51 protein-coding genes, 6 tRNA genes, 1 pseudogene and 1 riboswitch (2 of these 59 cut by a window edge) are annotated in these 56,406 nt (G+C 69.1%); of the genes and pseudogenes, 33 read left to right on the forward strand and 25 right to left on the reverse strand.

Annotation, left to right across the window (positions count from 1 at the left end; translation table 11 throughout):
• Nucleotides 1-244: the 5' portion of an Lsr2 family protein gene (locus AB0D12_RS20505; protein ID WP_362684496.1), read on the reverse strand. The gene continues 92 nt to the left of window position 1, outside the view; 244 of the gene's 336 nt are visible here — the first part of the coding sequence; the start codon lies at nt 242-244; the stop codon falls past the left edge of the window.
• 279 nt (nt 245-523) lie between these two features.
• Here AB0D12_RS20505 and purS point away from each other — a divergent pair, with 279 nt between their 5' ends.
• The 7 genes from purS to AB0D12_RS20540 all read left to right on the forward strand — a co-directional run bounded on the left by purS (nt 524) and on the right by AB0D12_RS20540 (nt 6,997).
• Nucleotides 524-769, forward strand: a complete 246-nt coding sequence (gene purS, locus AB0D12_RS20510) for a phosphoribosylformylglycinamidine synthase subunit PurS (protein WP_215092426.1) — start codon at nt 524-526, stop codon at nt 767-769.
• Nucleotides 766-1,446, forward strand: coding sequence for a phosphoribosylformylglycinamidine synthase subunit PurQ (gene purQ / locus AB0D12_RS20515; RefSeq protein WP_362684499.1), 681 nt, complete (start codon nt 766-768; stop codon nt 1,444-1,446). Before purS ends, purQ begins: the two co-directional genes overlap by 4 nt.
• Nucleotides 1,443-3,692 carry a phosphoribosylformylglycinamidine synthase subunit PurL gene (gene purL, locus AB0D12_RS20520; RefSeq protein ID WP_362684501.1) on the forward strand — a complete coding sequence of 750 codons (2,250 nt, stop codon included), beginning with the start codon at nt 1,443-1,445 and terminating at the stop codon, nt 3,690-3,692. The genes purQ and purL overlap by 4 nt, the downstream gene beginning before the upstream one ends.
• A 99-nt stretch (nt 3,693-3,791) precedes the next feature.
• Nucleotides 3,792-4,280, forward strand: a complete 489-nt coding sequence (locus AB0D12_RS20525) for a helix-turn-helix domain-containing protein (protein ID WP_362684503.1) — start codon at nt 3,792-3,794, stop codon at nt 4,278-4,280.
• Between the two features lie 70 nt (nt 4,281-4,350).
• A complete protein-coding gene (locus AB0D12_RS20530; protein WP_362684506.1) occupies nt 4,351-5,175 on the forward strand; it encodes a peptidoglycan DD-metalloendopeptidase family protein in 825 nt (274 codons plus the stop codon).
• Between the two features lie 76 nt (nt 5,176-5,251).
• Nucleotides 5,252-6,043, forward strand: coding sequence for a sterol carrier family protein (locus tag AB0D12_RS20535; RefSeq protein ID WP_362684509.1), 792 nt, complete (start codon nt 5,252-5,254; stop codon nt 6,041-6,043).
• A gap of 147 nt (nt 6,044-6,190) precedes the next feature.
• Complete coding sequence (locus AB0D12_RS20540) at nt 6,191-6,997, forward strand: META domain-containing protein (RefSeq protein WP_362684512.1); 807 nt, start codon at nt 6,191-6,193, stop codon at nt 6,995-6,997.
• Here AB0D12_RS20540 and AB0D12_RS20545 read toward each other — a convergent pair.
• Nucleotides 6,948-7,136 (reverse strand): annotated as a pseudogene (locus AB0D12_RS20545) (hypothetical protein); the annotation flags it as partial. The gene AB0D12_RS20540 and the pseudogene AB0D12_RS20545 overlap by 50 nt on opposite strands.
• Before the next feature lie 357 nt (nt 7,137-7,493).
• Nucleotides 7,494-7,724 (reverse strand): putative leader peptide, encoded by a 231-nt coding sequence (locus AB0D12_RS20550; RefSeq protein WP_362684515.1) that lies wholly within the window; start codon nt 7,722-7,724, stop codon nt 7,494-7,496.
• Nucleotides 7,725-7,767: 43 nt separating this feature from the next.
• Between AB0D12_RS20550 and purF the strand changes: the two genes are divergently transcribed.
• Both purF and purM read left to right on the forward strand, forming a co-directional pair.
• Nucleotides 7,768-9,285, forward strand: coding sequence for an amidophosphoribosyltransferase (purF, locus tag AB0D12_RS20555; RefSeq protein WP_362684518.1), 1,518 nt, complete (start codon nt 7,768-7,770; stop codon nt 9,283-9,285).
• 33 nt (nt 9,286-9,318) lie between these two features.
• Complete coding sequence (purM, locus tag AB0D12_RS20560; protein ID WP_327324608.1) at nt 9,319-10,413, forward strand: phosphoribosylformylglycinamidine cyclo-ligase; 1,095 nt, start codon at nt 9,319-9,321, stop codon at nt 10,411-10,413.
• An 84-nt stretch (nt 10,414-10,497) separates the two neighbouring features.
• Here purM and AB0D12_RS20565 read toward each other — a convergent pair whose 3' ends face one another.
• Nucleotides 10,498-10,749 carry a DUF3073 domain-containing protein gene (locus AB0D12_RS20565; RefSeq protein WP_307662491.1) on the reverse strand — a complete coding sequence of 84 codons (252 nt, stop codon included), beginning with the start codon at nt 10,747-10,749 and terminating at the stop codon, nt 10,498-10,500.
• Between the two features lie 278 nt (nt 10,750-11,027).
• Nucleotides 11,028-12,113 carry a Glu/Leu/Phe/Val dehydrogenase dimerization domain-containing protein gene (locus AB0D12_RS20570; RefSeq protein ID WP_362684523.1) on the reverse strand — a complete coding sequence of 362 codons (1,086 nt, stop codon included), beginning with the start codon at nt 12,111-12,113 and terminating at the stop codon, nt 11,028-11,030.
• 155 nt (nt 12,114-12,268) lie between these two features.
• Between AB0D12_RS20570 and AB0D12_RS20575 the strand changes: the two genes are divergently transcribed.
• Both AB0D12_RS20575 and bldC read left to right on the forward strand, forming a co-directional pair.
• Complete coding sequence (locus tag AB0D12_RS20575) at nt 12,269-13,108, forward strand: hypothetical protein (RefSeq protein WP_362684526.1); 840 nt, start codon at nt 12,269-12,271, stop codon at nt 13,106-13,108.
• A 475-nt stretch (nt 13,109-13,583) separates the two neighbouring features.
• Nucleotides 13,584-13,790, forward strand: a complete 207-nt coding sequence (gene bldC, locus AB0D12_RS20580; protein WP_003949541.1) for a developmental transcriptional regulator BldC — start codon at nt 13,584-13,586, stop codon at nt 13,788-13,790.
• A 365-nt stretch (nt 13,791-14,155) separates the two neighbouring features.
• Here bldC and AB0D12_RS20585 read toward each other — a convergent pair whose 3' ends face one another.
• The 3 genes from AB0D12_RS20585 to hrpA form a co-directional block, all read right to left on the reverse strand.
• Nucleotides 14,156-14,362 carry a DUF6274 family protein gene (locus AB0D12_RS20585; protein ID WP_362684529.1) on the reverse strand — a complete coding sequence of 69 codons (207 nt, stop codon included), beginning with the start codon at nt 14,360-14,362 and terminating at the stop codon, nt 14,156-14,158.
• A 145-nt stretch (nt 14,363-14,507) separates the two neighbouring features.
• Nucleotides 14,508-14,582: transfer RNA gene (locus AB0D12_RS20590), tRNA-Asp, on the reverse strand.
• Nucleotides 14,583-14,676: 94 nt separating this feature from the next.
• On the reverse strand, nt 14,677-18,600 hold the full coding sequence (gene hrpA, locus AB0D12_RS20595; protein WP_362684532.1) for an ATP-dependent RNA helicase HrpA: 3,924 nt from the start codon (nt 18,598-18,600) through the stop codon (nt 14,677-14,679).
• 145 nt (nt 18,601-18,745) lie between these two features.
• Between hrpA and AB0D12_RS20600 the strand changes: the two genes are divergently transcribed.
• The 3 genes from AB0D12_RS20600 to AB0D12_RS20610 all read left to right on the forward strand — a co-directional run bounded on the left by AB0D12_RS20600 (nt 18,746) and on the right by AB0D12_RS20610 (nt 20,753).
• Nucleotides 18,746-19,126: a hypothetical protein gene (locus AB0D12_RS20600; RefSeq protein ID WP_362684535.1), complete on the forward strand. Its 381-nt coding sequence runs from the start codon at nt 18,746-18,748 to the stop codon at nt 19,124-19,126.
• Between the two features lie 77 nt (nt 19,127-19,203).
• Nucleotides 19,204-19,935, forward strand: coding sequence for a DsbA family protein (locus AB0D12_RS20605; RefSeq protein WP_362684538.1), 732 nt, complete (start codon nt 19,204-19,206; stop codon nt 19,933-19,935).
• Nucleotides 19,932-20,753, forward strand: a complete 822-nt coding sequence (locus AB0D12_RS20610) for a cytochrome c biogenesis CcdA family protein (RefSeq protein WP_362684541.1) — start codon at nt 19,932-19,934, stop codon at nt 20,751-20,753. Before AB0D12_RS20605 ends, AB0D12_RS20610 begins: the two co-directional genes overlap by 4 nt.
• 113 nt (nt 20,754-20,866) lie before the next feature.
• Here the strand turns inward: AB0D12_RS20610 and AB0D12_RS20615 are convergent.
• The 4 genes from AB0D12_RS20615 to AB0D12_RS20630 form a co-directional block, all read right to left on the reverse strand.
• Nucleotides 20,867-20,940 (reverse strand) — tRNA-Phe (locus tag AB0D12_RS20615).
• A gap of 22 nt (nt 20,941-20,962) precedes the next feature.
• A tRNA-Asp gene (locus AB0D12_RS20620) sits at nt 20,963-21,037 on the reverse strand.
• Nucleotides 21,038-21,076: 39 nt separating this feature from the next.
• A tRNA-Glu gene (locus AB0D12_RS20625) sits at nt 21,077-21,149 on the reverse strand.
• A gap of 64 nt (nt 21,150-21,213) precedes the next feature.
• The gene (locus tag AB0D12_RS20630; RefSeq protein ID WP_362684544.1) at nt 21,214-22,851 is read right to left on the reverse strand and encodes a metallophosphoesterase; all 1,638 of its coding nucleotides are present in this window, start codon (nt 22,849-22,851) and stop codon (nt 21,214-21,216) included.
• A 74-nt stretch (nt 22,852-22,925) separates the two neighbouring features.
• Between AB0D12_RS20630 and AB0D12_RS20635 the strand changes: the two genes are divergently transcribed.
• The 10 genes from AB0D12_RS20635 (at nt 22,926) to AB0D12_RS20680 (ending at nt 36,173) form a co-directional block, all read left to right on the forward strand.
• Nucleotides 22,926-23,276 carry a metallopeptidase family protein gene (locus AB0D12_RS20635; protein ID WP_327324599.1) on the forward strand — a complete coding sequence of 117 codons (351 nt, stop codon included), beginning with the start codon at nt 22,926-22,928 and terminating at the stop codon, nt 23,274-23,276.
• Nucleotides 23,273-23,815 carry a CrcB family protein gene (locus AB0D12_RS20640; RefSeq protein ID WP_362684547.1) on the forward strand — a complete coding sequence of 181 codons (543 nt, stop codon included), beginning with the start codon at nt 23,273-23,275 and terminating at the stop codon, nt 23,813-23,815. Before AB0D12_RS20635 ends, AB0D12_RS20640 begins: the two co-directional genes overlap by 4 nt.
• Nucleotides 23,812-24,174, forward strand: a complete 363-nt coding sequence (crcB, locus tag AB0D12_RS20645) for a fluoride efflux transporter CrcB (RefSeq protein WP_362684693.1) — start codon at nt 23,812-23,814, stop codon at nt 24,172-24,174. Before AB0D12_RS20640 ends, crcB begins: the two co-directional genes overlap by 4 nt.
• Before the next feature lie 54 nt (nt 24,175-24,228).
• Nucleotides 24,229-24,828: a hypothetical protein gene (locus tag AB0D12_RS20650; RefSeq protein WP_362684550.1), complete on the forward strand. Its 600-nt coding sequence runs from the start codon at nt 24,229-24,231 to the stop codon at nt 24,826-24,828.
• 205 nt (nt 24,829-25,033) lie between these two features.
• A complete protein-coding gene (locus AB0D12_RS20655) occupies nt 25,034-27,247 on the forward strand; it encodes a DEAD/DEAH box helicase (protein WP_362684553.1) in 2,214 nt (737 codons plus the stop codon).
• A 605-nt stretch (nt 27,248-27,852) separates the two neighbouring features.
• Entirely contained in the window at nt 27,853-30,834 is a 2,982-nt protein-coding gene (locus AB0D12_RS20660) for an FG-GAP-like repeat-containing protein (protein ID WP_362684556.1), read from the forward strand.
• A 45-nt stretch (nt 30,835-30,879) separates the two neighbouring features.
• Complete coding sequence (locus AB0D12_RS20665) at nt 30,880-33,957, forward strand: FG-GAP-like repeat-containing protein (protein ID WP_362684559.1); 3,078 nt, start codon at nt 30,880-30,882, stop codon at nt 33,955-33,957.
• Nucleotides 33,958-34,020: 63 nt separating this feature from the next.
• Nucleotides 34,021-34,374, forward strand: coding sequence for a hypothetical protein (locus tag AB0D12_RS20670; RefSeq protein ID WP_362684561.1), 354 nt, complete (start codon nt 34,021-34,023; stop codon nt 34,372-34,374).
• 48 nt (nt 34,375-34,422) lie between these two features.
• Nucleotides 34,423-36,012: an amino acid permease gene (locus tag AB0D12_RS20675; RefSeq protein WP_362684564.1), complete on the forward strand. Its 1,590-nt coding sequence runs from the start codon at nt 34,423-34,425 to the stop codon at nt 36,010-36,012.
• 88 nt (nt 36,013-36,100) lie between these two features.
• Nucleotides 36,101-36,173 (forward strand) — tRNA-Lys (locus AB0D12_RS20680).
• A gap of 159 nt (nt 36,174-36,332) precedes the next feature.
• Here the strand turns inward: AB0D12_RS20680 and AB0D12_RS20685 are convergent.
• The 3 genes from AB0D12_RS20685 to AB0D12_RS20695 are packed head-to-tail and all read right to left on the reverse strand — an operon-like array spanning nt 36,333 to nt 37,466.
• Complete coding sequence (locus tag AB0D12_RS20685) at nt 36,333-36,458, reverse strand: hypothetical protein (protein WP_362684567.1); 126 nt, start codon at nt 36,456-36,458, stop codon at nt 36,333-36,335.
• Between the two features lie 16 nt (nt 36,459-36,474).
• Entirely contained in the window at nt 36,475-36,987 is a 513-nt protein-coding gene (locus AB0D12_RS20690; protein WP_362684570.1) for a hypothetical protein, read from the reverse strand.
• Nucleotides 36,988-36,998: 11 nt separating this feature from the next.
• The gene (locus AB0D12_RS20695) at nt 36,999-37,466 is read right to left on the reverse strand and encodes a recombinase family protein (protein WP_362684573.1); all 468 of its coding nucleotides are present in this window, start codon (nt 37,464-37,466) and stop codon (nt 36,999-37,001) included.
• Between the two features lie 131 nt (nt 37,467-37,597).
• Between AB0D12_RS20695 and AB0D12_RS20700 the strand changes: the two genes are divergently transcribed.
• Complete coding sequence (locus tag AB0D12_RS20700; protein ID WP_362684576.1) at nt 37,598-38,713, forward strand: helix-turn-helix transcriptional regulator; 1,116 nt, start codon at nt 37,598-37,600, stop codon at nt 38,711-38,713.
• A 13-nt stretch (nt 38,714-38,726) separates the two neighbouring features.
• Nucleotides 38,727-39,308, forward strand: a complete 582-nt coding sequence (locus AB0D12_RS20705) for an HD domain-containing protein (protein WP_362684579.1) — start codon at nt 38,727-38,729, stop codon at nt 39,306-39,308.
• A gap of 76 nt (nt 39,309-39,384) precedes the next feature.
• Here the strand turns inward: AB0D12_RS20705 and AB0D12_RS20710 are convergent, their stop codons facing one another.
• From AB0D12_RS20710 to AB0D12_RS20740, 7 genes are all read right to left on the reverse strand, one after another.
• The gene (locus tag AB0D12_RS20710) at nt 39,385-39,570 is read right to left on the reverse strand and encodes a hypothetical protein (protein ID WP_362684582.1); all 186 of its coding nucleotides are present in this window, start codon (nt 39,568-39,570) and stop codon (nt 39,385-39,387) included.
• 196 nt (nt 39,571-39,766) lie between these two features.
• A complete protein-coding gene (locus AB0D12_RS20715) occupies nt 39,767-40,198 on the reverse strand; it encodes a hypothetical protein (protein WP_362684585.1) in 432 nt (143 codons plus the stop codon).
• Nucleotides 40,199-40,364: 166 nt separating this feature from the next.
• Nucleotides 40,365-40,775: an SHOCT domain-containing protein gene (locus AB0D12_RS20720; protein ID WP_362684587.1), complete on the reverse strand. Its 411-nt coding sequence runs from the start codon at nt 40,773-40,775 to the stop codon at nt 40,365-40,367.
• A gap of 166 nt (nt 40,776-40,941) precedes the next feature.
• Entirely contained in the window at nt 40,942-42,348 is a 1,407-nt protein-coding gene (locus AB0D12_RS20725) for a DUF2252 domain-containing protein (RefSeq protein WP_362684590.1), read from the reverse strand.
• Between the two features lie 30 nt (nt 42,349-42,378).
• A complete protein-coding gene (locus AB0D12_RS20730; protein WP_327328388.1) occupies nt 42,379-42,576 on the reverse strand; it encodes a hypothetical protein in 198 nt (65 codons plus the stop codon).
• Between the two features lie 136 nt (nt 42,577-42,712).
• Entirely contained in the window at nt 42,713-44,422 is a 1,710-nt protein-coding gene (locus tag AB0D12_RS20735; RefSeq protein ID WP_362684593.1) for a LuxR C-terminal-related transcriptional regulator, read from the reverse strand.
• A 304-nt stretch (nt 44,423-44,726) separates the two neighbouring features.
• Nucleotides 44,727-46,067, reverse strand: coding sequence for a hypothetical protein (locus AB0D12_RS20740; protein WP_362684596.1), 1,341 nt, complete (start codon nt 46,065-46,067; stop codon nt 44,727-44,729).
• Between the two features lie 312 nt (nt 46,068-46,379).
• On the opposite strand from AB0D12_RS20740, the gene AB0D12_RS20745 reads away from it, so the two are divergent.
• From AB0D12_RS20745 to AB0D12_RS20775, 7 genes are all read left to right on the forward strand, one after another.
• Nucleotides 46,380-46,793, forward strand: coding sequence for a YciI family protein (locus AB0D12_RS20745; RefSeq protein ID WP_362684599.1), 414 nt, complete (start codon nt 46,380-46,382; stop codon nt 46,791-46,793).
• Entirely contained in the window at nt 46,790-48,028 is a 1,239-nt protein-coding gene (locus tag AB0D12_RS20750; RefSeq protein ID WP_362684602.1) for a sigma-70 family RNA polymerase sigma factor, read from the forward strand. The genes AB0D12_RS20745 and AB0D12_RS20750 overlap by 4 nt, the downstream gene beginning before the upstream one ends.
• Before the next feature lie 339 nt (nt 48,029-48,367).
• The gene (locus AB0D12_RS20755) at nt 48,368-49,630 is read left to right on the forward strand and encodes a hypothetical protein (protein ID WP_362684604.1); all 1,263 of its coding nucleotides are present in this window, start codon (nt 48,368-48,370) and stop codon (nt 49,628-49,630) included.
• A 186-nt stretch (nt 49,631-49,816) separates the two neighbouring features.
• Nucleotides 49,817-49,890: transfer RNA gene (locus tag AB0D12_RS20760), tRNA-Met, on the forward strand.
• A gap of 194 nt (nt 49,891-50,084) precedes the next feature.
• Complete coding sequence (locus AB0D12_RS20765) at nt 50,085-51,251, forward strand: PP2C family protein-serine/threonine phosphatase (protein ID WP_362684607.1); 1,167 nt, start codon at nt 50,085-50,087, stop codon at nt 51,249-51,251.
• A 215-nt stretch (nt 51,252-51,466) separates the two neighbouring features.
• A riboswitch (cyclic di-AMP (ydaO/yuaA leader) is annotated at nt 51,467-51,622 on the forward strand.
• 11 nt (nt 51,623-51,633) lie between these two features.
• Nucleotides 51,634-52,707: a M23 family metallopeptidase gene (locus tag AB0D12_RS20770; RefSeq protein WP_362684610.1), complete on the forward strand. Its 1,074-nt coding sequence runs from the start codon at nt 51,634-51,636 to the stop codon at nt 52,705-52,707.
• Between the two features lie 97 nt (nt 52,708-52,804).
• Entirely contained in the window at nt 52,805-53,758 is a 954-nt protein-coding gene (locus tag AB0D12_RS20775) for an aldo/keto reductase (protein ID WP_362684613.1), read from the forward strand.
• Here AB0D12_RS20775 and AB0D12_RS20780 read toward each other — a convergent pair.
• The 3 genes from AB0D12_RS20780 to lhgO form a co-directional block, all read right to left on the reverse strand.
• A complete protein-coding gene (locus AB0D12_RS20780; RefSeq protein WP_362684616.1) occupies nt 53,755-55,089 on the reverse strand; it encodes a PrsW family intramembrane metalloprotease in 1,335 nt (444 codons plus the stop codon). The genes AB0D12_RS20775 and AB0D12_RS20780 overlap by 4 nt on opposite strands.
• A 59-nt stretch (nt 55,090-55,148) precedes the next feature.
• Nucleotides 55,149-55,955 carry a tRNA (guanosine(46)-N7)-methyltransferase TrmB gene (trmB, locus tag AB0D12_RS20785; protein ID WP_362684619.1) on the reverse strand — a complete coding sequence of 269 codons (807 nt, stop codon included), beginning with the start codon at nt 55,953-55,955 and terminating at the stop codon, nt 55,149-55,151.
• A 178-nt stretch (nt 55,956-56,133) separates the two neighbouring features.
• Nucleotides 56,134-56,406, reverse strand: partial view of an L-2-hydroxyglutarate oxidase gene (gene lhgO, locus AB0D12_RS20790; protein WP_362684622.1) — the 3' portion only. It continues 984 nt past the right edge of the window; only the last 273 of its 1,257 coding nucleotides appear in the window; the start codon falls outside the window, past its right edge; the stop codon is at nt 56,134-56,136.

A 56,406-nucleotide genomic window follows, 5' to 3' on the forward strand; every position in this document is an offset into this window, starting at 1 on the left:
CGGCCGCCGGCGCGGGCGCGAGCGAGGTGTGCCGGTAGGAGATGCGGGACTTGTCACGCTTCCCGGCGTATGTCTGCTTTCGGCCGGCCGTCATGTACGGGGCCAGGGCCTTGCGCAGTTTCTTTGCATTGGAGGGATTGAGGTCGATCTCGTACGACTTCCCGTCCAGGGCGAACGCGACCGTTTCCGCCGCTTCTCCGCCGTCCATGTCGTCGGAGAGCGTGACCACTACTCGCTGAGCCACGGATATCGGTCCTTTCCTGCGGTATCGCCGGTTCTGGCATGCGGTGATACCGGCTTTCCGGCTGGTGAGGGGCAATGCTGCTTTCCTCTGTATTCCTTTGTACAGCTGTAGGCGGCGCATTGTGAAGCCCAGCCAATTACATGCGCGTGTCCGACGGCAATGGGGAGCGGGATTTTTCTCTGGATTTTTCCCGGGCGTTCTCGAGATATCTACTCGCGTAGATTTTTCGGGCGGGTACGCTGAGGGAACCGCCCTCGCAACACACCACCGGGAGTGCCCGTGGCACGCGTCGTAGTCGACGTCATGCTCAAGCCCGAGATCCTCGACCCCCAGGGCCAAGCGGTGCAGCGCGCACTGCCCCGCCTTGGATTCGACGGGATCGCGGACGTACGTCAGGGAAAGCGCTTCGAGCTGGAGGTGGAGGGGCCGGTCGATGACGCCGCCCTCGCCCGCATCCACGAGATGGCCGAAACGTTCCTCGCCAACACTGTCATCGAGGACTTCGTCGTAAAGGTGGAGTCGTGACCGCTCGTATCGGCGTCGTCACATTCCCCGGCACGCTCGACGACAAGGACAGTCTTCGCGCCGTCCGACTCGCCGGCGCCGAACCCGTCCCGCTCTGGCATCGCGACAAGGACCTCAAGCAGGTCGACGCCGTGGTCCTGGCCGGAGGCTTCTCCTACGGCGACTATCTGCGGGCCGGAGCCATCGCCCGCTTCTCGCCGGTGATGGAGACGATCATCGAGCAGGCCAAGGCCGGTCTGCCGGTCCTCGGTATCTGCAACGGCTTCCAGATCCTCACCGAGTCGCATCTGCTGCCGGGCGCGATGCTCCAGAACAATCACCTCCACTTCATCTGCCGCGAGCAGAAGCTGCGGGTGGAGACGAGCGGGACGGCCTGGACGGCGGATTACACCGCCGGTCAGGAGATCCAGATCCCGCTCAAGAACATGGACGGGCGGTACGTCGCCGACGAGCGCACGCTCGACGAGCTCGAGGCCGAGGGCCGGGTCGCCTTCCGTTATCTCGACTTCAATCCGAACGGCTCGCTCCGTGACATCGCCGGCATCACCAACGCCGCGGGCAATGTCGTCGGTCTGATGCCGCACCCCGAGCACGCCGTCGAGCCGCTGATCGGTACGGGCCGTACCGACGGCCTCGGATTCTTCACCTCGATCCTGAAGAAGCTGGTCTCCGCATGACTCTCGACACCGTCAAGCACGCCACCGAGACGCCCGACGTCGAGCAGCCCTGGAAGGAACTCGGCCTCAAGCAGGACGAGTACGCGCGCATCCGCGAAATCCTCGAGCGCCGCCCGACCGGCGCCGAACTCGCCATGTACTCCGTCATGTGGTCCGAGCACTGCTCGTACAAGAGCAGCAAGGTCCACCTGAAGCAGTTCGGCGAGAAGGTTCCCGAGAACGACGCCATGCTCGTCGGCATCGGCGAGAACGCGGGCGTCGTCGACGTCGGCCAGGGTTACGCCGTCACCTTCAAGGTCGAGTCGCACAACCACCCGAGCTACATCGAGCCCTACCAGGGCGCGGCCACCGGCGTCGGCGGCATCGTCCGCGACATCCTCGCCATGGGCGCCCGTCCGGTCGCGGTCGTCGACCCGCTGCGCTTCGGCGCGGCAGACCACCCCGACACCAAGCGGGTGCTGCCCGGTGTCGTCGCGGGCATCGGCGGCTACGGCAACTGCCTCGGCCTGCCGAACATCGGCGGCGAGGTCGTCTTCGACGAGTGCTACCAGGGCAACCCGCTGGTCAACGCCGGCTGTATCGGTGTGATGAAGCACGAGGACATCCACCTCGCGAAGGCCTCCGGCCCCGGCAACAAGGTCATCCTGTACGGCGCCCGTACCGGCGGCGACGGCATCGGCGGCGTCTCCGTGCTCGCCTCCGAGACCTTCGAGTCGACCGGTCCGGCCAAGCGTCCCGCCGTCCAGGTCGGCGACCCCTTCCAGGAGAAGCTCCTCATCGAGTGCACGCTCGAGATCTTCAAGGAGAAGCTGGTCGCGGGCATCCAGGACCTCGGCGGCGCCGGACTGTCCTGTGCGACGAGCGAGCTGGCGAGCGCCGGCTCCGGCGGTATGCGGGTCGAGCTCGACACCGTGCCGCTGCGTGATGCGACCCTCTCGCCCGAGGAGATCCTCATGAGCGAGTCGCAGGAGCGCATGTGCGCGATCGTGGAGCCGGAGAAGGTCGAGCGTTTCCTCGAGATCTGCGAGAAGTGGGACGTCATCGCCACCGTCATCGGTGAGGTGACCGACGGCGAGCGGCTCGAGATCTTCTGGCACGGCGAGCAGATCGTGGACGTACCGCCGCGTTCGGTGGCCCATGAGGGCCCGACGTACCACCGTCCGTACGCCCGTCCTGAGTGGCAGGACGCGCTCCAGGCCGACGACGCGAACAAGCTTCCCCGGCCGGTGACGTCCGAGGAGCTGCGCGAGCAGGTGCTGAAGCTGGTCGCATCGCCGAACCAGGCCTCGAAGTCCTGGATCACCGACCAGTACGACCGTTTCGTGCAGGGCAACACCGTGCTGGCCCAGCCCGAGGACGCGGGCATGATCCGGATCGACGCGGAGTCGAATCTGGGCGTGGCCATGGCGACCGACGGCAATGGCCGGTACGCGAAGCTCGACCCGTACACGGGCGCGCAGCTCGCGCTGGCCGAGGCGTACCGCAATGTCGCCGCCTCCGGCGCCAAGCCGCTCGCCATCTCGGACTGCCTGAACTTCGGTTCGCCCGAGGACCCGGCCGTCATGTGGCAGTTCGCCGAGGTCACGCGCGGTCTCGCGGACGGCTGCCTGCAGCTCGGCACCCCGGTGACCGGCGGCAATGTCTCGCTCTACAACCAGACCGGCGACGTGGCCATCCACCCGACGCCCGTGGTCGCGGTGCTCGGCGTGATCGACGACGTGAACCGCCGTACGCCGATCGCCTTCAAGGAAGAGGGCCAGCTCCTCTACCTGCTGGGCGACACGCGTGAGGAGTTCGGCGGCTCGGCCTGGTCCCAGGTCGTCCACGACCACCTCGGCGGGCTGCCGCCGGCCGTGGACCTGGACCGCGAGAAGCTGCTCGGCGACATCCTGATCTCGGCCTCCCGCGACGGCATGATCGACGCGGCGCACGACCTGTCGGACGGCGGTCTGATCCAGGCCGTGGTCGAGTCGTGCCTGCGCGGCGGTACGGGCGCGCGACTGATCGTCCCGGACGGGCTCGACGCCTTCACCTTGCTGTTCAGCGAGTCCGCGGGCCGTGCGGTCGTGGCCGTGCCGCGCAGCGAGGAGCTCCGCTTCAACGACATGTGCGGGGCGCGGGGGCTGCCCGTGACCCGTATCGGTGTTGTGGACGGCGAGGACGTGGAGGTCCAGGGCGAGTTCAGCATCGCACTGAGCGAGCTCCGTACGGCACACGAGGAGACCATCCCCGGTCTGCTGGTCTGACGCCGCACCGCTCTGCGGGAGCCCCCGTCCGGATTCTCCGGGCGGGGGCTCCCGCATTTCCTCTTGCCAGAGATTACGTAATTACGTAATCTCTGGGTCATGGAGCTGGAAGAGCGCGTCGCCGAGCTGGAGCGGCGTCTGGCGGCGCTGGAGGGCGGAGGCCGCGATGTCCCGCGGCTGGGCGACGGCGACTTCTGGGCGCTGGACGGGCTCAAGGCGCAGCTCGTCGGCACGGAGGCGGGTGGCGTGCTGTTCACCGGTGCCGTACGGCTGCCGACGCAGGAGCAGTACGAATGGCAGTACGGCACGCTCACCGGGGATCTGCTCGACGCCGACTGGACCCAGGCGGCCGAGTCCTTCGCCGCGCTCGGCCATCCGGTACGGCTGCGGCTGCTGCGCGAGATCCTCGGCGGCCGGCGCACGGCTGCCGAGCTGGCCGAACTCGAAGACCTCGGGACGACCGGCCAGATCTATCACCATCTGCGCCAGCTGGCCGCCGTCGGCTGGCTGCACACGGCGGGGCGGGGCCGTTACGAGGTCCCGGCGGGGCGCGTGGTGCCGCTGCTCGTGGTGCTGTCCGCCGCCTGAACCGCCTCAGGACAACCGCCTCAGGAACAACAACAGTACAAACAACAACCGTACGAACCAAGGGGGAACCATGCCCGTTCGCAAGCTCGCGATGATCTCCTACCGAGGCCTCCAGCTGGTCTTTTTCGCCCTGGTGGTGGGCTCGTTCTTCGTCGAGTACCCGTTCAGCTGGTGGTGGATCTTCCTGCCGGTTGTGCTCTCGAGCGTTCTCGTCATCGTGCTGGGCCGGCGCACGGCCGCCGAGCAGCGGCTCGACCCGCGGCCTCCGGTCGAGGTCGACCCGCCGGTGACCGGCCGCTGGATCGCCATCAACAGCCCCGCCGACAAGGTGCCGAGCCATGGGACCCACGCCTACGGCCAGACGTACGCGATCGACATCGTGGCCGAGCCCGAGGAGGGCGGACGGCCCGCCTTCCAGTCGCTGTGGCCCCTCGCCCGTCCGGTCGGCGCCTTCCCGGCCTTCGACGAGCCGCTGCTCGCGGTCGCCGACGCCACCGTCGTGCACGCCACCGACTGGCGGCGCGACCACCTCAGCCGCAACTCCCTGCCCGCCCTGGCCTATCTGCTGCTGATCGAGGCGTCCGCCCGCGACATGGGCGGCGCGGGCTGGGTCACCGGCAACCACATAGTCCTCGATCTCGGCGACGGCACCTATGCGATGTACGCGCACCTGAGGCGCGGCTCGCTCACCGTCCGCGCGGGGGACACGGTGCGGGCCGGCCAGGAGATCGCTCGCTGCGGGAACTCCGGCAACTCCACCGAGCCGCATGTGCACTTCCAGCTGATGGACGGCCCGGACCTGGACTCGGCCCGGGGTGTCCCCTTCAGGTGGCGCGGGATCGGGGTGCCGTCGGGCGGCGATGCGTTCACTGTCGAGCGGCAGCCGGCTACCTGAACTCGGCGGGCTCGGGAGCGTCGGCGGGCTCGGCGACTACGCAACCCCGTCCTGTCCGCCCGTTAGTCTCACTCTCATGCCACCGGCCAAGAAGCGCACCCGCAGCTACGACCCCGTCAAGATCCGCGCCGCCGTCCTCGCCCAGTTCGAGAACGTACGGCAGGTGGTGGGCACGCTCACGCCCGAGCAGCTCGCCCTTCCCACCCGGCTCGGCGACTGGACGGTGCGCGATCTGGCCGGGCACATCGCCATGGTCGTCGGCGCGGTCGGCCGGAGTCTCGAGCAGCGCGAGCCCGCCAGGCAGGAACTCGATCTGCTGGACTGGCCGTTCGCGACCGTCGCCTTCGCCGGGAAGGTCTCCGACGACACCAAGGAGATTGCGGCGAGCGGTGAGCCCGAAGAGCTCTGTGCGCGAACTGCCGCCCGGCTGGCCGAGTTGCTGCCCGCCGCGCCCGACGGCCGGTTGCTCGCCACCCGCGTCGGCGCGATGCGCCTCGGCGACTTCCTCGTCACCCGCACCGTCGAACTCATCGTCCACACGGACGACTTGAACGACGCGACGGGCCTCGGCATCCCGTACGACCGACAGGCGCTTGCCGCCTCCACCCGGCTCCTCGCCGACGCCCTCGCGGTGAAGGCCCCGGGTGCATCCACCGAGGTGCGCGTGCCGCCGTTCGCCGTTGTGCAGTGCGTCGAAGGCCCGCGGCACACACGCGGCACCCCGCCCAATGTCGTCGAGACCGACCCGCTGACCTGGATCCGGCTCGCCACGGGGCGTACGGGATGGGCCGAGGCGCTCGACGCGGCGAAGGTCAGCGCGAGCGGCGAGCGCGCCGACCTCTCGGCGCTGCTGCCGATCCTCGGCTGATCGCAGTGGCTGATCGCAGTGGCTGATCGCAGCGGCTGAGAGCAGTGGCGAGCGCGGCGGGGGAAGGCAGCGCGGGGACCCAGCGGCTGAACGCAGCGCCGGAACCCGGCGGGGGAACCAGAGCCACACCTCCCCCGTCCCAACGGTATGCGCAACCAGCTGAGCGTTCCTGTCACCGTCCTGGCCCTCCTCGCCCTTGCCGCCTGCGGCACGGAGTCGGGATCCGCCTCCGGCGACGGAGGCGGCTCGGTGAAGACCGATCTGCCCCTCACCGGCGTCCACTGGTCCGTCGACAGCGTGACCGTCGGCGGTAAGAGGTCCGCGGCGCCGTCCGGCGCGCATGTCGAGATCACGGACAAGGGCCGGGCCCAGGGCAACTACGGCTGCAACCACTTCGGTGCGGACGTCAAGGTCGACGGCGACACGGTCACCGTGAGCCCGGCCGAGATGACCGAGATGGCCTGCGCCAAGGACATCCAGGGCTTCGAGGACGAGCTGCGGGCCGCCTTCTCCGGCAAGCTCAAGGCGAAGATCGCCGACGGGAAGCTCACGCTGACCACCGAGAAGGGCGACTCCATCGCCCTCACCTCCGAGCGTCCGGCCGCGCTGGTGGGCACCAAGTGGTGGGTGAACTCACTCCTCTCCGACGGGACCGCGTCGTCCCTGCCGGCCGGCACGGACAAGAAGGCGTATCTGACCTTCGGCAAGGACGGTTCCGTACAGGGCAGCCTCGGCTGCAACACCTTCCACAGCACCGCGAAGATCACCGGCGCCAGCATCACCTTCGGCCGTCTCGCCACCACCCGGAAGCAGTGCCCGGGCCCGGAGATGAACGTGGAGCGCGAACTGCTCAAGGTCCTCGACGGGACGGTGACGTACAAACTGCAGCACCGCGGCCTGTCCCTCACCGCGCCGAACGGCAAGGGACTGGCCGCGACTGCCGCGCAGAAGTGATCAGCCGGGGGTACGGAAGCAGCCCGGCGTCCGTCCGCTCCCAGGCCGCCCGCAGCTCCGCGAGCCGCCCGGGCTCCACTGCCGCCTTGTCCGCCTGCTCCCGCGCGTCCTCGGTCAGCTTGAAGAGCTGGTCCTCGCCGAGATCGGCCCACCCGAGGTCGTCCCCCAGGATGAAGATTGGGCCGCCGCGCATGCCGCCCGAGCGCCCACGCGGCCCGCAAGGCCCGCTCCTGAGGCGCTGCGGCCTCGGCGGTCCCGGCCGCGAGCCCCACGGCGGCGGCCGCGGCGCCAACGGCTCCTCCGAAGGCGCGCCGGCTCAGCTTGTGGTCGTACGAGGTCACGGTGTCTCCAGACATGACTGGCCACGCTCCAGAGGGGGAGCGGCAGTGTGAAATGCGCAACGCGGGGCGGACCGGCCGCCCTGTGAGCAGACCGGACCCGGACCGGACCCCGGAACCAGAACCGAAAGGACCCCCGCACCGGGGTCAGCGAACAACTACACGCAGCGACAGATCGCGCTCGCGACACGGACCAGGTCAACGCGTCGGCGCTCCACCAGCGTGACCGTCCGGTCACCAAGAGGCTGCATGCGCCAGGATCTTCCCCGAACCCCCGTGTACCTGCCAACGATCGTCCCGAAATGCGGACACCCGAATGGACACCCGCCAAGCCCCCGTACGCCCGTCAGGACCGCCCCGGACCACCCCCGAGCGAGCCCGTTCCGCATCCCCAATTCGGACCAGTGGTCGATCTCGCCTACACTCGGTGCCGTGCCACGTGGTGACGGACGACTCAACCACGACCTGCTCCCCGGTGAGAAGGGCCCCCAGGACGCTTGCGGCGTCTTCGGTGTCTGGGCCCCGGGCGAAGAGGTCGCGAAGCTCACTTACTTCGGGCTCTACGCCCTCCAACATCGAGGCCAGGAATCCGCAGGGATCGCGGTGAGCAACGGCTCACAGATCCTCGTATTCAAGGACATGGGCCTGGTCTCTCAGGTCTTCGACGAAACTTCCCTCGGCTCCCTCCAGGGTCATATTGCGGTCGGTCACGCCCGCTACTCGACCACGGGCGCCTCCGTGTGGGAGAACGCGCAGCCGACCTTCCGGGCGACCGCCCACGGCTCGATCGCGCTCGGCCACAACGGAAACCTGGTCAATACCGCCCAGCTCGCCGAGATGGTCGCCGAGCTCCCCAGGGAGAACGGCCGGGCCACCCAGGTCGCCGCGACCAATGACACCGATCTGGTCACCGCGCTCCTCGCGGGCCAGGTCGACGACGACGGCAAGCCGCTGACCATAGAGGCGGCCGCCGCCAAGGTGCTGCCCGAGGTGAGGGGCGCCTTCTCGCTCGTCTTCATGGACGAGGGCACCCTCTACGCGGCCCGCGACCCGCAGGGCATCCGCCCGCTCGTCCTCGGCCGCCTCGACCGCGGCTGGGTCGTCGCGAGCGAGTCCGCCGCCCTCGACATCTGCGGCGCCAGCTATGTCCGCGAGATCGAGCAGGGCGAGCTCATCGCCATCGACGAGAACGGCCTCCGCAGCTCCCGATTCGCAGACGCGAAGCCCAAGGGCTGTGTCTTCGAGTACGTGTATCTGGCCCGCCCCGACACCGACATCGCCGGCCGGAATGTCTATCTCTCCCGTGTGGAGATGGGTCGCAGGCTCGCCAAGGAAGCTCCGGTCGAAGCGGATCTGGTCATAGCGACGCCGGAGTCCGGCACTCCCGCCGCGATCGGCTACGCCGAGGCCAGCGGAATCCCGTACGGCTCCGGTCTGGTGAAGAACGCCTACGTCGGCCGCACCTTCATCCAGCCGTCCCAGACCATCCGCCAGCTGGGCATCCGCCTCAAGCTGAACCCGCTCAAGGAAGTCATCCGCGGCAAGCGACTGGTGGTCGTCGACGACTCGATCGTCCGCGGCAACACCCAGCGTGCGCTCGTGAAGATGCTCCGCGAGGCCGGCGCCGCCGAGGTCCACATCCGGATCTCGTCCCCGCCGGTGAAGTGGCCCTGCTTCTTCGGCATCGACTTCGCGACCCGCGCCGAGCTCATCGCCAACGGCATGACGATCGACGAGATCGGCACCTCGCTGGGCGCGGACTCGCTCTCGTACATCTCCCTCGACGGGATGATCGAGGCGACCACCATCGCCAAGCCGAATCTCTGCCGCGCCTGCTTCGACGGCGAGTACCCGATGGACCTTCCCGACCCCGAGCTGCTCGGCAAGCAGCTTCTGGAGACGGAGCTGGCGGGCGGCGCCGATGCCGCCGACGCGCTCCGTCGCCCGTAAGTCCTGCAGTACGACACGAAAGTTCTCTCCGTCATGACAGCTGAGTCTTTTGAGCGTGCTCCGCACGCGGGCGCCGGTGCCAGCTACGCAGCCGCGGGCGTCGACATCGAAGCCGGCGACCGCGCCGTCGAGCTGATGAAGGAGTGGGTGAAGAAGACGCAGCGCCCCGAGGTCCTCGGTGGCCTCGGCGGTTTCGCCGGCCTCTTCGACGCCTCCGCCCTCAAGCGCTACGAGCGTCCGCTGCTCGCCTCGGCCACCGACGGCGTCGGCACGAAGGTCGATCTCGCCCGCAAGATGGGCGTGTACGACTCGATCGGCCACGACCTCGTCGGCATGGTCGTCGACGACCTGGTCGTCTGCGGCGCCGAGCCGCTCTTCATGACCGACTACATCTGCGTGGGCAAGGTCCACCCCGAGCGTGTCGCCGCCATCGTCAAGGGCATCGCCGAGGGCTGTGTCCTGGCCGGCTGCGCGCTGGTCGGCGGCGAGACCGCCGAGCACCCCGGACTGCTGGGCGAGGACGACTTCGACGTCGCAGGCGCCGGTACGGGCGTGGTGGAGGCCGACCGGCTGCTGGGCGCGGATCGTATCCGTACGGGTGACGCGGTCATCGCCATGGCGTCCTCCGGCCTTCACTCCAACGGGTACTCGCTGGTCCGCCATGTCGTCTTCGACCGCGCCAAGATGTCCCTGGACCAGCAGGTCGAGGAATTCGGGCGGACCCTGGGCGAGGAGCTCCTCGAGCCCACCAAGATCTACTCGCTGGACTGCCTGGCGCTCACCCGGACCACCGAGGTGCACGCTTTCAGCCACATCACCGGCGGCGGTCTTGCCAACAACCTGGCCCGGGTCATCCCGGACAGCCTGCACGCGGTCGTCGACCGTTCGACCTGGACCCCGGGCGCGGTCTTCGACCTCGTCGGCAAGGCCGGTCAGGTCGAGCGGCTCGAGCTGGAGAAGACCCTCAACATGGGCGTCGGCATGATCGCCGTCGTCCCCGAGGAGTCGGTGGACGTGGCGCTGACCACGCTCGCGGACCGCGGCGTCGACGCCTGGGTCGCGGGAGAGATCACCGAGCGCGGCGAGCACACCACGGGCGCGACGCTCACGGGTGACTACGCAGGCTGAGCCCACAGGGGCAGCGCGAAACCCGGTCCGGGGCGTGGGCCTCGGACCGGGTCACGTAGCAACGCTTTTTGAGGTGTACGTACGTCAAGCGCCGCGGCGCTGTGACGACGGACCGGACTCGTCGTCCTCGTCATCGTCGTCGTTGTACAGATCCGCGTACTGTGCGTACGGGTCATCTTCCTCGTCGTCGTCCTCGAACGGCTCAGCGTTCGGTGGTTGACTCGAAGGCGATGCGCCCAGCTCATTGGCCAGACGCGACAGGTCAGTCCCGCCGCTGTTGTACTTCAGCTGGCGGGCGACCTTCGTCTGCTTGGCCTTGGCCCGGCCGCGCCCCATGGCTCGACCCCCTCGGTGACGGGGCTCGACGGCCCCAGAGTCTTGACACGCGTTCATAATTCGGAACGGACTCTCCATGGAGAGACCGGTCCGTAGGACTTCAACGGTACCTGCTTCCGCGGCCATACGGTACGCCGCCCGCATGACGCGCCACTTCACAGGACCCTCGAGGAGCCCCGTCCTCGCTGGTCAACTGCGATTTTAACCTCTTCTTGGCAGTCGACCCGCCGACCGGGGTGAGTCTTGTCTCCCAGGTCGGCGGGCCGGCCCCGCGAGGATCAGCGTCCGCGGGCCTCCGCCATGCGCTGCTCGGCGATCCGGTCGGCCGCCGCGGCCGGCGGAATACCGTCTTCCTTCGCGCGTGCGAATATGGCCAGCGTGGTGTCGAAGATCTTCGACGCCTTCGCCTTGCACCGGTCGAAGTCGAAGCCGTGCAGCTCGTCGGCGACCTGGATCACGCCGCCGGCGTTCACGACGTAGTCGGGGGCGTAGAGGATCCCGCGGTCCGCGAGGTCCTTCTCCACGCCCGGGTGCGCGAGCTGGTTGTTGGCGGCGCCGCAGACCACGTGCGCGGTGAGCGCGGGCACGGAGTCGTCGTTCAGCGCGCCGCCGAGCGCGCACGGTGCGTAGACGTCCAGGCCCTCGGTGCGGATCAGGGCGTCCGTGTCGGTGACCGCGGTGACCTTGCCCGGGTGCTTGTCGAGGATCCGGCGTACGGACTCCACCCGTACATCCGTGATCACGACCTCGGCGCCGTCCGACAGCAGATGCTCGACCAGGTGGTGACCGACCTTGCCGACGCCCGCGATGCCGACCTTGCGGCCGCGCAGCGTCGGGTCGCCCCACAGATGCTGGGCCGAGGCCCGCATGCCCTGGAAGACGCCGTACGCGGTCAGCACGGACGAGTCGCCCGCTCCGCCGTTCTCGGGGGAGCGGCCGGTGGCCCACCGGGTTTCCCGGGCCACGACGTCCATGTCGGCGACGTATGTGCCGACGTCGCAGGCGGTCACATAACGGCCGCCGAGGGAGTCCACGAACCGGCCGTAGGCGAGCAGCAGTTCCTCGGTCTTGATCGTCTCGGGGTCACCGATGATCACGGCCTTGCCGCCGCCGTGGTCGAGCCCGGCCATGGCGTTCTTGTACGACATCCCGCGGGAGAGGTTCAGCGCGTCCGCGACGGCCTCTGCCTCGGTGGCGTACGGATAGAAACGGGTGCCGCCCAGGGCCGGGCCCAGAGCGGTCGAGTGGATGGCGATGACGGCCTTCAGCCCGGAGGCGCGGTCCTGGCACAGCACGACTTGCTCGTGGCCGCCCTGATCCGATTGGAACAGGGTGTGCAGGACGCCGTCGGTCAGATCGGTCACGGTGGTGACTCCCAGGTACGAAGCGGCGGAGGAAGGCCCTCCTGTGGGTGGGGAAGGCCCAGTTGGGGACGAGGGTAAGTCCTACGCGTGCGTAGATCCGACGCAGTGCTGAGGATCACCCCCTGGCGGAGTACTGGCGTGGAAGGATTCGCGGCATGCCAGCGCTGTCCTCGGTCCTCGTTCCCTACGCGGCCTACCTGCGGGTGTACGAGCCGCTGGCGGCCTTTCCCGAGCCCGAGCGGAGCCACTGGGCCCGCTACGCCCGCCGGGAGACCACCCCCACCGCCCAGGACGAACTGCGGCGCTCGCTGGCCGACTTGCTGCCCACGCCGCCGGTCCCGGTGCCCGTCCACGAGAGCGCCGACGCCTTTGTGACGGAGGTGGACGGGGTGGTGTGCGTCTGCCCGTGGCGGACCCGGCTGCGCGGCTGGCTGGCCCTGGAGGAGCTGGCGGAGCAGTTGCCGGCGCCTCTCCTCGACGCGGTGCTGCCGCCGGTGGTGCGCGGGCAGGCCGCCGCGGACTACGAGCAGTGGCGCGAGCGCAACCCGGACGCGCGGCCGTGGATCAGGACGTCGGTCTGGCAGATCCCGGTGCGCTGGTTCGCGCTCTTCTCGGACGAGGAGCGCGAGTACGAGCCCGCCGGGCCCGCCGCGCCGGTGCTGCGCTACCGGACGCCGATGGTGCAGGCCCGGCGGCGGGTGGCCCGCGCGCTGAAGACGCTGAGAGAGACGATCGACGAGGGACAGCTGACCGAAGGCCTGGTAGATGTGGGGCGGTGGCTGGAGGAATTCCATCCGCGCTCCCTGGTCGAGCTGGACTACGGCGGCCTGGTGCACGCTCTTCCCGGACCGCAGCTCGCCGAGGATCGCTCGGCGGCGGATGTGGCCGAGGGGATCGCGGCACTGCGGGCCGGAGACGGCGAAGGAGCGGGCGAGGCGTACGCGCGTCTTGTCGAGCGCTGGCGGGCCATCAGGGACCTTCAGTCCGCTAATTGAGCGTTCTGGGGACCACTGAGCTCATCGGTCCAGGACGTAGGTCCCGTTCCGGGCCTTTGTGTCAAGCGTGACGGACGGCACTTACTGGCCCCTTGCGCCCATCACCTACCCTCGTGTCAAAATAGGACAAGGAGCCCGGCGAGGGCTCCTTCCGTCCAAGTAAGGGCGGAATACTCGGCATTGCACTCTATGGGGGGTCTGACGACTCCTGATCATCCTGTGACTGATCGTCACTGTGGCGTGACTGTCCGTTATGGCATGGTCCATCGGCTTCCGCCGCTGATGAACACCTCAGAGGGCAATTCCATCGGTTTGGCCGACGTGGCTGGACGGATGGTGTAGTTGTAGTGCCGAGGACAAGCCGTTCGTCCTATAACCGACTCGACCCGCGTCCGCCATTTCGGGCAACGCGGGTCAAGGTGCAGAATTTAGAGGAAAGAACCGAGATGGTTCGGTTCTCCCGAGGAGGCCGCTCATGACCGCTCGCACCCCTGATGCCGAGCCGCTGCTGACCCCGGCTGAGGTTGCCACGATGTTCCGCGTGGACCCGAAGACGGTCACCCGCTGGGCCAAGGCTGGCAAGCTCACGTCCATCCGCACGCTCGGTGGACATCGTCGGTACCGCGAGGCAGAGGTCCGCGCACTGCTTGCGGGTATTCCGCAGCAGCGTAGCGAGGCCTGAACACCCCATTGATCGGGCATTTCCGGGACCCCCATCCCGGGCAAGCCCACCGATAGCGCCACATGGCGGCCGTCTGCCCCAACAGACTTCGTCATTGATCGCGCTGGACTCCGCCGGGTCCAGCGCGATCTTTTTTGTGCCCGCAGGCAGGCCGGGGCGACCCGTGGAGGCTGCTGCGTGTGGGGCGGCCGGCGGCCCGGGAAGTGTCCGGAGGGTGGTGCAATTGCACATATTAAATTGGTTGCTTGTAAGAAGGGGGTAAGTTCCCCGCTTTCGAAAACCCACCCGGTGACACCCGTCACACCGCACAACTCTTGCCAAAGGCACGCCTGTCACCGAAAAAACCGGCGGTAACGAGGCGTAGGTCACTCGGTCGCAGGACCTTCGTCCTCGGCTGTAGGGGTGAGTGCGGGGACGGACGTGGGGGCGGACATGGGTAGTTCCATGGCGAGCCGCTGGAGGCGATGGCATATGGGGCAGTGCCGCGTGAGATGCCGGTAGCCGGACGCGGCCTTCAGGTGGGCGCGCAGAAGCGCTCCGGTCTCGTGCCGCCTCGCTGCGGACGCCGCCATGCACGTCACCTCCGGGTGTGTGCCGTCCTCTAATGACTGGGTACCGGTGGCAGATGACGCCGTCAAGACGGCCGTACGACGCAGCGTGGGGGCATGGCACGACGAAGGCCCGCATCCCCCAGGGATACGGGCCTTCGATCTACTGCGGTCCTGACGGGATTTGAACCCGCGGCCTCCACCTTGACAGGGTGGCGAGCACTCCAAACTGCTCCACAGGACCAGGTTTCGCAGCTTCTAACTGTGCGTCGGCTGCGAGAGAGACTGTACAGCAGGTCAGGGGGTGCGGTCGAACTCGATGCAAGCGGCCCCGCCGGTCACGGCGCCGCCGCGTCGATCGCCTTGACGATGCGCTTGTCGGAGACCGCATACGCAGTGCCCAGCGCGTGCGCGAAGTAGCTCACCCGCAGCTCCTCGATCATCCAGCGGATGTCCAGGACCTCCTGCGGGACCGGGCGGCCCTGCGGCATCTGCTCCAGTAGCCAGGCGTACTCGTCCTGCATCTCGTGGACCTTCTCCATGCGCGTCGTGTCGCGCTGCACGCCCGTCGGCATCTGCTGCAGCCGGCGGTCCACCGCGACCAGGTAGCGCATCAGGTCCGGCAGTCGCCGCAGGCCCGTCCTGGTGACGAAGCCGGCCGGCATGAGGGCCGCGAGCTGCTCTCGTACGTCCTGGACGTTGTTGACGAGCGTCAGGCTGTTCGTGGCCTTCAGACGGCGCTCGCAGGCCTGCCAGGCGGCCAGGATCTGCTGCACCTGGCCCACGGTTCGTACCGTCGCGTCGACGAGGTCGGCACGCACCTTGTCGTACAGCTTGCGGAACGACTCCTCGTCCCAGGCCGGACCGCCGTGGTCGGCGATCAGCTTGTCCGCCGCGGCCATGGCGCAGTCGTCGAAGAGCGCCTGGATCGAGCCGTGAGGGTTACGGGACAGCGCCAGTTTCTGCTGGTTGTTGAGCTTGTCCGAGGCGAACTTGGCAGGGTTCACCGGAATGTTGAGCAGGATCAGCCGCCGCGTGCCCCGCCACATCGCCTGCTGCTGCTCGGCCTCGGTGTCGAAGAGGCGTACGGAGACGTTCGCACCGTCGTCGACCAGGGCCGGGTAGGCCTTGACCGGCTGGCCGGCCCTGCGGGTCTCGAAGACTCGGGTCAGCGTGCCGATCGTCCAGTCGGTCAGACCCGTGCGCTCCAGGGACTCCCCCGAGGGGCCGGACGTGGCGGCCGCCGCGGCCTTGGAGAGGGCCTGGCGCGCCTTCGGCTTCAGCTGGAGCTTCAGCGCCTCCAGATCCTTGTTCTCGGCGAGCTTCTTGCGGCGCTCGTCGACGATCCGGAACGTGATCTTCAGGTGATCGGGAATCCGGGTCAGGTCGAAGTCGTCGGCCGTGACCGGGACGCCGACCATGCGCTGCAGCTCACGCGCGAGCGTGGTGGGCAGCGGCTCCTGCAGGGGCACGGCCCGCTCCAGAAACGCCCTTGCGTAGTTCGGCGCCGGGACGTAGTGCCGACGGATCGGCTTGGGGAGGGAGCGGATCAGCTCCATCACCACGTCCTCGCGCAGGCCCGGGATCTGCCAGTCGAAGCCCTCGGAGGTGACCTGGTTCAGCACCTGGAGAGGGATGTGGACGGTCACGCCGTCCGCGTCCGCGCCCGGCTCGAACTGGTACGTCACCCGGAATTTCAGCGCACCCTGGCGCCAGGAGTCCGGATAGTCGTCCTTGGTGACCGACCCGGCCTTCTCGTTGATGAGCATCTCGCGCTCGAAATCGAGAAGTTCGGGCTCGTCCCGGCGCTTGTCCTTCCACCAGGAGTCGAAGTGCGCTCCCGACACGACATGTTCGGGCACCCGCTGGTCGTAGAAGTCGAAGAGCGTCTCGTCGTCCACCAGGATGTCGCGGCGGCGTGCGCGGTGCTCCAACTCCTCGACCTCGGTGAGTAGTTTGCGGTTGTCGGCGAAGAACTTGTGGTGCGTACGCCAATCGCCCTCGACCAGTGCGTTGCGGATGAACAGATCGCGGGACGTCTCCGGATCGATCCGCCCGTAGTTCACCTTGCGCTGCGCGACGATCGGCACGCCGTACAGCGTGACCCTCTCGTACGCCATCACCGCCGCAGCGTCCTTCTCCCAGTGCGGCTCGCTGTAGGTGCGCTTGATCAGATGCTGGGCGAGCGGCTCGATCCACTCCGGCTCGACCCTGGCGTTGACGCGGGCCCACAGCCGGGAGGTCTCGACGAGCTCCGCCGACATGATGAAGCGCGGAGGCTTCTTGAAGAGCGCCGAGCCGGGGAAGACCGCGAACTTGGCGCTGCGGGCGCCCAGATACTCGTTCTTGTCGGTGTCCTTGAGGCCGATGTGCGAGAGCAGACCGGCCAGCAGTGAGGTGTGGACGGACTGCTCGGGAGCGTCCTCTTCGTTGAGATGGATGCCCATCTGCTTGGCGACTGTACGCAGCTGCGCGTAGATGTCCTGCCACTCGCGGATGCGCAGGAAGTTCAGATACTCCTGCTTGCACATCCGGCGGAAGCTGGAGGAGCCGCGCTCCTTCTGCTGCTCGCGGACGTAGCGCCAGAGATTGAGGAAGGCGAGGAAGTCGGAGGTCTCGTCCTTGAAGCGGGCGTGCTGCTGGTCGGCCTGCGTCTGCTTGTCGGCGGGCCGCTCGCGCGGGTCCTGGATGGAGAGCGCGGCCGCGATCACCATGACCTCGCGGACGCAGCCGTTCTTGTCGGCCTCGATGACCATGCGGGCCAGTCGCGGGTCGACGGGCAGCTGGCTCAGCTTGCGGCCGAGCGGCGTCAGCTTCTTCTTCGGATCCTTCTGGACCGGGTCGAACGCGCCCAGTTCCTGCAGGAGTTGGACACCGTCGCGGATGTTGCGGTGGTCCGGCGGGTCGATGAAGGGGAACTTCTCGATGTCGCCGAGGCCGGCCGCGGTCATCTGGAGGATGACGGAGGCCAGGTTCGTCCGAAGGATCTCGGCGTCCGTGAACTCGGGACGGGAGACGAAGTCGTCCTCGGAGTAGAGACGGATGCAGATGCCGTCGGACGTACGGCCGCAGCGGCCCTTGCGCTGGTTGGCGCTGGCCTGGCTGATCCGCTCGATGGGCAGGCGCTGGACCTTGGTGCGATGGCTGTAGCGGGAGATACGGGCGGTGCCCGGGTCGATCACGTACTTGATGCCGGGGACGGTCAGCGAGGTCTCCGCGACATTCGTGGCGAGGACGACGCGGCGGCCGGTGTGCGGCTGGAAGACACGGTGCTGCTCGGCATGCGAGAGGCGTGCGTAGAGGGGGAGTACCTCCGTGAAGCGGTACTGCTTCTTGTTGAGCGCGTCCGCGGTGTCGCGGATCTCGCGCTCGCCGGAGAGGAAGACGAGGATGTCGCCCTTGCCCTCGGACTGGAGCTCCTCGACGGCGTCGCAGATCGCGGTGATCTGGTCGCGGTCGGACTCCTCGCTTTCGTCCTCGAGGAGCGGTCGGTAGCGGACCTCGACGGGGTAGGTACGGCCGCTGACCTCGACGATCGGTGCGTCGCCGAAGTGGCGCGAGAAGCGCTCCGGATCGATCGTCGCGGAGGTGATGATCACCTTGAGGTCGGGGCGCTTCGGCAGCAGCTGGGCGAGATAGCCGAGCAGGAAGTCGATGTTGAGGGACCGCTCGTGGGCCTCGTCGATGATGATCGTGTCGTACGCGCTCAGTTCGCGGTCCGTCTGGATCTCGGCGAGGAGGATGCCGTCCGTCATCAGCTTGACGAAGGTGGCGTCGTGGTTGACCTGGTCGGTGAAGCGGACCTTCCAGCCGACCGCCTCGCCGAGCGGGGTACTGAGCTCTTCCGCGATGCGTTCGGCCACGGTACGGGCGGCGAGCCTGCGCGGCTGCGTATGGCCGATCATGCCGCGTACGCCCCGGCCCAGCTCCAGACAGATCTTCGGGATCTGGGTCGTCTTGCCCGAACCGGTCTCGCCCGCGACGATCACGACCTGGTGGTCCCGTATCGCCTCGAGGATCACGTCCTTCTTCTGGCTGACCGGCAGCTGCTCGGGGTAGGTGACCTCGGGCACCCGGTCGGCGCGCCGCGTGACGCGGGCAGCGGAGCGCTCGGCCTCGGAGGCGATCTCGTTCAGCACGGCCTGCCGCGCCTCGGGCTTGCGGATGCGGCGGGCGCCTTCGAGACGACGGCCGAGCCGCTGGGCGTCGCGCAGCGACACCCCGGCCAGGAGGGTCTGAAGGTCGGCGAAGGAAGTAGACATACGGATCCCAGGATCGCACCCCCGGGAAAGCACTGGCGAACGCATTTCGCTCAGGAGCTGGTGCAGTATGGAGCAGATCCGTCCAGTTCTGCAGCGAGATCCGAAGCGGATCCGAAGCAGATCCCAAGCAAGGGGAAGCGCGTCCATGCCGCTCAGCCGCGAGTGCCGGCGCCGTCTTCCGGCGACCGTGACCGCGCTGCTGGGACTGCTTTTCGCGCTGCTGCTGTGTTCGACGGCACATGTGAGCGCCGAGCCGGCCGAGGGCCGGGCGGTGGGCGTCGTCGTCGCCGACCAGGGCCAGGCGCCCGGCTGCGGCAAGGGAGTGCCGGACGACGGCAGGGGCGCGCGGCCCTCGACCCCGCCGCGCGGTTCTTCCTCGTACGAGCTGCTGCCCGCACTGCAGCACGCCCACGACGGCTCCGGCTCCTGGTGCCAGGACGGTACGGCCCTGGACATCAGCCCGGAACGCGGGCCGCCGGCGCCGGCCCCGCCCTCACCGGTCGACCTCTCCATCCTGCGCGTTTAGGCCCGCCCGACGGGCCGCGCTTCGGCGTGGCCGCGCTCGTGCCGTTTTCGCCTTTCGCTCAGGAGTACCGAACCGCCATGTCTTCCGCTTCCCGTTCCTCTCGCTCTTCCCGTAAGCCGATCGCCATCGGTGCCGGTGTCGTCGTCGCCGCGGTGCTGCTCGGCATCGCCTCGTACACCGCCACCAGGCCCGAGTCGCCTTCGGGCTCCGCCGCAGCCGCCACGGTCTCCGACGAACCGGGCGCCGGCGCCTACTCCGAGCCGGCGAAATTCGCCCGCCGCGACGCCAGGGACCCGCTCGCCCGGGGCCGCGCGGATGCGCCCGTCGTCATGATCGAGTACGCCGACTTCAAGTGCGGCTACTGCGGGAAGTTCGCCCGTGACACCGAGCCCGCGCTGGTGAAGAAGTACGTGGACAAGGGCGTCCTGCGCATCGAGTGGCGCAACTTCCCGATCTTCGGCGAGGACTCGGAGGCGGCGGCGCGTGCGGCCTGGGCGGCCGGGCAGCAGGGCCGCTTCTGGCAGTTCCACGCCGCCGCGTACGCCGAGGGCTCGAAGGAGAAGGGCTTCGCCAAGGACCGGCTGGTCGCGCTCGCGCGGGACGCCGGGGTCAAGGACCTCGACCGCTTCGCGCGCGACCTGGACGGGGAAGGTGCGGGGCAGGCGGTGAAGAAGGACCAGGAGGAGGCGTACGGACTCGGCGCCACTTCCACCCCATCGTTCCTGATCAACGGCCGTCCCATCGCCGGGGCCCAGTCGACGGCGACCTTCACCGAGGCCATCGAGGCGGCGAAGCAGGCCGCCAAGTGACGGACATCGGCTATCTGGCCGCCTTCCTCGGCGGTCTCCTCGCGCTGATCAGCCCGTGCAGCGCGCTACTGCTCCCGGCGTTCTTCGCGTACTCCCTCGACTCGGGCGGCAAGCTGCTGGCCCGTACCGGAATCTTCTACGCGGGACTGGCGACGACGCTCGCCCCGCTGGGCGCCGCCGGGTCCCTCGCCGGGCGACTCTTCTACGGCCACCGCGATCTGCTCGTCTCCGTCGGCGGCTGGCTGATCATCGCGCTCGGGGTGGCCCAGATCCTCGGGATGGGCTTCGCCTCGCGCCGGATGGCCGAGATCTCCGGCCGCATCCGCCCGACGACCGTGGTCTCCGTCTACGCCCTGGGTCTGGTCTACGGCCTTGCGGGCTTCTGTGCGGGCCCGATCCTCGGCAGCGTCCTGACGGTGGCGGCACTGAGCGGCAGCCCCGTCTACGGCGGGCTGCTCCTCGCGGTCTACGCACTGGGCATGGCTGTCCCGCTCTTCCTGCTCGCGCTCCTGTGGGAACGGTTCGACCTGGGCAAACGCCCCTGGCTGCGCGGCCGTTCGATGCGCGTGGGCCGCTTCGAACTGCATACGACCTCGCTGCTGTCGGGCCTGTTCTTCATCGTGCTCGGGGTGGTCTTCCTCGCCTTCGACGGCACGACGGCGCTGCCCGGGCTGCTGTCGGTCGACGACTCGTTCGCGGTGGAGGAATGGGCGAGCGGCCTCGGCGAGGCGGTCCCGGACTGGGCACTGCTGATCGTGGTGGTGGCGGTGTCGATCACCCTCGGCGTCCGCGGCCGGCGCCGCCGGGAAGAGGCGTAAGGAAGAGGCGTAGAAGCCGAAGGGCCCCGCCGACGGGCGGGGCCCTTCGGGACCGCGCCGCTCCGGAACACGACGAAAGCCCCGGTCCGGGAAGGATCGGGGCTTTCGGGTTGTGGCTGGGGCCGGGATCGAACCGGCGACCTATCGCTTTTCAGGCGATCGCTCGTACCAACTGAGCTACCCAGCCACGCAGCGCTTGCGAGCTGCAGCGGTCCTGACGGGATTTGAACCCGCGGCCTCCACCTTGACAGGGTGGCGAGCACTCCAAGCTGCTCCACAGGACCAAGCAGTGTGCGAGCACGAGTCTCGCACACGGTATTGCGTGCCCCCAACGGGATTCGAACCCGTGCTACCGCCTTGAAAGGGCGGCGTCCTGGGCCACTAGACGATGAGGGCTAAGGGCCCACCTGGGCGCCTTTCGGCGCGTCGGGGACGTGAGAAGCATATGGGATGCGGGGAGCTATCGCCAAAACGGTTTACGGGGGTCCGCGGGGCGCCCCCAGGACAACGCCGTCGGGGAGCGGGAGGGGGGCGCGGAGGGAGTGGTGGAGGGGCTGGTGGAGGGGCTGCTCGGGGACGGGGTGGCCCCGGGCTGGTTCTCCCCCGGGAGATGGCGGCTGACCTCGGCCGTCGTCAGGCCCAGACCCCCCAGTGTGATCTCGTCCCATGCCTGCAGCCGTTTGGTCGTACGGTCCAGATAGAGCACCGACGCGCGCACCTTCTCCGGTTTGTCGTTCTGCACCGCGCGCAGGCCCCCGCCGCCCGTCGAGCCCTCGACCTTGAGGCGGGTGCCGTGTGGGAGTACCTCCGTCTCGCGGTGGTGGACATGGCCCGCCAGCGCCAGCGGGACCTCGCCGTCGGTCTCCCGCGCGGCCACCGGGTTGTGGGTGACCGCGATGTCGACCGGGGTGCCTGCGCGCTGCTGGTCGCGCAGGGCCGAGGCGAGGCGGATGCCCGTCATGCGTTCGGCCGGATCGCCCTGGGCGACGATCGAGCGGTCGGGGGTGAACTGGGGGTCGCCGCTGCCCGCGATGCGCAGGCCGGCGAGGGTGACGGCCTTGCCGTCGTCGAGGACGTGCACGTTCTTGAGGCGGGCGAGATAGGCCTGGGTGATGCGGGAGTCATGGTTGCCGCGGACCCAGACGTACGGCGCCCCGAGGTCGGGAATCGGGTCGAGGAACCCGTTCTCGGCGGCGGTGCCGTGGTCCATCGTGTCGCCGGAGTCGATGATCACGTCGATTCCGTACTGCTCGACGAGCGAGCCGATGATGTGCCACGCCGCCGGGTTGAGATGGATGTCGGAGACGTGCAGCACCCGCATCGTGCCAGGGTCCGGCTGGTACGTCGGGAGCGTCGATGTCGCGTCGTACAGCTTGGTGACATTGGTGACCAGGCGCGCCAACTCCCGCTGGTAGACGTCGAATTCGCTGACGATGGAGCGGGCGTTGCCGACGACCGAGGGGGCGCTGGACAGCAGTCCGGAGAACCTCGGCTCAAGGACGGACTTCGGGTTCCAGGTGGCGTACGCGGAGATGCCGGAGGCTGCCAGCAGCGCGAGCGCCAGGCCGCCCGCCGCGAGTGCCCGGCGCGGGCGGCGGTAGACGGCGAGTCCCAGTGCGGTCGCGCCGGAGACGACGGCGACGCAGGAGCGTACGGCCAGCTCGGTGGTGCCGTCCGCCACGTCGCGGGCGACCTCGTCCTGGAGTCCGGAGATTCGTTCGGGGTGTTCGACCAGGGCCTGGGAACGGACCGGGTCGAGCTGTTCGACGTCGACGTCGAGACGGATGGGTGCGACATGGGAGTCGAGCTCCAGGGCGCCGAGCGGCGAGACGTTGATCTTTGTGCCGCCGGACAGGGACGGGCGCAGCGTCATGCTGGTGTCCATCGGGCCCACCGGCGTACGGACGCTGCCGACGATCAGCAGGCCGAGCCAGGCGCCGAGCAGGACCACGGCGGTGAGGCCCAGTGCGCGGACCCAGGGGTGCGGGGTGTGGAGCAGGGCGCTGGTGGGGCCGGTGTGGCGCGAGCGGTAGTGCCGCCGGAGCCGGTTGAGTGCGGCTCGGATCGAACGGGTCGGTTCCGGGGCTTCGCGGGCCATTGGTCCCGTATGCCCACCCCGACGGGCAGCCATGCCGGGGCGACCGGTCGCACGGCGTACGTGACAATGGCCACGTGCTGGAGATGACGCGCGAGGAGTTCGAGGAACTGGTCGCTGAGGCGCTGGACAGGATCCCGCCGGAGCTGACGCGGCTGATGGACAACGTCGCGGTGTTCGTCGAGGACGAACCGGCCGCCGACGATCCGGAGCTGCTCGGGCTCTACGAGGGGACTCCGCTCACCGATCGCGGTGAGTGGTACGCGGGCGTGCTGCCGGACCGGATCACCATCTACCGCGGGCCGACGCTGCGGATGTGCGAGGACCGCGAGGACGTCGTCGCGGAGACCGAGATCACCGTGGTGCACGAGATCGCCCATCACTTCGGGATCGACGACGAGCGGCTGCACGCGCTGGGGTACGGATGAGTCCGCCCGGTCTTCCTGAGGTCCCGGAGGTCCCGGAGACCCCGGATCTCCCGGAAGTTCCGGACGCCGCGGAGGCGATCGATCCGGATGTCGATCTGCATGTGCCGGCCCAGCGCGCGGAGACCGCGGGCAGGCACAAGTGGTCGGTGCTCGCCGCGATCTCGGCCGGCGGCGTGGCAGGGACGCTGGCGCGGTACGCGGCCACGGTGCTGTGGCCCGCCGCCGAGGGGTCGTTCCCATGGGCGATCTTCTGGGTCAATGTGCTGGGCTGCGCGCTGATCGGAGTGCTGATGGTGCTGGTCAGCGAGGGCGGCCGGACGGCGCATCCGTTGGTGCGGCCGTTCCTCGGGGTGGGGGTGCTCGGCGGGTTCACGACCTTCTCGACGTACGCACTGGACTTCTCGGACCTGCTGGCTCGCGAGGAGGCGGACACCGCACTGGGGTACGCGTCCGGGACTCTGGCCGGGGCGCTCGGCGCGGTGTGGCTGGCGGCCTCGGTCGCCCGGTGGGCAGTGACCCGGCGGGCGGTCACGCGGTGAACTGGCTGCTGGTGGCGGTGGGCGCGGCGATCGGCGCGCCGCTGCGGTATCTGACGGACCGTGCGGTGCAGGCGCGGCACGACTCGGTGTTCCCGTGGGGGACTTTCGTGGTCAACGCGGCCGGGAGTCTGGTGCTGGGGGCGCTCTCGGGGGCAGCGGTGTCCTCGGGGGCTTACGCGCTGCTGGGGACGGGGCTGTGCGGCGCACTGACGACGTACTCGACCTTTTCGTACGAGACGCTGCGGCTGGCCGAGCGGGGCTGGATGTTTCTGGCGGTGGCGAATGTGGCCGCGTCACTGCTGGTCGGGCTCGGATCGGTGTTCCTGGGCGTGGAGTTGGCGCGCGGGCTGGTGGCGTAAGGGGCGTCCGGGGCGTGTCCCTTGTGGGGTACAGGGAGTTGGGCAGGGAAACGCATGTCCCGTGCCCCGGAGGTGCTCCCCGTGCGCCAGTCGTCCGTCCCCTCTTCCTTCCCCGGCCGGTTGGCTGTCTGGGCCGCCGCCTCGCTGGCTGTCGCGGCCTCGGCGGGCTGTATGAGCGTGAGCGACGACGAAGGCGGGAAGCCGGCGCCCCATTCGTCGACCGGTCGGCGTGGGACGGTGGGCGAACCGGACGGCGGGCATGGCGTGTCGGGCGGTGGTCGACAGACCGGCGGTGGGCGCGGCGTGTCGGACGCGAAGGCCGGGGCGGGGGCGAAGGCCTCGGCGAGTCCGAACGCCTCCGCGCCGCCCAAGGCTCAGCCGCCGCGGAGCGGGCAGCGGCCCCAGCCGCCGCGGGATCCCGGGCCGACCGGCGGCGGACCGGTCCCGACCGAGCAGCCGCCGCCGCAGCCGACCCCGTCGGAACTGCCGCCGGAGAGCCCCACGCCGCAGCCGTCCGAGCCGACCGACGCCCCGTCGGCCTCGTCCGCGCCAGAGGTGCACGCCGAGGCGATGAGGATGGCGGGCGGGCAGGGGAGCATGGCGGACGGGCAGTGCATGGAACCGACGGCATCGCCGCAGGTCGGACCTGCGTAACGGGGGTCACTCGGGTCGGGTTTGCCATACGTGGGTGAGGGTGCGTATGGTGGTAGATCGTTTGATCCCATTGCCCGGCGCCGACACAGAAGAGCGCCGCGTGGCGCGTACTCTCCCTAGCCGTGGCTGACCGCATTGAGGCGGTCGAATTGCGAATCACGGAGTTTGGGCGCGTGCCGAGACTCCGGAAGGTTTCGCATTTCGCATGTCCACTTTCAGTACTGATCACGCCGTCATGCCCGAGAACGACGAGACCGCGAAGGCCGTAGTGGCCGCCGCCGTCGACACCGAGATTCAGGCCGAGCTCGAGGCCGACATCGAGGCTGAGCTCGAGGCCGAGCTCGAGGTCGTCTCGGAGACGGTCGAGGCTTCCGAGGAGCCGCAGGCCACGTTCGCCGACCTTGGACTGCCCGAGGGTGTCGTCCGCAAGCTCGCGCAGAACGGCGTCACCACCCCCTTCCCGATCCAGGCCGCGACCATCCCGGACGCCCTGGCCGGCAAGGACATCCTGGGCCGCGGCCGTACCGGCTCCGGCAAGACCCTCTCCTTCGGTCTGCCGACCCTGGCCACGCTGGCCGGCGGCCACACCGAGAAGAAGAAGCCCCGCGCGGTCATCCTCACCCCGACCCGTGAGCTCGCGATGCAGGTCGCGGACGCCCTGCAGCCGTACGGCGACGTACTCGGCCTGAAGATGAAGGTCGTCTGCGGCGGTACGTCGATGGGCAACCAGATCTACGCGCTCGAGCGCGGCGTCGATGTCCTCGTCGCCACCCCGGGCCGACTGCGCGACATCATCAACCGTGGCGCCTGCTCGCTCGAGAACGTCCAGGTCGCCGTCCTCGACGAGGCCGACCAGATGTCCGACCTGGGCTTCCTGCCCGAGGTCACCGAGCTGTTCGACCAGATCCCGGCCGGCGGCCAGCGGATGCTCTTCTCCGCCACCATGGAGAACGAGATCGGCACGCTCGTCCGCCGCTACCTCGTCAACCCGGTCAGCCACGAGGTCGACAGCGCCCAGGGCAACGTCACGACCATGACGCACCACGTGCTCGTCGTGAAGCCGAAGGACAAGGCGCCGGTCACCGCGGCGATCGCCGCCCGCAAGGGCCGCACCATCATCTTCGTACGCACCCAGCTGGGTGCCGACCGTATCGCCGAGCAGCTCGTCGAGTCGGGCGTGAAGGCGGACGCGCTGCACGGCGGCATGACACAGGGCGCGCGTACCCGCGTCCTCGAGGACTTCAAGAAGGGCTACGTCAACGCGCTTGTCGCGACCGACGTCGCCGCCCGCGGTATCCACGTCGACGGCATCGACCTGGTCCTGAACGTGGACCCGGCCGGCGACCACAAGGACTACCTGCACCGCTCGGGCCGTACCGCCCGCGCCGGCAAGTCCGGCACGGTCGTCTCGCTGTCGCTGCCGCACCAGCGCCGCCAGATCTTCCGTCTGATGGAGGACGCGGGCGTCGACGCCTCGCGCCACATCGTGGCCGGAGCGGGCGCGTTCGACCCGGAGGTCGCCGAGATCACCGGCGCCCGTTCGCTGACCGAGGTCCAGGCCGACTCCGCGAACAACGCCGCCAAGCAGGCGGAGCGCGAGGTCGTCGACCTGACCAAGCAGCTGGAGCGCGTCCAGCGCCGTGCGTCCGAACTCCGTGAGGAGGCCGACCGCCTGGTGGCGCGCGCGGCGCGTGAGCGGGGCGACGACCCGGAGACGGCGGTTGCCGAGGTGACCGAGGCCGCCGAGGCCGAGGTCGAGGCGGCGGTTGCTGCGGCGGCTGTGCCGGAGCAGGTTGAGCGTCGTGACGACCGGGGCAACTTCGACCGTCGTGGCGGCGACCGTGGTGGCTTCCGCCGCGACGACCGCCGGGACAACGACCGTCCGTCCGGTGGTTTCCGTCGCGACGACCGTCGTGACGACCGTGGCGGCCGTTCGTTCGAGCGCCGTGACGACCGTGGTGGCTTCCGTCGGGACAACGACCGTCCGTCCGGTGGTTTCCGCCGCGACGACAGCCGTGACGACCGTGGTGGCCGTTCGTTCGAGCGCCGTGACGACCGTCCCGCGGGCGGCTTCCGTCGGGACAACGACCGTCCGTCCGGTGGCTTCCGCCGCGACGACCGTCCGTCGGGCGGCTTCCGCCGGGATGACCGTCGTGACAACGAGCGCGGTGGCTTCAACCGTGACAACGAGCGCGGTGGCTTCCGCCGCGACGACCGCCCCACCGGCGGCCACCGTGGCAGCGACCGCCCGTTCAACCGCGACCGCCGCGACGACCGTCCCGCGGGCGGCTTCCGCTCCAGTGGCAGCAGCGACCGCCCGCACGTCCGTCGTGACGACCACCGTGGTGGCAGCACCGGCACGAACACCGGCTCCTTCGGGCGCCGTGACGACAAGCCGCGCTGGAAGCGCAACGGCTGATCCCCGGCTCCGCGCCTGATGGGCCCGGACAGCACCGTGAGAACGGTGCTGTCCGGGCCCATTGCTATGCTCCGCGCACTTGTGCGGGTGACGGGCGACGGCTGGGGGGTCGGGCGTCAACGGCCGGTTCAGCTGGTCCCTGACCGCGGTCCCGGTCGGCGCCGGCAGTGCCGCGGCCCTCGCCTCGGGCACCGGCTGGCTGGGGGACGGCGCGGCCGTCCACCGCGACTACTTCAGCGACCAGGGCCGCCCCGACGGTCTCGGGGACCTGCTGACGCTCAGCTCGTTCGGGACCGGCCGGCAGGGCTACAAGGGGCTCTTCCAGCAGCGTGGCTGGTTCGAAAGGGGCCTGCTCGGTGTCGTCCTGGCACTGGGTGGGTCCCCGCTCTTTGAACGGGTTCGAATTTACCTTCCGTTGCCTGTGAGGCGGCTGTTACGATCCGTCCACTTGTGGTGGGGGGCACGGCAAGGGGAGTCCGGCCTGATATTTCAAAGGCCGTGAGCCGCCGTGTCTTTCCCCTGCCGTTTCAGGCTCCTGGGGAGGGACCTTCTTGAAGCGTCATGCGCTCCTGCGTGCATGCACCTCGGCCACCTTGGCCATCGTCATGACCACGGGCCTCGGTCCACTGGCCGCCTCGTCCGCGGTCGCCGCCGACGACCCTTCGGGCGAGGTTGTCCTGCCGGCTCCGGCACGGTTCCAGCCGGTCGCGGACAAGGTGCTGGAGGTCGGTGCGACCGGGTATCTGCATGAGCAGGAGGGCACCACCGGCACTCTCTGGACGGATTACGCCTCCGGTGAGACCAAGCCGCTGACCGCCACCGGGAGCGGGTACGCAGGGATGCGAGCGGCCCTCGACGCGGAGATCCCGGGCGCGCCCCGGACGGTGAGCATTACCGAGCTGGGTTCCGCGTCCGTGCGCAAGATCGAGGTGCCTGCGGGTGCCGGCTGGACGAAGGCGTTCACTGCCGACTCCGTGCTCGTGGACCGCGCTTCCGCGGCGGACGGTGAGCTCACCTCGCTGAGCATCGTACGGATGGAGGGCGGCCAGGCCGTCGAGCGTCCGATCACGGGACTGCCCAAGGGCGTCAAGCTGACGGACGCCGCCGCCTACCACCGGACCAGCACAGGCGCTGTGGTGCTCCTGACCACGCTGGACGACAGGGTGGAGAAGGAGTACCTCGTCGACTACGGCTCCGCCGAGCTGCGGGAGCTGCCGGACCACCGGGAGGTGGACGTCACCCAGTTCGGGGACAAGCACCTGCTGGACAGGTACAGCGACGCCGGGCGGCAGGTCCGCACTGTGCCGCGCGCCGACCCACTTGCCACGCCCACGGTGACGCAACTGCCGCCGCCGCCTGCCGGATACCGCGATGACAACTGGGAGACGCTGCTGGGCGACTGGATCGTCTTCGGCTGGAGCCGTGAGACGACGGGGATTCCTTCCCTGCCCGGTGTGAAGCTGCAGGCCGTACCCGTCGGCGGCGGTGAGGTCCGCGATCTGCTTCCGTACGAATCCCAAGCTCCGGCGATCGCTCCCGACGGCAGCCTCCTGGTCACCGGCGGCAGCAGCTCGGTGGACTGGGCGGTTCGCCGCATCACCGTCGGCCCGGACGGCGCCCCCCGGATCACCAAGGTCAAGGATGTGCCGCCGACGTCGACGACGGTCGACGGGCTTTCGCTGGGTGCCGGGACTCTCCACTACGTGGCGACATCCGACGCGGCCGCGTGGCCGGCTATGTATGAGCACTCTCTCGCGCTCCATGGTGCTCCGGCTGCCGGCGAACGATCGCTGAAGAGCACTCTCTACGGGCCCGTGGGTCCGGTGGTGTCGCTCGGCAACGGCAATTCCGCCTATATGAAGGATGGTTATGTCGTTGCGGGTGGCGACCGCTCCCAGATCTACGGGCGGCTGACCGGCGGCACCGGGCGGTATGTCGTGAGCGATACCGACGCCGACCCCGACACGAGCCAAAAGGGCAACCAGTACGTCGGAGACCTCAAGTCGCTCGACACGCGCCGGTTCGACGGCCAGGACTCTGCCGCCGTCTGGGGTACGACCGTCTGGCTCTCGGACCCGGCGGTTCCTTCCGCCGTCTCCTGGTACGACATGAAGACTCACAAGACCTCGTCAGCTCTCGCCATCGGCTCGGGATGCGCCCCCAACGAGCTTCAGGCGGTGGGACGTTGGATCTACTGGAGCTGCGCCACGGCGGCCAAGGCCGGGGTCTGGGACCAGAAGACCCGGCTGAGCACCCCCGTCCCCTTCGGCCCGGCGCAGCTCGGTGACGGCTTCCTCGTCCGCAAGGACCAGGCGGCGGGCGAGCTCACGCTCTCCGACTTCCACACCGGAGATCCGGCGGCCGTGAAGACGACCGAGTTCGCAACCGTGCCCGTGAACAGCCAATGGACGGTCGACAAGTTCGGTGGCCACGCCGCGTACACCGATGCCCAGCAGCGCATTCACGTCAAGTCGGTGACCGTTCCGCGCTCGCCGATCGGGGTCATCGAGAACCGTACGGACGGCACGGTTCTGAACCTCGCCCGGCCGAACGGCAAGGACAACATCTGGGACAGCACCTGGCAGCTGTCGCGGCCTGCCGCCACATGGAGCGTGGCCTTCAAGGACCCGGCGGGCCGTACCGTACGCACCATCACCTCCACCGACCGCAAGGGCGCCGAAATCTCGGCCACGTGGAACGGCATGGGCGACGACGGCAAGCCTCTGCCCGCAGCTCACTACACCTGGACGCTCAGCGCGGATCCCGGCGACGGCAGCGGGCGTGAGGTGCAGAGCGGCATCGTGCAACTCGCCGATGTCTCCCTTCCCCTCAGGGACTACAACGGCAACGGCGCGGGCGAACTGTTCACCGTGGCCGGGGGCACACTCGGCGCCGAGGAGAACTTCACCGGCGGCAGCGCGGGCGCTTCGCGGACGACCTCGACCGGCTGGAGCGACATCAACCAGGTCGTGCCGTTCGGTGATCTGGACGCGGACGGCTGCAACGACGTCGTCGTACGCACCACCACAGGCGACCTCTACCGCTACAGCGCCAAGTGCAAGGGCGTCGTCAGCACCGCCAGCCCCAAGGCGAAGATCGGCGCGGGCTTCAACACTTTCGACACCGTGCTGAACTCCGGCGACATGACGGGAGACGGCCGCGCCGACCTGCTCGCCCGCCAGCGCTCAACCGGCGATCTGTATCTGTACGCCGACAACGGCGCCGGCGGCATCAAGGCAGGCGTGAAAATCCCCGGCAAGTGGGACGGCCTGCGCCTGATCGGCGCCGGAGATCTGAACGGTGACGGCCGCGGCGATCTGCTGACCCTGGGCACGGACGGAACGCTGTCGCGTCACAGCGCCACCGGGTACGGGACGTTCACCGCGCCGGTCGTTGTGTTCACGAACTGGGGCGCGGGCCGTGACGCCATCGTCGGGATCGGTGACATCACCGGAGACGGCAAGAACGATCTGGTCTCCCGGGACACCAATGGCAAGTTGCTCCGTAACAGCGGTGACGGCAAGGGGTCCTTCGGATCCACCGTGCAGATCGGCACGGGCTGGCAGAACTACAGCGCGCTGTACTAGCCGCCGGCCGCCCTGTACGACGATTCACGATCAGAAGGACTCTCGATGAGAATGCGCCGTTCCAGCGGGCGAGCCGCGGCCACCGCCGTTGTCCTCGCCTTGGGCGGAACTCCGGTCCTGGCCATCGGCCCGGTCGCGGCAGCCGCCGAAGTGCCGGTCGCGGAAGAGACAGTGATCCCGGCCGACGCCCGTTTCGCGCCACGCGCCGAGACGCTGACGCAAGCCGGAACGAACGGCTATATGCACGGGCAGGAGGGCACGAACGGCTCCGTGTGGACCGACTACGCCTCCGGGGAGACGGAGCCGATCGCCCCCCTGAGCAGCTACGGCTTTTCCCATTCGGGCCTGCGCCTCATGTTCAGCCCCAACCTGGTGTCCGAGCCGCGTACGGCGACCATCCGTGATCTGTCCACCAAGTCCGTGAAGCAGGTGGAAATCCCCGCAGGTGCCATCTCTGTCGGATACAACGCGGATTCGGTCGCCGTCCTCCTGCTCAGGGACGGTGTCGTCACCGGTATAAGCATCCTGCGGTCGGTCGACGGTACGACCGAGGAGCGGCCGGTCGACGGGGTCCCGTCCGGCATGACGATGGGCGGTTCGTACGGCCAGCTGGACACCAGGGGTACTGTCGTCGATCTGCGGGCGAGCGGTAAGACGCATCGCTACGTACTCGACTACCCGTCCGCCACGCTGCGCGAGCTCGCCCCGGAGATGTCGGGCCGCGCCCTCTACCTCGGTGAGAAGTATGTGCTGGGGGTCTCGGCCGGAGGTTCGGTGCCCCTGCTCACCGTTTCGCGCGACAACGTGTCGGCGACGCCCGTGGAGACCGCGCTGCCCGCCCCGGCCGCGGGGGAGTACACGACCGGGACGTTCCGCACGGTCGGGGACCACATCGTCTTCCGGCGGTACATCGAGACGTACCGGGCCAAGGGCCTGCCGGGGTACAAGCTTCAGACGATTCCGGTGGGCGGCGGCGCGGTCCAGGACCTGCTGCCGTACGCAGCCGACCAACTGGCGGTCGCGCCCGACGGAAGCGCCATCGCCGTAGGCGGCACCAAGGCCAGTGACTGGGCGTTGCGCCGGATCGCCGTCGGCGAGAACGGCAGCCTCGCGGTCACCAGGCTGCGGGATGTGCCACCCATGCCGGCACCGGTCCAAGCACTCACGCTCGGCGGTGGCAGGCTCAGCTATGTCAGCCGAACTGATGCGCATACGTTCACGAGCCTGTACGAGCGTGATGTGGAGGTCAACGGGACGCCCACGGCAGGCGAGCGCCGGATCCGGGGCTATGCCGACGAATCGCAGTCGGGGGTGCAGTCCCTGGGTAACGGGTATACGGCCATCGCCAGCGGATGGGACGTGTCTGCGCCGCTCTCCATCAACACCGCCAAAGGGTTGCGGCTCGGCGAACTGGCGAGCCTCGTGGACGCGAACGGCCGCTACACGGTGATCAACGGGCCGGACGGGACCAGCCAGAAGCAGTACATCGGCGACTTCGAGCAGTACAGCTCGGACAATGTTGTGCTCACGCGCGCCGCCACAGCCGCGTCCGTGTGGGGCACGACGCTCTGGAAGCCGGGCACGGCCACGGGGACCGTCAGCTGGTACGACCTCAAGTCGAAGAAGAGCTCCGCGGATCTGGCCATCGGCTCGGGATGCGTGCCCAATGAGCTTCAGGCGGTGGGGCGTTGGCTCTACTGGTCCTGCGGCCCGGCCGGCAAGGCCGGAGTGTGGGACCAGAAGACCCGCAAGAGCAGCGTCGTTCCGTCGGGCGAGGCACTGCTCGGGGATGGTTTCGTGGTCCGTAAGGACATCGCCGCGGGCAAGCTGATGCTGACCGACTTCCATGCCGGCGGTGGTACGGCCGCGACGACGACCGAGTTCGCCGATGTGCCCGCGGGGGGAATCCAGTCCGGGCGGCGGCTCAACTGGACCGTCGACAAGTTCGGTGGCCACGTCGCGTACGTCGATGCCCAGCAGCGCGTGCACATCAAGGCGGTGACCGTGCCCCGCTCCCCGATCGGTGTCGCCGAGTCGCAGTCCGCGACCGGCATCAACTTCTCGGTGAACGGGGAGGGCCGCCGCAACACCTGGAAGGGCAGCTGGCTGCTGACCCGCCCTGCCGTCCGCTGGAGCCTCGCTTTCAAGGACTCTTCGGGCCGCGTCGCGAAGACGATCACCAGCACGGACCGGGAGGGGGCACAGATAGCCGTCACCTGGGACGGCACGGGTGACGACGGAAAGATGATCTACAGCGGCAGGTACACCTGGACGCTGAGCGCCGACCCCGGGGACGGAACCGGGACCCGAACGGTAGGAAGTGGGGCCGTGGCTGTCTACGGAGCCGCCACACCCTTCCGGGACTACGACAGCGACGGAGCACCCGAACTGCTCACAACGCGCGGCGGTGCGCTCACCAGCCACCAGGGGCTCTACGCCGGGAACTACACCGGCGCCTCCCTCCGCTCCACGAGCGGCTGGACCGAGAGCAACCTCTTCGTTCCCTTCGGCGACATGGACGGCGACCGCTGCAACGACCTGCTCGTACGCACCACCGCCGGAGACCTCTACCGCTACGGAGTCCAGTGCGAGGGCGTCCCCAGCACCTCGAGCCCCAAGGCCAGGATCGGCGCCGGGTTCGGCCAGTTCGACACCATGGCCAGCCCTGGCGATCTGACGGGTGACGGCCGGGTCGATCTGGTCGCCCGCCAGCGCTCCACCGGCGATCTGTTTCTTTACGCCGACAATGGCGCGGGCGGCCTGAGCGCACCCGTGAAGATCGGCGCCAAGTGGACCGGCTACCGTGCGGTCATCGGTGCCGGAGACCTGAATGGCGACGGCATCGGGGATGTCCTCGCCGTAGACAAGGCCAACTCGCTGTGGCGCTACGACGGTTCCGCGACGGGCTCGCTCAAGCCACGGGCTCTGGTCTTCGGCAACAACTGGGCCGTCGGCCGCAATGCGTTCGTCGGTGTCGGTGACCTCACCGGTGACGGCAGGAACGACCTGGTTTCCCGCAACGCTGTCGGTGATCTGCTGCGCAATCCCGGTAACGGCAAGGGTTCGTTCGGGTCGACAGTGAAGATCGGGGCCGGCTGGCAGCGCTATACAAGGCTCTTCTAGCAGGGCGGGCCCAGGGTTCTCACGACCCGCTCGATCAGCGCAGTCACGATCTGGGGCTCGACGATGTGGACGCCCGGCAGCAGGCAGGGCAGCATCAGGTGGTACGACCTGGCGACGAGGACCGACGCTCCGTACGCCTCGGACACCGGTCTGAGCTGCTCGCCGGACGAGCTGCAGAAGGTCGGACGGTGGGTCTACTGGCGGTGCGACGACGCCAAGAAGTCCTGGATCTGGGACTCCGACGCCAACTTCCCCCGGTTCACCTCCGTGCCGTACTCGAAGTCCGCGAAGCTCGGCGACGGCTTCGTGGTCCAGCAGGACGACGCGGCCGGGACGCTGACGATGACCGACTTCCACACGTTCGGGGCGACGGAGACGATCGGAACGGGCTGGCAGAACTACCGGGCGCTGTTTTAGGCCACGACCGGCGCATGTGGTGCCCCCGGCAAGGGAATTGCTGGGGGCATGACAGATGACGCCAGTACGGGGAAGCCCCCGCCAGTCGGCTCGGCGCCCGCGCCCGTCGCCGCGCCCGAATCCGTATCCACCACCCCCACCCCACCCTCCGCAGGGTCCGACGAGGAGCGCCTGGCCCAGCTCGGCTACACCCAGGTTCTCGCCCGCCGGATGTCGGCGTTCTCCAACTACGCCGTCTCCTTCACCATCATCTCGGTCCTCTCCGGCTGTCTCACCCTCTACCTCTTCGGCATGAACACCGGCGGCCCGGCCGTGATCACCTGGGGCTGGGTCGCCGTCGGCCTGATGACCCTGTTCGTCGGCCTGGCGATGGCCGAGATCTGCTCGGCGTACCCGACCTCCGCGGGCCTGTACTTCTGGGCCCACCGGCTGGCACCTCCGCGCACCGCGGCCGCCTGGGCCTGGTTCACGGGCTGGTTCAACGTCCTCGGCCAGGTCGCCGTCACAGCGGGTATCGACTTCGGCGCCGCGTCCTTCCTGGGCGCGTACCTCAATCTCCAGTTCGGCTTCGAGGTCACGCCGGGCCGCACGATCCTGCTGTTCGCCGCGATCCTGGCGCTGCACGGCCTCCTCAACACCTTCGGCGTACGCATAGTCGCGATCCTCAACAACGTCAGCGTCTGGTGGCATGTGCTGGGCGTCGCGCTGATCGTCGGCGCGCTCACCCTCGTACCCGACTCCCACCAGTCGGCGTCGTTCGTGTTCACGAAGTTCGTGAACAACACCGGCTGGAGCAGCAGCCTGTATGTCGTCCTCATCGGACTGCTGATGGCCCAGTACACCTTCACCGGCTACGACGCCTCGGCCCATATGACCGAGGAGACCCACGACGCCGCGACCGCCGGCCCGCGCGGCATCGTCCAGTCCATCTGGACCTCGTGGATCGCGGGCTTCGTCCTGCTGCTCGGCTTCACCTTCGCCATCCAGTCGTACGAAGGAGCCCTGACCTCTCCGACGGGAGCGCCGCCGGCCCAGATCCTGCTGGACGCTCTCGGTGCGACCGGAGGGAAGCTGCTGCTCCTGGTCGTCATCGGCGCCCAGCTCTTCTGCGGTATGGCGTCGGTCACTGCGAACAGCCGCATGATCTACGCCTTCTCCAGGGACGGCGCCCTGCCGTTCTCGAACGTCTGGCACACGGTCAGCCCCCGGACCCGTACGCCCGTCGCCGCGGTCTGGCTCGCGACCGTCGGTGCGTTGGCCCTCGGTCTGCCGTATCTGATCAATGTCACCGCCTACGCGGCTGTGACGTCGATCGCGGTCATCGGCCTCTACATCGCGTACGTCATCCCCACCCTGCTGCGGCTGTTCCGCGGCGACGGCTTCGAACGCGGCCCCTGGCACCTGGGCCGCTGGTCCCGCCCGATCGGCATCGTGGCGGTGACCTGGGTCGCGGTGATCACCGTGCTCTTCATGCTTCCGCAGGTCTCCCCGGTCACCTCGGAGACGTTCAACTACGCCCCGGTGGCGGTCCTGGTCGTCCTGGGCTTCGCCGCGGCGTGGTGGCTGGCCTCGGCCCGCCACTGGTTCCTGAACCGCAACCACCCCCGGACGATCGCCCGCGAGACGTCACGTCGGTGACCTGCGGCGGGGTCTCGACGGGGCCGGTGATCCGATACCCGATCGGCTCACCGGTCCTGTCCGGCTATGCTCGGGGATGCAATGCCGAGGGCCGTTAGCTCAATTGGCAGAGCAGCGGACTTTTAATCCGTTGGTTGTGGGTTCGAGTCCCACACGGCCTACCGCTAAGCCCCAGGTCAGAGCACATCTGATCTGGGGCTGGCTGCGTTTCGGGGGCCTTGAAGATCGATAGCTCGGGCGAAGCGCTAACGATCAAGACATGGAAGAGCCCCGGCCGTCCGCCGCGGGGGAAGCGGACGGTCGGGGCCGCTGAACGAGCGTCAGGCCTTGGACGGGGCGACGAATCCCCTCACGGGCCGGGGCTCCGGGTCGCGGGACTCGGGAGTCCGGGCGCGCTTCCACGCTGCGACCAGCTCCGCGTACCGCGGGTCAATCCACTCGGTCATGAGCCACCTCCTGCGCTCAGACTACGGGCGGCTGGGGGGTCGGCATGGGCCGGATCGTGCACTCCGGTGCGTGCTGGCACTGCGCCGCCACCGACACGAGCGTCTCGTCCGACGGCGCGCTCCACAGCTCCGGGTCCGCCACGTATCCCATCTTGGCGATCATCTCTCGTGTGCGGTCGAGGATCGCCGGGTCGTAGTGCGTCGGGTCATAGCCCGGGTAGTGGTGCACGAAGCTGCCGAGCTCGTCGCACAGCTCCGCGTACATCGCCGTGTGCAGGATCAGCGCATGCCATCCCTCGTCGACGATGCGGGACGGGGCGAGCCCGACCGCGGAGTACCGGGAGCAGGCGACCACGAACTTGAGGGCCTCCTCGATGATGCGGCCGGCCATCTCCTCGGCCATGTCCGGGTTGGCGTCCATCACGGTCTTGCGACAGCTGGTGAACTGCTTGTCCGTGATCAGGCAGCGGGCCAATGCAGGGATGGGGTTGCCGGGCGGGTCCGGGTACGGGGACGGAGGTACGCTCACGTTGATCTCCTCTACTGGATGGGGATCGCTCCGCCCCGGCCGGGGTTTCCTGGCCGGATGCATCGGCCGGGGCGGGCGTTTAGTGGGGTGTGCAGAGCCGACCGCTGCTTCTCGGCAGGCGCGTCGCTCTCGCCCTCGGCTGTCACGCAGTGCCCGCCGGCCTGCACGACGCGGTGTCGCATGACCGAGCTCTGCGAGGCGTCCCGGGTGAGCCGGTCCCAGCCGTCGACGAGGCACACGACGCCCCGGGGGTCTCTGTCCATGGCCACGCACAGCGCGTCGAACTGCGGCCTGTAATGACTCAGGGCGTGGTCGCCAAGGTCGAGCCAGATTCCCGCGACGTCCCATCCCCGCGACTCGGCGTAGGCGCGGCAGCGGTCGAGACGGATGTCGAGAATGACGGTCGAGGCGGTGGCGTGACGGTCGTAGATGAAGGCGCGCGGCGTCTCCACTGACGGGGTGGGCTCTTCGATCTCCACGACGACGGCCTTCCTACTACGCTGAGTTGCCCGGTCATCACTGCTGTTACGACAGTAGAAAGCGCAGATCACCGCTTGAAGTGACCGCAGGTACGGGTAACCGGCCGCTCTGTACGGGCAAGGGGGACGCCATGGACAATCACCCGCGATCCACCCCGACCACGGGTCAGGGAACCGCTCAGCGTGGCCGCGGCGGCATAGTCTCCGGGTACGTCTTCCGGCTCATCCGCGAGCAGTTGGGCCACACGCAGGACACTCTCGCCGAACACTTCCGCGCCTCGCCCGACACCATCGCGGGGTGGGAGTCCGGCCGTCGGCCGCTCACCGCCGTGCCCGTTGGCCAGATGCTCGTACACCGCCAACGGCTCCTGCAGTTAGGCACCAGCCCCGCGCTGCTCTTAGCCCTCGAACCGGCTATGGAAGCCGACGTATTGCTGGCCAGCGCCCTGGACGACAGCCCGGCCGCCGACGACAACCCGATCGGTGCATGGGTCATGCAGCGCGATTTGGTCGAGGTTCTCTCCTGGCCTCTCAACGGCGTCGCACCCACTCCGCTTCGGGACCTCCCCGCCCCGCCTCGACCGCGCCGCGGCCCCGTCCCGGAAGGGCCGGAGCTATCGGCCGACGATCGCAGAAGCTTCTTCGCCCGCATGCGGCGCACCGCCGAACAGGCCCGCGGAGCTGAACACTTCCTCCTCCGCCGCCAGGCGCTCTATCTGGCCGGCTACGACGAAGGCGCGGACACCTCCGAATGGCTGGCCCACCAGCAGCGCACGGAGCGTCCCGACGACTGGCTGACGCACTGGCTCAACGCCCGCTCGGTCGCTGCCGTCGCTGCCCGCCAGGGCGACCGCGACAGGATGGGGCACTTCATCACCACGACCTTCGCCGACGACGACGCGGGCGAGGCCGCCAACCTCAACTACTGGGCGTACTGGATCGGCGAAGCTCCGCACATCCAACTGTCCGACGACTTCATCGCCGCGCCCGCCGCGGGCCCTTGGCAAGGCGACAGGCTGATGCACCACCTGGTACGCGGCCTCACGCCACACCACGGATTTTTCGACCTCAACGTGCACACCCTGTGGACGCTCCTCGCCGCCCGCCCCAACCTCCTGCGCCCGTCTCCCACAGGCCGCGCCCTGCGCGAGCGGCTTCCCGTGATGTTGGATAGCCCAGAGCTGTCGACGCGTGCGCGCCGGGAGCTCGAGGGCATCCGGTACGCAATCCGCCTCGCCGAGGCGTGAGAGGAGACGGACGGTGGCTGACGACCTGTCCGCGGTCGCGCACTTCCTGTACGAGGCGGGCACGCTTAAGCACGCGAGGCGCACGGGATGGTGGATGGCCGGGGTCCGCGACCCGGAGAGCGTTGCCGAGCACTCGTGGCGCACGTCGCTGATCGCGTCGATCATCGCGAAGCTCGAGGGCGCCGACCCCGCGCGGGCCGCGTTCCTCGCGGTGTGGCATGACTCGCAGGAGACCCGCACCGGTGACGTGAACTACCTCGGCAAGAAGTACTCCTCCGAGGCCGATCCGGAGGACGTGACGGCCGACCAGACGGCTGGCATGCCCGAGGTGCTGGCCTCGACCGTGCGGGACCTGGTCGCGGAGTATGAGGCTAAGGAGACACCGGAAGCGATCTGCGCCCGGGACGCGGACAAGCTGGAGTGCATGCTGCAGGGCATCGAGTACAGGGCGCAGGGCTACGAGAACGCGCAGCGGTGGATCGACAACAGCCGTGGCCGTCTCGTGACGGAGACTGGGCAGCGCCTCGCGGACGAGCTCCTCTCGCACGGGTCGCTGGATTGGCTGCACGCCGCCCTGGGGGAGAAGCCGGCCTGACCCTTGACGCAGAAAGACGCCCCCTCCCACCGGAGGGGGCGCAGTGCGTTACGGGTGGGGCGCCCTGCGGCAGGCCCTACTTGCCGGGTTTCACCACGCCGACCCACTTCAACGTCTTGCGGGTGTTCTCCCGCTCGATCACGACCGGCTGCGTTGGCGGCGCTCCCGCCTCCAGAGCTGCTTTGACGAAGGCCTCGAGCTCGCCGAGCGTTACGTCGCCATTGGATTTTTCGGACGTGAAGGATATCCAGAGTGGTGGCATGAACTCATGATCCTGGTCGGTGAGTTGTGTGTCACCAGTGCCTCTGTCAGTGGCTGGCGGCGGGTACCAACCGCCCGCAGCCGGAGCAGCGCACGAGGTCCGCGCCTTCCCAGGAGCGGACCTCGTCGGCCTTGCGGTACACGACCGGTATGCGGCCCGACCACCGGCACCCCCGCACGTGCCGCCGGACGCGCCGTCACCCCGTCATTTCGTCCTGCCGCACGACGCACAGCGCCCAGATGATGAACGCGTACAGCGCGATCGCGATGACCGACCAGAACGGGTAGTACGGCAGGGACAGGAAGTTGGTGATGATGAGCAGTGCCGCGATTGCGATGCCGACGATCCGCGCCCAGAGCGGGGCCTTGAACAGGCTGACGCCCACGAGGATGGCCACGACTCCGAGGATCAGATGGAGCCAGCCCCACCCGGTCAGATCGAACCTGAAGACATAGCGCGGTGTGGAGACGAAGATGTCGTCGTTGGCGATGGCCATGATGCCTCGGAAGACGTCGAGGATACCGCCGATGATCAGCATTACTGCGGCGAACACCACGAGCCCGCCGGCAGCCGCCAGGGATGCGTCGGAGCGATCGTGGGTCGACCGTGGATGAGTTGTCTGCGACATGGTGTTTCCTCTACTCCCTGTTGTTCTCCGTTCCCGCACCTGCCGGTGCGGCGGCTTCGGATTTCGGCGGGTCGGCCGTTTCGCGTCCGACCCGGTTCTTCACCACCTCCGCTGCCGGCAGGCAGACCTGCCGGGAACCCCACGACACCGAGAGCGGTGCGCGGGTTCAGTGCAGGAGCTTTTCCTTGGCCCGCTCGAACTCCGCCTCGGAAATGTCGCCCTTGGCCTTGAGCTCGGACAGTTTGGCCAGCTGGTCCACCCCGCCGCCGGCACCGCCGGCTGTTTCACGGATGTAGGAGTCCATGGCGGATCGCTGAGCCTGTGCATGTTCGAGTTCGCGCTTGCCCATGTCCTTGCCGCGGGCGATCACGTACACCAGGACACCCAGGAAGGGGATGATGAGGACGAAGATCAGCCATCCCGTCTTCGCCCATCCACTCATCTCGTGGTCACGGAAGATGTCGATGATGATCCGGAAGAGCAGCATCAGCCACATGACCCAGAGGAAGATCCACATCACGGTCCAGAAGGCGCCCAGCACGGGATAGTCGTACGCCAGGACCAGATCTCCATCCATAGCTCTCCTCCTGCCACTCACAGTCGGACTCCAGGTCCGCTCCCTTTCAGCCTCCTCGTTTCCCGGCGCGAGCCCTCACCCGTCACGGGTGAATCGTGTGTGATCGGCCGCCATCCGGTCGCCCATCCGGTCGCTCACCGGGTCGCTCACCGGTCGCCATCCGGGGTCAGACAGTCTCAGCAGTGATCCGTCCAGCGCGCGCGGCGTCGATGAGGGCCTGGTGGTCGCGCTCGTTCTGGTCGGCGTAGAGCTCGGCGAACTCCGCGAGCGCCCGGTCGAAGCTGTCGTTGCTGCCGAGGTAGGCGGCAATGGCGATCCGGTCGCCGGAGCGGGCGTGGGCGCGGGCCAGTGTGGTGCCGCACAGGCTGCCGAAGTATTCGAGCTGGTCCGGGGGCATGAGGTGCGGTAGTGCGATGCCCTTCCAGTCGCGCAGCTGGCGGACGTAGAAGTCGCGCTGAAGGCTGTCGATGCCCGTGACCCGATCCCAGCCGAGGAAGATGTCACCGGCCGCCTGCATGAGCCGCTGCCCGGATACGACACGCTGCCCCTGGTTCTCGTACTCGCCGGCGCCGGCGTACGGGGCGAGCACGGACTGGTCGGCTTCCTTGGCCTGCAGCAGCAGCGGGTCCTTGTCGTCCGTGCCGAGCAGGAGCAGCACCCAGCAGCGGGTGCCCACGCTGCCGACACCGACCACTTTGCGGGCGATGTCGACCAGCCGGAACTGTTCCAGCAGGTGACGCCGGTCGGACGGGAGGCTGCGGCTGTATCCCTTGATGAGCAGACGGATCTGCTGCTCGAGCTCGTGGCGTGCGACGTGGGGGAGCAGGTCGCTCAGCGGGACGATCAACGGCGGGTCGGCCGCGATCCGCCGTGCGCCGTCGACGACCTTCGTGAGTTTCCTGTACGCCTGCAGGGTGTCGCGGGTGCGTGCGGTGGACAGCGCGTGGGACACCTTGTCGCGGGCGCCCTTGCCCAGCCGCTCCGGCAGGAGTTCATGGAGCTGGTCGGCGTCGGCCTGGGTGTACCAGACATCGAGGTTGGTCATCCCGGCGAAGCTGCGCATGGCGTCCCGGTACGCCCCGACGGTGCCCTGTACGACGGCTCTGCGCTGTTTCCGCGAGAAACCGTTCTCGCGACCGGCGATCACAAGGCTCGCCGCAAGCCGTTTGACGTCCCACTCCCACGGGCCGGGCAGGGTTTCGTCGAAGTCGTTGATGTCGAAGACAAGATGCCGTTCGGCGGAGGCGAGCAGCCGGAAGTTCAGCAGATGGGCGTCTCCGCAGAGCTGCGCGACGATCCCGGTGTGGGGCGCGGCGCCCAGGTCGGAGGCCATGATCGCGGCCGCGCCCCGGTAGAACCGGAAGGGTGATTCCAGCATCCGGCCGTACCGGATGGGAACGAGCTCCGGCACGCGAGCGGCGGACTGGCGTTCGATGATCTCGACCGGGTCGGTCCGGTTCGCCGGCGGTGCGAACAGGGCATGGCCGGTGCGTGGCATCCGGTCGCGGGCTGCCTTGCCGCGAGCGGCCCGCTCGTACGGGGTCAGATGTACGTCCGGGGTCGTCACTCTCATCGCGAGGCCTCCTTGCCTCTTCGGACCGGGTCAGTCCGGCAGCCGACGCATCTCGACCACGTGCAGGCCCAAGTCCTGGAAGCGCATGAGGAGCCCGTACAGATGCGCCTCGTCGGTGACGGGGCCGAAGAGGAGTGTCTGCTGTGGGGCGGGCACTTCCGCCAACTCGGGGAAGGCCTCTGCAACCGGCGTGGACAGGAGGCCGGTGACGCGGAACTCGTAACGCATGGCCCGCACTTCCCAATGATCCTGGATGCTCCTGGGGAATCGTCTCCTTGCATGGTGTCCGACGTGCGGCCGGTGCGGCATCACCCGGTTGAGGTGAGCCCGCAAGCTGAGCAGGCACGCCGAGCCCACGCCGCCGTCAGAGCAGGTGGAGCTCCCTCGCACGGCGGACCGCGTCGCTGCGCCGGGAAACGGAAAGCTTGCGGTAGATGCTCCTCAGATGTGTCTTCACCGTATTGACGGACACATACAGCTCCGCGGCGATCTCCTCGGTCGACATCATCTCCGCGGCAAGCCGCAGTACGTCGCATTCGCGGTCGCTGAGCGACTCGACGACAATCGCCTGCGCCGGCCCGCCGTCCAGGGCCGCAGTGCCGTTCAGGGTCGCCGTGCAGTCCAAGGCCGGGGTGCCGTCGGCGGATGCCGTGCGCTCGATGCGCCAAGGGTGGCCACTGGTGAGTTCGGGCCGCTGCTCGAGCAGGTGGCGCAGCCAGGGGGCGGCTCCCGGGAGGTCGGCGGGCATGCCGGCGAAGAGCCGCTCCAGCCGGTGGTTGTCCGGGCCGGTGAGCCCGCCGCCGAGGGCCAGGTGATCGACGATCAGGGCGGCGGCGCACTCCCAGTCCTCTGCCGCGGCCGCGTGTTCCATGGCTTCGGAGACCAGGCCGGCATCGGCGAACCAGCGGGCCGCGAGGCGATGCAGCTGCGGTTCGAGGCCGGGCTGGTGGCTGCGCAGATGTGCGTGGAGAACCTCCGTGAACAGCGGATGGAAGCGGCACCAGGGCGTGTCACCGATCGGTTCGACGAAGGTGTTGGCGCGGGTGAGCCCGGCCAGGATCCCCTCGGCGTCCTCGCGTCCGGTCAGCAGGTTCGCCAGCTGTGGGTGCACCCGGTTCAGGATGCTCGTACGCACCAGCAGGTCCTGGGTGGCGGCGGGCTGGGCCTCGACGACCTCGGCAAGCAGATAGTCGGCGACGGCACTCTGCGAAAGGGCGAACGACCGGGCGAAGCCGGTCGGATCGTCGCTCCGCTGCATGGCCAGGGCGCACAGCCGCAGTCCGGCGGCCCAGCCCTCGCTGCGCCGGGTGAGGGCGTCGACGGTCTCCGCCGACGAAACCAGGCCGTGCCGCCGCAGCAGCGTCGCGGTCTCGTGCCGGGTGAACGCCAGGTCGGCGCCGCGGATCTCGCAGATGCTGTCCTCGGCGCGGTAGCGGTGCAGAGGGAGCAGCGGGTCGACCCGGCTGATCAGCACCAGGCGCAGCTGCGGTCCCGCGTGATTCAGGATGAAGTCCAGGCCCGAAGCCACCTCGCGGTCGGGCACCTGGTCGAGGCCGTCGAGTACGAGAACCACCGGCTGATCCAGCCGCGCCAGCGCGGAAGCCAGCCGGACCAGCAGGGAACGGTCGACGTTGTCGGCGCGCGTGGGGGAGCCGACAGTGTCGGGCAGCGTCACGTGGTGGTGACGGAAGGCTTCGAGGACGTACGTCCAGAACACGCCGGGCGCGCCGTCGTCGTCCTCGAGGGTCAGCCACACGACCGCCGGGTGCGGTGCCGTCGCCCCGACCGCCCACGAGGCGGCGAGCATGGTCTTACCGGCGCCGGCCGGGCCCGTGATCAGGGTCAGCGGTCCCGCCGTTCCGTCCGTGAGGCGGTCCAGCAGGCGCTTGCGACGTACGAACGTCCCTGGAACGGACGGCACGGAGAACTTCGCGGCCAGCAGCGGGTCACCGGTCGGAGCCAGTTGCAGCTGCGACTCCGTGATGCCGATTCCGGACGTGTGGACTGACGGTGTCCGGGCGGTACGGGGGGCTCCGCCGCCGTCCAGCGCTGCGGAGGTTGTGCTCCGGGGCATGCGACCACCATCTGGCTGTCGGCTGCCTTGTCCTGCCAACCGTACGTATCGTGCGAACCGTAGGTAACGTGCCGACGGCACTTGGGCCGACACGTCAATCTTCACCGCGCATGTTCATGATCGCCAGGCAGGCGGCCCGGCGCCGATGAGCGGCAGCGCGTCGGGCGGTCGGCCGGCGGTGGGTTTCGCGCACTGGTGCTTCCGGCTGAGGCGGGTGAGTGGGCATCATCCGAAACGGGTGAAAAAGCCGCTTCCGGTGGTCCGGCGCTCACCCATGGAAGGCGATGCTCCGCCCCACCCCGCATCACCCGCTGCGGGTGCCGGTGTCCTTCGGCGCTTGTGTCCGGCGGCCCGTCGCGGCCAGCAGAGAGGTCACGGCGAGGGCCGCGAGGAGGATCAGGACCAGGAGCAGTACGGTCAGCGCCGTGGGGTGGTTCCACAGGGCGAAGATCAGGGCCAGTACGAGAAGCAGGCCGACGTTGATCCAGCGGCGGTGGCTCTCCGTCCAGGTGCCCACTTCGCCGGTGTGCACTCCGTGCGAATAGCCCCAGCCCGCCACGGAGTCGGCGGTGCGGTCGGCCGTGCCCCGCACCGCGCGGGGCAGTCGGCCGGGTCCGATCAGGTACGCGCCGACAGCGATGATCACGCCAAGCACGATCACGGTGCGGAGTGTGATGCGCAGGAAGTGCAGAAGCGTGTCGTAGACCGCTCCGGCGGCGGCGTGGGACAGCACCTGGGGCGGCAGGTGGCTGAGGTAGTAGCTACGGCCGACGACCAGGGCGATGACAAAGATCAGGCAGGCCAGGGCGGCACCGAGGGCGGTCTTGGCCAGGGCGCGCCTGCGGTGATGGGCGAGCAGCACACCGGCCGCACCGAGGAGCACGGTGATGATCGGCATCCAGTTGCCGATCACATCGAGCGCACGCGCGGCGTTCTGGACCTTGGCGAGCTCGTCGGACTTGAAGAGGACCAGTTGCTTGTTGACGGTGGGAATCTTCGAGGCCGGTTTCAGTCCCGCGTCGACGAGGTCCTTCTTGATGGTCTCCACGGCAGTGCCGACATTGAGGGTGACGGTTCCTTCGTCGACGCCGACCGCTCCGCGCCCCTTGCCGGTGAGCGCGTGATCGACGGCGTTGTGGCCGATCCGGTTGGCGGTGGTCCACACCTTCTTGAACCGGTCGCTCTCGACGAAGCGGCGGGCAACCTTCTCGACCGCCTCGTTGACGGCGGAAGCCACCTGCGGAGCGAAACTCTTGACTGCTTGCGCGGCGAGGGGCGGCAGTCCCTGCGACTGAAGCCAGTCAGCCACATTGGTAGTGAATTCCTTGGCGTCGAAGCGGACGTCCACCGCCTGGACGGCGCGATTCACCGCGGCGTCCTGGATCGCCGGATTGCTCGCCAGGGGAGCGACCGTGGCGACGTACCGGTCGGTGTCGAGCACGATGTCGTGCACCCAGACCGTCACTACGGACACCGGGACGAGAATGCACGTGAGGACGATGAGGACTGCCGATGACACCTTCCTCGCGATCCGCGCCGCCGCCGAACCGCCCGCCGCCGAACCCTGCGGCCGACCGCCCGCCGCCGAGCCCTCCGGCGCAGGTTCCGGTGACGGTTCCTGCCGCGGTTCCGACGAGTTCGTCATCCGTGCTCCTGCGTCAGTGCGGTAGCCGCCGAGGGCTGCTGCCTCCTGATCCATTTCCGCTCATGGCCACGGAGAGGGCACGTCCGGCCGGGCCGAACGGGCGAAACGGGGGATGACTCCACAAGCCGGTCCTGCGGGACGACTCCCACAGGCCGGGCCGCCCGGACACCCCGGACGACGTTCCGGGCGAGTGGTCCTGACGAGTAGTTCCGGAAAATTTCTCCGCGAGGTGTCGAGAATCCGTCATCGGCCGCGACGTCTCCTGTGAAAGTTGCCCGCAAGGGGCGGCAACGCATCCGAGGGAGCGAAACCATGAAGTATCTGGTGATGGTCCAGGGCTCGCAGGCCGACTACGAGGCCATGCGCGGCCAGGCGTCCGCGCACAGCCCGGCCTGGAGCGAGAAGGATCTGCAGGCGATGTTCGCCTTCATGGGCGAGGTCAACAACGACCTCTCCGAGTCGGGCGAGCTCGTCGACGGGAACGGCCTGGCCGAGCCCGCGCAGACCCGCTGCGTCAGTGCCGGCAAGGACGGGAAGCCCGTGATCACGGACGGTCCGTACGGAGAGACCAAGGAACTGCTCGCCGGGTACTGGGTTCTCGACTGCGAGAGCCTGGAGCGGGTCACCGAGATCGCCGCGCGCGTCGCGACGTGCCCGGCGCCCGAGGGGGCTCCCCCCTATCCGGTGGTCATCCGGCCCATCCAGGACGGCGGAGGCTGTGTGTGAGAGGTACGACCGGCATCGAGGACCTGCTGCGCCTGCACGCGCCGCAGGTCCTTGGCGCGCTGGTGCGCCGGTACGGGCACTTCGATCTGGCCGAGGACTCCGTACAGGAGGCGCTGCTCGCGGCCGCGCAGCAGTGGCCCGATGCGGGCCGGCCCGACAATCCGCGCGGTTGGCTGATCAAGGTCGCGTCCCGTCGGCTCACGGAAGCGCTGCGCAGTGACGAGGCCCGGCGCAGACGTGAGGAGACGGTCGCGGCGCTGACGCCTCGAGACGCCTTCACGGCGCCTGCGCCCGGAGAGAGCCGCGCACCGTCCGAGGACGACACTCTCACCCTGCTCTTCCTGTGCTGTCACCCCGCGCTCACCCCGGCCGCGCAGGTCGCGCTCACCCTGCGTGCCGTCGGGGGGCTGACCACGGCCGAGATCGCCCGTGCGCATCTTGTGCCGGAGGCGACCATGGCGCAGCGCATCAGCCGGGCCAAGCAGAAGGTCAAGGGAGTGCCGTTCCGGCAGCCGGGGCGCGAGGACCGCGATCAGCGGCTCGCGGCCGTGCTGCAGGTGCTCTACCTGATCTTCAACGAGGGCTATACGGCGACCTCCGGCAGCGATCTGCACCGCGCTGATCTCGCCGCCGAAGCGATCCGGCTGACCCGGGCCGTACGCCGGCTCCTGCCGCAGGAGGGGGCGGTGACCGGGCTGCTGGCGCTGATGCTGCTCACCGACGCGCGCAGCGCGGCCCGCACCGGACCGCACGGCGAACTGGTTCCGCTCGACGAGCAGGACCGCAGCCGTTGGGACGGGAAGGCGATCGCCGAGGGCAGCGCGCTGGTGGAGGAGGCACTGTCCGAGGGGCCGGCCGGGGCCTACCAGCTGCAGGCGGCGATCGCGGCGCTGCACGACGAGGCGGCTCGTGCCGAGGACACCGACTGGCCGCAGATCCTCGCTCTGTACGACATCCTCGTACGCCGCGCCCCCGAGCCGATGGCCGAGCTCGGCCGCGCCGTGGCCGTTGCCATGGTGCACGGCCCCGAGGCCGGGCTATCCGAAGTCGCCGAGCTGGAGGACCGGTTGGCGGGGCACCATCGGCTCGACGCCGTACGGGCACACCTGCTGGAGAAGGCCGGTGATGCCGAAGGCGCCCGAGCCGCCTACCGGTTGGCGGCACAGCGCACGCTCAGCGTCCCGGAGACGCGCTACCTGCAGATGCGGGCCGCGCGGCTGCTGCCCCCTGCGTAGCCGGACCCGACGACTGGAGGCAACTCCCAGGTCAGAGGCGGATTTTCGCCTTCCGGACGCTGTTGCGAAGCGGTGACAGTACGGGGATTGCCCGGCCGATCTTGAGCGGTGAAGATATGCACATCGCCGCAAGCCGGGACCGTGCAGGGCCGGACAGAAGGCGAACTCTCATCCAGTGCGCTCTGCGAGCTCACCGCTCATTTCTCTTGTCTCGCTCATCTCGCTCATCTCGCTTCACCGTCTGCAGCGGCGCTGTGCCGCGCTGCTCTTACGCACGGCCGACTGTCGCCCATCCACCGGCAGTCCGGCCCCTAGTCGATTCCTTGGGGGGAGTCCACCATGTCCGTTCGCTTCGTCTCCGCCGCCGCGCTCACCGTCGCCGCCGTCGTCGGCACCACCCTTGTCCCGCTCAGCGCCCACGCCGCCCCGGTGGCCTCGAGCAAGCCCCTCACCATCGAGCTGGGCACCCCGGCGCCGTCCGGGCCGCTGACCCGCGGCGGGGCGAGCGAGACCTTCACGTTCACCGTGAAGAACTCCGCGGACAAGGCGGTGGACTTCCAGCCGTGGATGGTCGGCGACACGGACGGCGCGAGCCCCATCGCGGCATCGCACCTCATCTTCGACGTGCAGCCGGTGAACGCCCCGGCCACGGACGAGTTCGTCGGGCAGCAGGACGCGGGCGCGCAGGGCTTTTTCTACCCGGCCGAGAAGGGCAGGAACGCCCCGTTCTCGGTGCCCGCCAAGGGTGAGCTGAGCTGGAAGGTCTCCGTCGGCCTCGGCAAGAACTACCCCTCCAACAACGGCAATCTGAAGCTCCTGGCCGACGACCTGGCCGAGAACACCCAGCGCCAGAACGACGACACCCTGGTCTTCGAGGCCAGCCCGAAGATCAGCACCGGGCCCGCCTCCATGACGCTCGAGACCGACGAGAACGCTCCCATCAAGCCCGGCACGACGGGCAACGTCGACATCGTCCACCAGCTCAAGGGCGGGGTGACCTTCGACTCCGACCTGAGGACCACCCTGGAGGTCGTCGAGGAGCCCGGCTCCGCGGGGAAGATCCCTGAGCTGGTGATCGAGGAGCTCGGCGAGGACGGCAGGTACACCAAGGTCAAGAAGTTCGCGGGCGAGGAGAAGTGGCAGCCGGCGGACATCCGCAAGAGCTACGTCATGCACCGCACTCGCCTTCGCGTGAGCGTCATCGACTTCAAGGGCATCCAGAAGCCGGTCAAGCTCACGCTGCAGGCGACGACGTCGCTCACCGAGGGCAACATCCATCCGTTCCTGGGGGCCCAGGGCAGGATCACGGTCGCCCCCGAGCGCGGCACCGCCCCGAGCGGCAAGCCGACCGCGACCCCCTCCCCGACCGCGACCCCCTCCCCGACCGCGTCCGCCTCGCCCTCCCCGACCGCGACGCCGTCCGGCACCCCGTCGGCCTCCGCCACGACCTCGGCGGCGGCCGTCGCGAACGACCCCGTCACCACCACCGGCGCCCTCGCCAGCACCGGATCGTCCAGCTCCACCTGGTACGCGGCGATCACCGCCGCGGTACTGATCGCGGCCGGCGGCGCGCTCACCGCACTCCGCCTGCGCCGCCGCTGAACAGCGCGCATTGCCGCTGCGCAGCACCCTCAGCAGTTCCGCGTCCGTCGCGGGACGGCCGGCGGCGAGGGTGCTGCGCAGCGTGGGCCACAGCCATACGGAGAGCCTTCGGAGAGGCTTCGGAGCAGACCGCCTCATAAAATGGATTTGATCTTGCTCCGGATGGCGTAAGGTTGTGTTCACCGACGCGGGGTGGAGCAGCTCGGTAGCTCGCTGGGCTCATAACCCAGAGGTCGCAGGTTCAAATCCTGTCCCCGCTACTGCAGCCAGTGGCCCGGCACTCGATCAGAGTGCCGGGCCACTGTCGTACCCGCCCCCAACCGTCCGTACCCGGCCCCAGAGTCGCCATAGCCCGGTTGGCCGACCGAGAGTCGCAGCCCGGCGCGGCTGCGGCCAACCTGGGATGAGGGCGGTAATTTCCGCAGCCGTGGCTGGACTGGTCAGGAGATCACTGGTGGGGCAGCGAGAGCAGGACGGCGGCGCCAGCGCTCACCGTCTTGTCCTCGCGCTGCCCTCGCTGATGATCATTGCCGGCGTGGTCTTCGATCTCCTCACCCCGTCCGAGTACACCGCATCTCCGCTCTTCGCCGCCGCTCCGCTGATCGCCGCGCCGTTCTTCTCCTTTCTTGCCACCTTGCTGACCGGCATCGCCGCCGTCGTCAGTGTGCTGGGTCTGCACGTCTACAACGGCACCCTGACCCTGACCCCGGCGAACACCGAGCTGTTCACCGTGGTCACCGTCGCCGGCCTGGCGCTCTTCATCAACCGGGTGGTACGGCTCAGCGGCAGGCGCCTGGCCTCCGCCCGCGACATCGCCGAGACCGCGCAGCGCGCCGTGCTGCCCACGCCCGCCGACCGGATCGGCGGGCTGCAGATCGCCGCGCGGTACGAGGCGGCGCAGGCGGACGCGTTCATCGGCGGCGACCTCTTCGCCGTGCAGGACACCCCGCACGGTGTGCGGCTGGTCGTGGGCGACGTCCGGGGCAAGGGGATGGGGGCGGTCGAGGCCGTGGCCGTGGTCATCGGGGCGTTCCGGGAGGCCGCAGAGCAGGAGAGATCGATCGAGGGCGTCGCCGGGCGCCTGGAGCGGGCGCTCACGCGTGAGGGGACGAGGCGGGGCAGCCTTGATGTGTTCGAGGGGTTCACCACCGCCGTACTCGCCGAGATTCCGCGTGGCGCGGGCGTGGTGCGGGTGGTGAACCGTGGCCATCCGGAGCCGCTGGTGCTGCACGCCGACGGCGACCTGGACAAGCTGGAGCCGACCGAGCACGCGCTGCCGCTGGGAATGGGTGATCTGGGGACCTTGCCGGACCTGGCGGACGAGTATCCGCTCCCGGCCGGGGCCACGCTGCTCCTCTACACCGACGGGGTGACCGAGGCGCGCAACGCGGACGGTACGTTCTACAACCCCGTCGAGCGGCTCGGCGGCCGGCTCTTCGCCGGCCCCGAGGAGCTGCTGGACGCGATCGTCGACGATGTACGCCTGCATACGGGCGGCGGTCCCAACGACGACATGGCGCTGCTGGCGGTCAGCCGCCCGCTCGACGGGCAGCCGGAGCGCCGCAGGACCGTAGGCGTGATCGAAGGGGAGCAGGAAGACACGGGCCAGTACCGTGTGTAGTCGATGGACACCCCTCCGCACAACATTTGAAGCGCCGTCAGAAGTGCGGTGCGGTCCCGGCATCGATCAAGTCGCCCGACTCCGGCTGCTTGTGTCCCGGTAAGTCCAGGGCATTGTCTTCAATGAATAGTCGGAACAGCTTGGAATCCCGCCCTGGTGTCTATTAACGTTCGATAACGCAGCGCGGTTGTCCCAGCTGTCGCAAGAGACGGCACCGTGCGCACGCGCCGAATCCCGCAAGGGAACCGGGGAACCACCAATTGGGGTGAATCGGGTACCTTTTGCCGCTCTGTTCGCGGTCGAAGCGCTCGTAGGAGACCTTCCTGCTCCGAACCCGTCAGCTAACCCGGTAGGCGAGAAGGAAGGAAAGGAGTACGCCTCCGTGGCGTCCAACAGCCCTGCCCCCGCACCCGAATCCCCCTTTCAATCCGACTTCTTCGGCGACGATGTAGCGGAGCGGGCATGGGAGGAATGGAACCCCACCGAGGACTCCGTTCGTCCGGTGCGCGGCCGGCACCGTGTCATGAAGCAGCGCGGCGGACTCGCCCGAAGCTCCACGGTGCTCGGCGTCGGTGTGATCGCAGCGGTCGGCGCGGGCGGCATGGCCAGCGCGCAGGACAAGCCGCCGGTCTCCATATCGCTGCCGGACCTTCCGGACTCGATCAAGGACAAGCTGCCCGACGCCGCGTCACTGCCGGGTGTGGGTGCCTTCATGTCCGACGGCGCCGACGCGCAGTCGGGGAACGCGAACACCTCGCCGCTCACGGCGATGACCCTCGCCGCGGACGACGGCACCGAGGCGGACACGGGCGCGGCCGGCGCCGGTGAGGCCCTGCGCGCCCGCATCCTTCAGCAGGCCGATCAGCAGCGGGCCGAGGCGGACGCCGGGGCCAAGTCGGCCGCGGAGAAGCTCGCGGCCGAGAAGGCCGCGGCGGAGGCGAAGCAGCAGCAGACGGCGGCGGAGGCGAAGGCCGAGGCCGCGAAGCAGAAGGCCGAGGCGGCCGAGGCGGCCGCGGAGGCCAAGGCGGAGGCGGAGCGGCTCGCCAAGCTGGCCGCGAACTTCGCGCTGCCCACCTCCGCGTACACGATCACCTCCACCTTCGGCGAGGCCGGCTCCATGTGGTCCTCGGGCTACCACACCGGCCTGGACTTCGCCGCCCCGACGGGCACGCCGGTCAAGGCGGTGCACGGCGGGACCGTCAAGTCGGCGGGCTGGTCGGGCTCGTACGGCTACCGCACGGTCCTGGAGCTCGAGGACGGTACGGAGGTCTGGTACTGCCACCAGTCGTCGATGTCGGTCAGCGTGGGTCAGAAGGTGACGACGGGCGAGACGATCGGCCGCGTGGGCGCGACCGGCAATGTCACGGGCCCGCATCTGCACCTTGAGGTGCACACCCCGGGCGGTTCGGGCATCGACCCGATGGCCTGGCTCCAGGGCAAGGGCCTCACTGTCTGATCGAGCGCCGCAGTGCCCGGCAGTCCTGGCGTGAGCACTTCACGGCAGTCCTGGCGTGAACGGAATAGCGCGGCCCGGTCTGGCTGTTGATCAAGGTATGACTTCCCTCCGTACCCTTGGCTCCTCAGGCCTGGCCGTCTTTCCGCTCTGCCTCGGCGGCAATGTCTTCGGCTGGACCGCCGACGAGAAGCAGTCCTTCGCCGTGCTCGACGCGTACGTGGCCGCCGGCGGCAACTTCATCGACACCGCCGACGTCTACTCCGCGTGGGGGCCGGGCAACGAGGGTGGCGAGTCCGAGACCGTCATCGGCAACTGGCTTGCCGCGCGCGGCAACCGTTCCGAGGTCGTCGTCGCCACCAAGGTCGGCGCCCACCCCCAGTACAGGGGCCTCTCCGCCACCAATATCGCGGCCGCGGCCGAGGAGTCGCTGCGCCGGCTGCGTACCGACTACATCGACCTGTACTACACGCACTTCGACGACCCGGCCGTCCCCGTCGAGGAGATCATCACCGCCCTCGACCAGCTGGTGAAGGACGGCAAGGTCCGCGCCATCGCCACCTCCAACCTCAGCGTCGAGCGGCTCCAGGCGTCCCTGGACTTCTCGGAGCGCGAGGGTCTGGCCCGCTACTCGGTGCTGCAGCCGCACTACAACCTCGTCTCGCGCGAGACGTACGAGGGTGAGCGCCAGGATGCGGCCGCCCGCGCCGGTCTCGCCGCCGTCCCGTACTACTCGCTCGCCTCCGGCTTCCTCACCGGCAAGTACCGGCCGGGTGCGACGGTGCGGAGCCCACGGGCCGAGGGCGCGGCCGGGCATCTGAAGACCGAGCGGGGCGTGGCCGTGCTCGCCGCGCTGGACAAGGTCGCCGAGGCGCGCGGTGCCGAGATCGCGACTGTCGCGCTCGCCTGGCTGGCCGCGCAGCCGACCGTCGCCGCGCCGATCGCCTCGGCCCGTACGGTCGAGCAGCTGCCCGCCCTGCTGGCGGTCGCAGACCTGGAGCTGAAGGCCGAGGAGCTGGCCGAGCTGACGGCGGCGTCCGCCTGGGGCGTCTAGGAGCGGTACGGGTTGTAGCCGCCGTAGTCGCGGTACGGGGGTGGCACCCACACCCGGCCCGTCGCCCGTGCCGCGTAGGTCAGTGCGGGCGCGGCCACCTCCTTGCGCTGCCACAGGTGGTGCAGCAGCTCCTGCTCGCGCTCAACGAAGTCAGGGCCCGCCGCGCCGCGGTGTGCCCGGTGGCGCAGAAAGGCCAGGGAGGTCGCGAACGTCTCGTACTCCGATACGGCGTGCGCCGCGGCCGGTCCGTAGGTCCGCCGCGCGAAGTCGCGCGCCATCGTGCGTGCCCGCATCGAGGAGAGCGCGCGCGGTTCGTCCCCCGCGAGCCAGCCCGCCGCGGCGTACGCGGGCAGCTCGGCGGATATCGTGCGCAGCTCGCGCTGCCGCGTCCAGATCGCCAGCCAGGTCAGCAGGCCGAAGGCCGGCACCATGAACGCCCCGTACACGCCGTAGAAGCCCAGCGGGCCGAACAGCGACGACGCGCCGTTCCACAGGGCGTGCATGCCCATGGCGAGGACGAGACCGAGCAGCGGCAGTGCGACGCGGCGGATCTTCTGGCGCTGTGCGGCGAGCGCGGCGATCCCGAAGCCGATGCCCGTCAGCACCGTGAAGAGCGGATGTGCGAACGGCGACATCACGACGCGTACGAAGAAGGTCGCCGCGGTCATCGAGGCGAGGCCCGAGGTGCCTATCTCCTGGTCCTCGCCGAAGGCGTTGCCCAGATAGAGGATGTTCTCGGTGAAGGCGAAGCCGGTCGCGGTGAAGCCGGCCACGACGACGCCGTCGACGATTCCGGTGAAGTCCCGTCTGCGGAAGATGAAGATGAGCAGGACCGCAGCAGCCTTCGCGCTCTCCTCGACGATCGGGGCAATCACCGTCGCGCCGAGGGTGTCGGCGCTCGCCGGATCCGCGGTGGCGGTGGCTATCCAGCGGGTGGCGAAGGAGTTCGCGATGATCGCGACGAGGGCGGCGGCGAAGGCGCCCCACGCGAAGGCGAAGAGCAGATTCTTCCAGGGGCCCGGTTCGACGCGGTCCAGCCAGCGGAAGGCCGCCATCAGGAGCGGGACGGGCAGCGTCGCGAGGCCCAGGCCGACCAGGAAGCCCTGGGTGCCCGTCTGCTCACGTACGAGCGAGAGGATCACCAGGCCGGAGAGGGCGAGGAACGTGATCAGCACTCCGGCCCGGACCGCCTTGCTGTGCCAGAGCCGGGAGACGCGGCGCGGCTTGTAGCGCCACCGGGAACGCTCCGGCACGGCGTCGAACAGTGGCTGCTGATCGAACGCCGGGACCGCCGGATGCGGTGGGAGGTGCTGCGGGGACGACTCGGACACCCATTGACCCTAACGAGGGCCGCTGACACTGGCGATGGTGCCCGGGGTCCTACTGAGGGTTACGCGTCCGGAATCGTGGTGCCCACCCGTCGGCGGAACAGCAGGTCGTGCACCTTGTGGCCCTTGTCCAGGCCCTGCCCCTCGAATCGGGTGAGCGGGCGGAACGAGGGGCGGGGGGCGAAGCCGCCGTCCTCCTGGGTGTTCTCGAAGTCCGGGTGCGCGGAGAGCACCTCGAGCATCTGCTCGGCGTACGGCTCCCAGTCGGTCGCGCAGTGGAGGACCGCGCCGGGCTTCAGGCACTGCGCGGCGAGGCTGAGGAATTCGGGCTGGATCAGCCTCCGCTTGTGGTGGCGCTTCTTCGGCCAGGGGTCGGGGAAGTAGACGCGCATCCCGTCGAGCGAGCGGGGTGCGAGCATCTCCCTGAGCAGGATGATCGCGTCACCGTTGGCGACCCGGATGTTGGACAGTCCGTTCCGCTCCGCGAGACCGAGCAGATTGCCCTGCCCGGGAGTGTGCACGTCGACGGCGAGAATCCCGGTGCCGGGGTCCTCGGCGGCCATCTGCGCCGTGGCCTCGCCCATCCCGAACCCGATCTCGAGGACGACGGGCAGTCCGCCGAACATCTCGTCGAGGTCGAGGACGCGGTGCCCGTCGATGTCCATGCCCCAGATCGGCCACAGCCGCTCCAGCGCATCGGCCTGCCCGACGGTGACGCGGCTGCGACGTGGCTGGAAACTGCGAATGCGCCGCTCATGATGCGACCCGGCGGGATCGGCAGCGGGCCCACCGGGAAAGCGGGGCTCGCCCTTGGCGCGTATGGGGGGCCGGGGGGCGTCGTCAGAAGTGGGGTTTCGGAGCTCAGACACAGTGGCTTGATTCTACGGCGGCGGCGGGGGTGACCTTCGCCGGGAGCCGAGCCTGGGGGGCTGGGCCTTGGCGGGCTGAGCCTGGGGGCTGGGCCTGGGAGCCGAGCTTGGAGAGCGGAGTCTGGGGCTGGGCCTGGGTGCGGGTGCCCGTCCCCCGCGGGCGGGACCGGGGCCGTCGTTACCTCCCCGCACGCACCAAGCGGCCGTCCGCCAGCGCCGTCAGGGCCCTGCGTGCGACCTCTCTGCCGATGGGCAGGGACGCCGTCGCCGCCGGGGACGGCGCGTTCAGCACATGCACCGTGCGTGGCGCCTCGCGGATCAGGAAGTCGTCGGCCAGTGTGCCGTCCCGCAGGACCGCCTGCGCCCGTACGCCCGACGCAGCCGGGCGCAGATCGTCCGCCGTCACCGCCGGCAGCAGCCGCCGTACCGCCGTCGCGAACGCGCGCTTCGA

The organism is Streptomyces sp. NPDC048479, assembly GCF_040651435.1.
Taxonomy (GTDB): Bacteria; Actinomycetota; Actinomycetes; order Streptomycetales; family Streptomycetaceae; genus Streptomyces.

Bases quoted from the DNA above. Each gene is read 5' to 3' on its own strand.
- purL (WP_362684501.1), top strand. From the start codon at position 1,443: ATGACTCTCGACACCGTCAAGCACGCCACCGAGACGCCCGACGTCGAG.
- AB0D12_RS20525 (WP_362684503.1), top strand. From the start codon at position 3,792: ATGGAGCTGGAAGAGCGCGTCGCCGAGCTGGAGCGGCGTCTGGCGGCG.
- AB0D12_RS20530 (WP_362684506.1), top strand. From the start codon at position 4,351: ATGCCCGTTCGCAAGCTCGCGATGATCTCCTACCGAGGCCTCCAGCTG.
- AB0D12_RS20535 (WP_362684509.1), top strand. From the start codon at position 5,252: ATGCCACCGGCCAAGAAGCGCACCCGCAGCTACGACCCCGTCAAGATC.
- AB0D12_RS20540 (WP_362684512.1), top strand. From the start codon at position 6,191: ATGCGCAACCAGCTGAGCGTTCCTGTCACCGTCCTGGCCCTCCTCGCC.
- AB0D12_RS20550 (WP_362684515.1), bottom strand. From the start codon at position 7,724: ATGCGGAACGGGCTCGCTCGGGGGTGGTCCGGGGCGGTCCTGACGGGC.
- purM (WP_327324608.1), top strand. From the start codon at position 9,319: ATGACAGCTGAGTCTTTTGAGCGTGCTCCGCACGCGGGCGCCGGTGCC.
- AB0D12_RS20565 (WP_307662491.1), bottom strand. From the start codon at position 10,749: ATGGGGCGCGGCCGGGCCAAGGCCAAGCAGACGAAGGTCGCCCGCCAG.
- AB0D12_RS20575 (WP_362684526.1), top strand. From the start codon at position 12,269: ATGCCAGCGCTGTCCTCGGTCCTCGTTCCCTACGCGGCCTACCTGCGG.
- bldC (WP_003949541.1), top strand. From the start codon at position 13,584: ATGACCGCTCGCACCCCTGATGCCGAGCCGCTGCTGACCCCGGCTGAG.
- AB0D12_RS20585 (WP_362684529.1), bottom strand. From the start codon at position 14,362: ATGGCGGCGTCCGCAGCGAGGCGGCACGAGACCGGAGCGCTTCTGCGC.
- hrpA (WP_362684532.1), bottom strand. From the start codon at position 18,600: ATGTCTACTTCCTTCGCCGACCTTCAGACCCTCCTGGCCGGGGTGTCG.
- AB0D12_RS20600 (WP_362684535.1), top strand. From the start codon at position 18,746: ATGCCGCTCAGCCGCGAGTGCCGGCGCCGTCTTCCGGCGACCGTGACC.
- AB0D12_RS20605 (WP_362684538.1), top strand. From the start codon at position 19,204: ATGTCTTCCGCTTCCCGTTCCTCTCGCTCTTCCCGTAAGCCGATCGCC.
- AB0D12_RS20630 (WP_362684544.1), bottom strand. From the start codon at position 22,851: ATGGCCCGCGAAGCCCCGGAACCGACCCGTTCGATCCGAGCCGCACTC.
- AB0D12_RS20640 (WP_362684547.1), top strand. From the start codon at position 23,273: ATGAGTCCGCCCGGTCTTCCTGAGGTCCCGGAGGTCCCGGAGACCCCG.
- AB0D12_RS20650 (WP_362684550.1), top strand. From the start codon at position 24,229: ATGTCCCGTGCCCCGGAGGTGCTCCCCGTGCGCCAGTCGTCCGTCCCC.
- AB0D12_RS20655 (WP_362684553.1), top strand. From the start codon at position 25,034: ATGTCCACTTTCAGTACTGATCACGCCGTCATGCCCGAGAACGACGAG.
- AB0D12_RS20660 (WP_362684556.1), top strand. From the start codon at position 27,853: ATGACCACGGGCCTCGGTCCACTGGCCGCCTCGTCCGCGGTCGCCGCC.
- AB0D12_RS20665 (WP_362684559.1), top strand. From the start codon at position 30,880: ATGAGAATGCGCCGTTCCAGCGGGCGAGCCGCGGCCACCGCCGTTGTC.
- AB0D12_RS20670 (WP_362684561.1), top strand. From the start codon at position 34,021: ATGTGGACGCCCGGCAGCAGGCAGGGCAGCATCAGGTGGTACGACCTG.
- AB0D12_RS20675 (WP_362684564.1), top strand. From the start codon at position 34,423: ATGACAGATGACGCCAGTACGGGGAAGCCCCCGCCAGTCGGCTCGGCG.
- AB0D12_RS20685 (WP_362684567.1), bottom strand. From the start codon at position 36,458: ATGACCGAGTGGATTGACCCGCGGTACGCGGAGCTGGTCGCAGCGTGG.
- AB0D12_RS20700 (WP_362684576.1), top strand. From the start codon at position 37,598: ATGGACAATCACCCGCGATCCACCCCGACCACGGGTCAGGGAACCGCT.
- AB0D12_RS20710 (WP_362684582.1), bottom strand. From the start codon at position 39,570: ATGCCACCACTCTGGATATCCTTCACGTCCGAAAAATCCAATGGCGAC.
- AB0D12_RS20715 (WP_362684585.1), bottom strand. From the start codon at position 40,198: ATGTCGCAGACAACTCATCCACGGTCGACCCACGATCGCTCCGACGCA.
- AB0D12_RS20720 (WP_362684587.1), bottom strand. From the start codon at position 40,775: ATGGATGGAGATCTGGTCCTGGCGTACGACTATCCCGTGCTGGGCGCC.
- AB0D12_RS20725 (WP_362684590.1), bottom strand. From the start codon at position 42,348: ATGAGAGTGACGACCCCGGACGTACATCTGACCCCGTACGAGCGGGCC.
- AB0D12_RS20730 (WP_327328388.1), bottom strand. From the start codon at position 42,576: ATGCGTTACGAGTTCCGCGTCACCGGCCTCCTGTCCACGCCGGTTGCA.
- AB0D12_RS20735 (WP_362684593.1), bottom strand. From the start codon at position 44,422: ATGCCCCGGAGCACAACCTCCGCAGCGCTGGACGGCGGCGGAGCCCCC.
- AB0D12_RS20740 (WP_362684596.1), bottom strand. From the start codon at position 46,067: ATGACGAACTCGTCGGAACCGCGGCAGGAACCGTCACCGGAACCTGCG.
- AB0D12_RS20745 (WP_362684599.1), top strand. From the start codon at position 46,380: ATGAAGTATCTGGTGATGGTCCAGGGCTCGCAGGCCGACTACGAGGCC.
- AB0D12_RS20755 (WP_362684604.1), top strand. From the start codon at position 48,368: ATGTCCGTTCGCTTCGTCTCCGCCGCCGCGCTCACCGTCGCCGCCGTC.
- AB0D12_RS20775 (WP_362684613.1), top strand. From the start codon at position 52,805: ATGACTTCCCTCCGTACCCTTGGCTCCTCAGGCCTGGCCGTCTTTCCG.